Here is a 56135-nt window from a genome sequence, read left to right on the forward strand (position 1 = left end):
GGCCCGATGTCCCGCCGGAAGACCGAGCGGCTGCTGAACCTGGTCATCTGCCTGCTGGCCACGCGCCGCCCGCTCAGCGCGGAGCAGATCCGGCACGCCGTGCCCGGCTACGACGCCGGCAACGACGAGGCCTTCCAGCGCATGTTCGAGCGCGACAAGAACGAGCTGCGCGAGATCGGCATCCCGGTCGAGGTCCATCGCGACCCGTGGGACGACGAGCCGGGCTACCGCATCATGCGCCAGGCCTACGAGCTGCCCGAGATCACGCTGGAGGCCGACGAGGCCGCCGTGCTCGGCCTGGCCGCCCAGGTGTGGCAGCGCGCCAACCTCGCCGAGGCGGCGAGCGGCGCGCTGCTGAAGCTGCGCGCCGCCGGGGTGCAGACCGACGAGGCCGCCGCCGGGCCGCTGGAGCTGCGGGTGGACACCCGCGACCCCGCCTTCCCCGCCCTGTGGGAGGCGGTGCGCGACCGCCGCGTCGTGCGCTTCGACTACCGCGCCGCCGGCAGCGAGGTCCTGATGACCCGCACGGTGGAGCCGTGGGGCGTGGTCAGCCGGCGCGGACGCTGGTACGTCGTCGGCCACGATCGCGAGCGCGACGCGCCCCGGGTCTTCCGCCTCAGCCGCATCAGCGGGCCCGTCGCGCCGGTCGGGCGTCCCGGGGCGGTCGCCGTGCCCGAGGGCGTCGACATCCGCTCGATGGTCGGCTACCGCGACAGCCTCGTCCCTGAGCGGGTCGCGACCGTCCGCGTCCGCCAGGACACCTGCCAGTGGCTGCGGCAGGTGGGCGCCGTGCGGCCCGGTGAGGACGGCTGGGACGTCGTGACCTTGGTGTTCGCCGACCCCGAGTGGCTCGCCGGGTCGATCGTCGCGTTCGCCGCCGACGCCGAGGTGGTCGATCCGCCGGACGTCCGCGACGCGGTGATCCGCCGGCTGAAGGGAGCGCTCGCGTGAGCACGGCCGATCGCCTGCCCAGGCTGCTGGCTCTGGTGCCCTACCTGATGTCCCACCCGGGCGCGGAGGTGCCCGAGGTGGCCAGGTTGTTCGGGCTCACCGAGAAGCAGCTCGTCGACGACCTGCAACTGGTGTGGATGTGCGGGCTCCCCGGCCACACCCCCGGCGACCTCATCGACGTCTCCTGGGACGGCGGCGAGATCCTCATCGACAACGCCGAGACCATCGCCCGGCCGCTGCGGCTCGGGATCGACGAGGCCAGCGCCCTGCTCGTCGCGCTGCGCATGCTCGCCGAGCTGCCCGAGTTCGAGGAGGGCGACGCGCTGGCGCGGGTGATCGCCAAGCTCGAGCGCGCGGCCGGAGAGGGCGCCGCGGCGGTCAGCAACCAGGTCGCCTTCGAGCTCGACGCCGCCCCCGACGCCATGAGCACGGTGCGCGAGGCGCTGCGCCGGGGCCGCCGGCTCTCTCTGCGCTACTACGTCCCAGGACGCGACGAGATCACCCCCCGTGAGGTGGACCCCACGCGGCTGGTGATGGTCGACGGCCGGTCCTACCTGGAGGGCTGGTGCTACCGGGCGGACGGCATGCGGCTGTTCCGGCTCGACCGCATGGTCGGGGTGGAGGCGCTCGACGTGGCGGCCGACCCGCCCGCCGACGCCGAGCCGATCGACGTCACCGACGGGGTGTTCCGGCCCTCGCCCACCGACGAGCTGGTGGAGCTCGAGCTGACCCCCGTCGGCCGCTGGGTCGCCGAGTACTACCCGTGCGAGGAGGTCACCGAGCTGGGGGAGGGGCGCCTGCGCGTCACGCTCCGCGCCCGCGACCAGGGCTTGATCGTCCGGCTCGCGCTGCGCCTGGGCGACAGCGGGCGTGTCCTGTCCCCGGTGTCCCTGGCCGACCGGGTGCGCGAGGAGGCCTCGGCGGCGCTCGCCCGCTACGAGTCGCTCAGCTGAACGCCCCCCGCGGGGCGCCCGGGGGTTCATCGAATCTCTTTAAGCGTGGAGACCCCTGCCTTCAGGACTCTGTCGCCCAATTGATGGATCACGCGGTGAGCTGCAGGTCGAGTTGTGTGAAATGCGAGCTTCGGGTGGTTCCCAGAGGTGTGCCGGTGAGCCAGGCGTCGAGTCGGACGAGGTTGATCGCGGTCGCGGCGAGTGCGTGGTGCAGGTGAGTCTTGTTCAGGCCGGGGTAGCGGGTCCGGCGCATGCCGAGGCGGGCGGCTTGGGAGATGGTTCCTTCCACCCCGGCCCGGGTCTTGTAGCGTTCCTTCCACGCGTCGGTGGCTTGGTCAAGCCGGGCGCGTTCCAACGCCTCGTGCTTGGCCTGGGGGCGAATGGTGAGTTGGCGCAGCCCGATCATGGCTGTGGTGCACTGCGGGCGGAGTGGGCAGGGGCCGCAGTCGCGTTTACGGAAGGCGATGCGGATCAGGGCACCCCGCGGCTGGTCTCCTCGCGCCACCTGCTGCTGGTGTGGCCCGCCGGGCAGATCGCGTGCTGCTGCTCGAAGTCGATGGTGAAGGCGCTCAACTCGAAGCCATCCTCGCAGCGGGCGTGGCGGCTGGTGGAGGACCGCATCGGGCCCAGCAACGCCACCCTGTGTGTGCTCATGGCCTCCACCAGCAGCGCCGCAGAGGTGTAGCCCATGTCGACAGCGTGCTCGGCGGGCAGTAACTCCCGCGCAGCCAAATCCTGGTGGATGGTGGCGGTGAGCTGCGAGTCTTCGACGGTGGCGTCGGTAGTGGCCACGTGCGTGACCAGGTGAGGCGCGTCATCGTCGCAGGTCTCGGTCAGATGAACCTTGTAACCAACCCAGCCGGTCCCGCGCTTGACCCCGTACCGAGCCTCGGGGTCATAGGGCGAGGCCAGCCGGAATCTTCCCGGCGGCAGGTCCTTACCTGCCGCACACGCACCTGCGTCCGGGCGGCCTCTCCCTCGGGAAGCCGGTAGGCATCGACCCGCTGCCCGTAGCGTTCCTGCCCCCCGGTGGGAACCCAGGAAGCCAGCCAGGCCGGCTCGCAGGCCGCCAGCGCGTTCAACGCCGACCGCATCACCTCCCCGACGAACTCTGCCCGGTTCAACGAACGCACCGCGGCCAGCACGTGAGTGGAATCGGTGCGCTGACGCCCACCAGCGCGCAGCAACCCCAGCTCTCCTAGGCGCTCCAGGAGCAGTTCCAGTACATGTTCCTCCTGGCCGTGCGCCACCAGACGCGCGCGAAAGCCGCTGAGCACCGAAAAATCGAACCCCTGATCCTCTAACTCCAGACCCAGCGCGTACTTCCACTCAATGCGGCCACGAACCGCATCAGCGGCCTGCCGATCGGAGAGATTCTCCGCATACTGCAGCACCGACACCAACGCCAGCTGACCAGGAGACAGACCAGGGCGACCCCGAACTGCGAACATGCCCGCGAACTCCGCATCGGCGAACAACGGCCCCAGCGCATCCCGGATCCGAATCGCCAGCGCCCCCTTCGGGAAAGCGGCCCGCGCCACTCGCGCGGTCATCTCGGGGATCTCCGGCCAAGGACGCGACCGCATCGACATCACAGGCTCCCCTCCACCGCCCGGCGAGGGGAAACCGAGCAGAGGCAGGACATCTTGAACCAGAAAACGATCAACACGAAGAAGGCACGCCGAATAAGGCAACAGAGTCCTTCAGGCGGGGGAGGAAACGCGGCACGGTGTGGAACGGTGTCGTCGCACGGTGTGGAACGGTGTCGGATGGTGTGGAGTCGAATCGGTGTTCGCATCCGGGTGATCGTGCCTAAAGTACGAGCCGTGGCGCGAACTGTGAAGCGGGCGTTGAAGTTCCGCTTCTACCCGACCCCTGGGCAGGCCGAGGAGCTTGCCCGGACGTTCGGCTGCGTCCGCCTGGTCTACAACAAGGCTCTGGAGGAACGTACCCGCGCCTACAGGCTGCACGGCAAAGGGCTTTCCTACGAGGAGTCCTCGGCGGCGCTCACCCAGTGGAAGCGCACCGAAGAGCTGGGCTTCCTCAGCAAGGTGTCGTCGGTGCCGTTGCAGCAGGCGCTGCGGCATCTGCAGGCGGGGTTTGCGAACTTCTTCGCCAAACGGGCCCGCTACCCGGTGTTCAAGTCGCGGAAGAGGTCGCGGGCGGCGGCGGAGTACACCCGTTCGGCGTTCCGTTACCGCGACGGTGAGCTGTTCCTGGCGAAGCTGGACGGCCCGCTGGACATCGTGTGGTCGCGTCCGCTGCCCGAGGGCGTGGAGCCGTCGACGGTGACGGTGTCGCGTGATGCGGCGGGACGGTGGTTTGTGTCCATCCTCTGCGAGGAGACGATCCGCCGGTTGGACCCGGTCGGGGAGTCGGTCGGTATCGACGCGGGGATCAGCGCGCTGGTCACGTTGTCGCGTCCGATCGACGTCTGACCGACGGCGACGGGAAGGTCGCCAACCCCCGGCACGAGCGGGCCGAGTGGCGCAGGCTGGCCAAGGCGCAGCGGGCGCTGGCCCGCAAAACCAAAGGCAGCGCCAACCGCGCCAAGGCGAGACTGCGGGTGGCCAAGGTGTACGCGCGGGTCGCCGATCGGCGCCGCGACTTTCTGCACAAGCTCACCACACGGCTGGTTCACGAGAATCAACTGATCGCCGTGGAAGAGCTGAGCGTGCGGAACATGGTGAAGAACCGCTCGCTGGCCCGCGCCATCTCCGACGCGAGCTGGCGGGAACTGCGGAGCATGCTGGAGTACAAAACGGCGTGGTACGGGCGGGAACTGGTCGTGATCGACCGGTGGTTCCCCTCCTCCAAGCTGTGCTCGGCGTGCGGGGCCATCGCCGAGTCCCTGCCGCTTGACGTCCGCAGTTGGCAGTGCGGCTGCGGCGCGCTGCATGATCGGGATGTCAACGCGGCCACCAATATCCTCGCTGCCGGGCTGGCAGAGAGGTGAAACGCCTGTGGAGCTGGTGTAAGACCTCAAAGGAGAGAGTCCTCTCTGGCGGGCGACCGGCGGCGAAGCAGGAAACCCGACCCGCGAGGGTCGGAATCCCCCTCGTTCACGAGGGGGAGGAGGTCAACAGATCTCCGGCACGCCCTCCAGGGCCTTCGGTAGAGTTCCCGGTCATGACGTGGATCTATGTCGCGGTGGGCCTGGCCGTCGCCGGGCTGGTCCCGCTGGCCGTGCTCGCCGCGCGCGTGGTGGTGGCCGTCCGGGGGTTGTCACATGAAATCGAGCGGGCCACCCGCCGTCTGGAGCCTGTCCAAGGACGGCTCAGGGCCGCGGTCGGTGCATCGGGGCGGCAGGAGGGGTGAATCAAGTGGTGAGGGCAGCGTACGATCGAGCTTGAGAATGCACGGCGTTCGGCCTAAGGATGTGTCATGCCAACACTTGGTCCCCTGGAATGGATCCTCATTCTGCTGGTCCTGGTCCTGCTCTTCGGTGCCAAGAAGCTGCCGGACACCGCGAAGGCGCTCGGCCAGTCGCTGCGTCTGTTCAAGAAGGAGACCAGCAAGCTCAGCGAGGAGGACGAGGCCAGGGCCGCCCAGGCCGCGACCGCGACCCCTCAGCCCGCGGCGGCTCCGCAGCAGTCCCTTCCGCCGGTGACGCCCTCGGTCGAGGAGCGGCTGCGTCTCCTTGAGGAGGAGAACGCCCGGCTGCGCACGGCCCAGGCCCGCCCCTCCGACGCGCCGATCAGCGACGCCCCGCTGTCCCAGGCGCGCAAGGACCAGGGTTCCGCCTGACCCGACGCCCCCTACCCTGACCGCCCGCTAGACCAGGACGCCCGATGGCATTGCTCAAACGGTCAAGTCCGGCCGACAAGGGCCAGGACAATTCGGATCCCGACGGCCGCATGTCGCTCATGGACCACCTCCGTGAGCTGCGCAACCGCCTGGTGAAGGCGATCCTCGGCCTCACCCTGGGCACCGTGGTCGGGTTCGTCTTCTTCGACCGCATCTGGGATTTCCTGGTCGGCCCCTACTGCCGGCTGCCCGCCGCCTACAAGCTCAAGGCCGGTGAGTGCACGCTCGTCCAGCAGAGCGTGTTCGAGGGCTTCATGGTCAATCTCCAGGTCGCCCTGATGTTCGGCGCGGTGGTGGCCGCGCCCATCTGGCTGTACCAGGTCTGGGCCTTCGTCACGCCGGGTCTCTACCGCAACGAGCGACGCTACTCGCTGTCGTTCATCGCGCTGGCCGCCCCGCTCTTCGCCGCCGGCGCCGCCCTCGCCTACGTCACCATGGACAAGGGCCTCTCGCTGCTGTTCGGGTTCGCCCCGGACAACGTGATCCAGCTCATCAGCATGGACCAATACGTCGGTTTCATGATGGCGATGCTGGTCATCTTCGGGCTGTCGTTTGAGATCCCCCTGCTGATGGTGTTCCTCAACATGATCGGCGTCCTGCCGTTCCGCCTGGTGAGCAAGCACCAGCGCATGGTCATCTTCCTGATGTTCGTCTTCGCGGCCGTCGCCACGCCGAGCCAGGACCCGATCACCATGCTGGCGCTCGCGCTCCCGATGGTCGGCATGTTCCTGCTCGCCGAGGTCTTCATGTACTTCCACGACCGCAAGAAGGACGCGATCGAGGCCGAGCGCCAGCGTGAGCTCGATGAGGAACTCGACGGCTCCGGAGCCAACACCGCCGAATAAGGTTTAACTCCGCTTGACCCTGGTTTAGCCGGATGTATACGGATATGTTCCGGCTGTGGCTGGTGAGCTGGTACTCCTCGTTAACCCTGCGGCCCGTGGCGGCCGCACCCTCCGCCTGCTCGACCCGGTCGTGCGCCGCCTGAGGGAGGGTGACCGGCCGGTCTCGGTGATCGTCGGCACCTCCGCGCAGGACGCCCTCGAGCGCGCCTGCACGGCCGTCGCCGAGGGCCCCGAGGCCCTGGTCGCGTTCGGCGGCGATGGGCTGGTGCACCTGGCCGTCCAGGCGGTGGCCGGGACCGACGTGCCCCTCGGCATCATCCCGGCCGGGACGGGCAACGACTTCGCCGGCGCCCTCGGCATCCCGAGGAGGGATCCGCTCGCCGCCGCCGACATCGTGGTGACCGGCAAGATCCGCAAGCTGGACGCCGCCACGATCGGCGCGGAGGAGTGGTTCGCGGGCGTGGTGGCCTGCGGCTTCGACTCCAAGGTCAACGAGCGGGCCAACCAGCTGAGCCGCCCGCCCGGGATGTCCAAGTACCTGCTCGCCGTCCTGCGGGAGCTGCGCTCCTTCGTCCCCATCCCGTTCAGGATCACCATCGACGACGAGGTGATCGAGCAGGAGGCCATGATGGTGGCCGTCGGCAACACCCACTCCTACGGGGCCGGCATGCGGGTCCTCCCGGACGCCCTGCCGGACGACGGGCTGCTCGACGTCCTGGTCGTCGGCCCGCTGCCCAAGGCCGAATTCCTGCGCACCTTCCCCCGCGTCTACCGGGGCACCCACCTCGGTCATCCCGCGATCACCGTCCGCCGGGCCCGCAGCGTCACGCTGGAGGCCCCCGGCATCGTCGCCTACGCCGACGGCGAGCGCATCGGACCCCTGCCCCTCACCTGCACCGCCCACCCCGGCTCCCTGCGCGTCCTGGCCCCGTCCACCACCTGATCCAGGTGATCCGTTCACCGCTCTCGTACGTTAGATGGGTATGAAGATCTGGCGAGTCCTACTCCTGCCCGTGCTCCTGCTGCTCGTGGGCACGGCCACGGTACAGCCCGCTCAGGCGGCGGTCGTAGCGAAGAAGGTGTGGGTCGAGCTGCGCGAGCAGGGCGGTTTCGCGGGGCTCGACGATCGCGTGATCGTCTACACCGACGGGTGCGCACGGCTGAGCCACCGGACGGGCCCTGCCGTGCACACGTGCCTGACCAGGACGGAGACCCGTGCGCTGCGGAGCAGCCTGAAACACCTGCGCCTTGGACGCACCGAGACGCAGCCACCGGGAGCCGACTTCATCAAGTACACGATCACCTACCGCGGGCACCGGGTCAGCCGCTACACACTGCCCAGCACCTGGAAGCCGGTGGTACGGCGCCTGGAGAAGATACTCCACAAGTGATCTCCGCGACGGCGCTCTCAGTGCGGTCTTGCCCGCGGGATCGACCCGACGGATGAAGACACCACCACGGCGATCGCCGGGACCCGGGAATCGATGGAACTCGGTGGATCATCGGCGCGTCTCCGAGCGAAGGCCGACGCGGCCGACGGGACCGGAATTCGGTTATCGGTAGGCTGAAGTGCATGACGACGCCTGCGGAGCGCTACGCCGCCTTCCGTGAGAAGCACGCAGAGAGCGGGCCGGCCCTCACCTCCTTCCGCGGCCTGTACGACTTCGAGCTCGACGAGTTCCAGCTCGACGCCTGCCGGGCTCTGGAGGCGGGAGACGGCGTGCTGGTCGCGGCCCCGACCGGTTCCGGCAAGACCGTCGTGGGCGAGTTCGCGGTGCACCTCGCCCTCGAGCAGGGCAGCAAGTGCTTCTACACCACGCCGATCAAGGCGCTGTCCAACCAGAAGTACAACGACCTGGTCCGCCGCTACGGAGCCAAGCAGGTCGGGCTGCTCACCGGCGACAACAGCGTCAACGGCGACGCGCCGATCGTGGTCATGACCACCGAGGTGCTGCGCAACATGCTCTACGCGGGCTCCTCGACGCTGGCGGGCCTGAGCCACGTGGTCATGGACGAGGTCCACTACCTCGCCGACCGCTTCCGCGGGGCCGTGTGGGAGGAGGTCATCATCCACCTCCCCGAGTCGGTGCGCGTCGTCGCCCTGTCGGCGACCGTCAGCAACGCCGAGGAGTTCGGCGAGTGGCTCGGTGAGGTGCGCGGCGACACCACGGTGATCGTCGACGAGGTCCGCCCGGTGCCGCTCTGGCAGCACATGCTGGTCGGCGACAAGCTGTACGACCTGTTCGTCGACGAGGACAACCGTCCCCGCATCAACCCCAGCCTCATGCGCATCTCACGCGACGAGCAGCGCCTGGCCCAGGCGCGCGGCAGGCGCGGCTACTCCCGGCCGCGCCGCTCCGCCAACGCCGTCAGCCGCTCCGACGCGATCGAGAAGCTCGACTCCGAAGGCCTGCTGCCCGCCATCACCTTCATCTTCTCCAGGGCCGGCTGTGACGCGGCCGTGCTGCAGTGCCTGCACGCCGGCATCCGGCTCACCACCGACGGCGAGCGCCACGAGATCCGCCAGATCGTCGACGAGCGCACCTCCCACCTGCCCGACGAGGACCTCTCGGTGCTCGGCTACCTGGAGTGGCGCGACTGCCTGGAGCGGGGCCTCGCCGCCCACCACGCCGGCATGCTCCCGGCCTTCAAGGAGGTCGTCGAAGAGCTGTTCACCCGCGGCCTGGTGAAGGCCGTGTTCGCCACCGAGACGCTCGCCCTGGGCATCAACATGCCCGCGCGGTCGGTGGTCATCGAGAAGCTCGACAAGTGGAACGGCGAGACCCACGCCGACCTGACCCCCGGCGAGTACACCCAGCTCACCGGGCGGGCCGGGCGGCGCGGCATCGACGTCGAGGGGCACGCCGTGGTCGCCTGGCAGCCCGGCATGGACCCGGTCGCGGTCGCCGGGCTGGCCAGCACGCGCACCTACCCGCTGCGCTCCAGCTTCCGCCCGTCGTACAACATGGCCGTGAACCTCGTCGGCCAGGTCGGCAGGGAGCGCGCCCGCACCCTCCTCGAGGCGTCCTTCGCCCAGTTCCAGGCCGACCGGGCGGTCGTCGGCATCGCCAAGCAGGTGCGGCGGGCCGAGGAGGCCCTGGACGGCTACTCCGAGGCGATGACCTGCCACCTCGGCGACTTCCAGGAGTACGCCCGCATGCGCAGGGAGCTGTCGGACCGGGAGGCCGACCTGTCACGCCAGCGCGGCACGGCCCGCCGCGCGCAGGCCCTGCGCTCGCTGGAGGCGCTGAAGCCCGGTGACGTGATCCGCGTCCCCGGGGGCAGGCGCGCGGGCCTGGCCGTGATCCTCGACCCCGGCCTGACCATGCGCACCGAAGGCCCCTCGCCGCTGGTGCTCACGATCGGCAAGCAGGTCAAGCGGCTGTCGGCGGCGGACTTCCCGGTGCCGGTCGAGCCGGTGGAGCACCTGCGCATCCCCAAGGGGTTCAACGCCCGCGCGCCCAAGGACCGCGCCAACCTCGTCGCGACGCTGCACGCCAAGATCGGCGACCGGGACCTCGGGCGGCCGGTCCGGGTCCGCGACCACGAGGCCGAAAGCATGCAGGCCCGGGACGCGAGGCCCGGCACCCCCGAGTGGGAGATCGCCGAGCTGCGCCGCCGGTTGCGCGCCCACCCGTGCCACGGCTGCGACGAGCGCGAGGACCACGCCCGCTGGGCCGAGCGCTACTACAAGCTGCTGCGCGAGACCGAGGGCCTGCGGCGGCGGGTCGAGAGCAGGTCGCACGTGATCGCGCGCACCTTCGACCGGGTCTGCGGCGTGCTCGACCAGCTCGGCTACCTGCAGGAGGAGGCCGTCACGCCCGAGGGCCGCAGGCTCGCCCAGCTCTACACCGAGCTCGACCTGCTGACCGCCGAGTGCCTGCGCGCGGGCATCTGGGAGGAGCTCGACCCGGCAGAGCTGGCGGCGTGCGTGTCCTCGCTGGTGTTCGAGTCCCGGCAGGCCGACGACGCGCGGCAGCCCAAGATCCCCGCCGGGGGCGCCAAGGAGGCGCTGGCCGCGACGGTCCGCATCTTCGCCGAGCTGGAGGACATCGAGCGCGACCACGGGCTGTCGTTCATCAGGGAACCCGACTTCGGGTTCGCCTGGGCGGCGTTCCGCTGGGCCAAGGGCCACAGCCTGGACGCGGTGCTCACCGACGGCGACCTGGCCGCGGGCGACTTCGTGCGCTGGGTCAAGCAGCTGATCGACCTGCTGGACCAGGTCGGCAAGGCGGCGCCGCCGGGCGGCAAGGTCAGGCACAACGCCGGCAAGGCGATCGACGCGATCCGCCGCGGCGTCGTCGCCTACTCCTCGGTCGCCTGACTCCGCCGCGCCCCCGTGCCCGCCGCCCCTGACGAAGGGGTGGGCGGGCCTCGCGGGGGCGTTCAGGCGAGGGTGAAGCGCACCTCGCGGGTGATCAGGTCGGCGCGGGTCAGCCGCACCTGGACCTTCTCGCCGAGCGGGAGGCCGGCGCCGTCGCACCGCGCGACGACGGCGGGCTCGGCGACCTGGACGACCCCACCCGGTTTGCCGTCCTCGACGTCCACCACGACCGCGTCGAAGGTGTGGCCGACGCGGTCGCGCAGGACGAACGCCTCCACCAGGTCGACGCAGGCCCGGTCGACCGCGGACGCCCGGCGGCCACTGCCCGCCATGAGCGCGGGTAGCGCGGCAAGTGCCTCCTGGACCGGTTCAGGGACCGGCACGCCCTCGGCGACGGCCAGGCACACCTCGGTGCCGTAGCGGTCGACCAGGCGGCGCAGCGGAGCGGTCACGTGCGCGTACGGCGCCGCCACGGCGGCATGGGTGGCGTCCTTGGGCGGCTCGCCGTTGAAGGCGGTGTACCCGGCGCCGCGCAGCAGGACCGTCGCCTCCTTCAGGAACGCCGCGTTACCGGGGATCTTGGGGTCAAGGCCCGCCACGACCTCTCCGAAGCCGGCGCCGTCCGGCCAGGGCACCCCGAGGGCCGAGGCGATCCGGCGCACCCGGGCGAGGGTGTCCGCGGGGGCCGGGGGCAGCGTGCGCAGCACGCCCATCTCGGCGTCGAGCATCATCGCGGCGGCGGCCATGCCGGTCATCAGGGAGATCTGCGCGTTCCACGTCTCGGCGGGCAGCGGCGTGCGGAACTCGACGCGGTAGCCGTCCCCGTGGGGGACCACCTCCTGCTCGGGCGTGGGCAGCGACACCCCGCCGCGGTCCCGTTCGAGCGCGAGGCGCAGCTCGCCGACCACGGGCAGCAGCCGCAGCGTCCCGTCGGCGGTGCCGGTGTCGACGGCCGCCTGCACGTAGTCGTAGTCGAGCCGCTCGCGGCTGCGCACCAGCGCCCGCGTGACGTCGGCCCCGACCGTCCGCCCGTCGGAGTCCAGGTCGACGCACCACAGCGCCGCCGGCCGGGTGACGCCGGGCAGCAGGCTGGCCGCCCCCTCCGACAGCACGGGCGGATGCAGCGGGACGCGCGCGTCGGGCATGTACACGGTCTCGCCGCGCTTCCTCGCCTCCTCGTCGATCGGCCCGCCGGGGCGCACGAACGAGGCGACGTCGGCGATGGCGTACCACACCCGGTAGCCGCGGGGGCGCTCCTCGATGCACAGGGCCTGGTCGAGGTCCATCGACCCCCGCGGGTCGACGGTCAGCAGTGGCAGGTCGGTGCGGTCGGGCAGGGAGGGCACCGGAGCCGTGGCCACCCGCTCGGCCTCCTCCAGCGTGGGCCGGGGGAACGTCTCGGGCAGTTCCAGCTCGCCGCGGATGCGCTCGAAGCCCTCGTCGAGCCGCGGCGCGACGGACACATGGATCGTTTTAGGACGCACAATCGAGGATCTTATGGGGCAAGCACGGCGAGCAGCCGGTTCAGCGGGCCGTCGATGCCATAGCGGTCGGCCAGCGCGACCAGCGCCTCGGGGTCGCGCGGGGCGACCGGCACGGCGACGGCGACGCCGGGCAGCGGCGCGTCGTGGGCCACCTTCACCACGGCGGGTGCGACGGCGAGGTAGTCGCGCGCCTTGGTGAGCTTGAGCCTGCTGCCGGCCGGGAACCCGTCGGTGACCCCGTCGTCCAGCGCCTTGAGCATGGCGGCCAGGGAGCCGAACCGGGTGATGAGGGCGGCGGCCGTCTTGTCGCCGACCCCGGGGACGCCCGGCAGCCCGTCGCTGGGGTCGCCGCGCAGGGTGGCGAAGTCGGCGTACGCGCGGCCGGGGATGCCGTACTTGGCGGTGACCTGCGTCTCGTCGATCGCCTGCAGATTACGAATTCCCTTTATCGTGTAAAGGACACGGCACGGTTGATCATCGTTCACGAGCTGGAACAGGTCACGATCACCGGTGACGATCTCGACCTGCCCGCCGGCCCGCGCGGTGTAGGTGCCGATGACGTCGTCGGCCTCGTACCCCGGCACGCCGACGCGGGCGATGCCGAGCGCGTCGAGCACGTGCTCGATCACCGGAACCTGCGGCGCGAGGGTGTCGGGCACCTCCTCCTCGTGGCCGGTCGCCACCCGGTGGGCCTTGTAGGAGGGGATCGCCGCGACCCGGAAGGCCGGCCGCCAGTCGGCGTCCATGCACGCCACCAGCTCGTCGGGGGAGTGGGCGCGGACCAGCGTGGCGATCATGTCGATCAGCCCCCGGACGGCGTTCACAGGCATGCCGTCCGGGGCGGTCATCGACTCGGGAACCCCGTAGTAGGCGCGGAAGTAGAGCGATGGGGTGTCGAGCAGCATCAACCCTGGCATGAGCCCATCCTTCCAGCACTCGCCCCCGCTCGGGTTCACGCCAGGAGTTCGCGGACGCGTGGGGCGACCTTTGTGCCGAAAAGCTCGATGTTCGTCATGAGTGCTCCGTGCGAGAGGCCTCCCATGGCGTACTTCAGCTCGAAGCGGGTCGCGCCGAGAGTGGTGAGGTTCGCCGCGATCTTCTGGGCGACGGTCTCCGGCGATCCGACGTAGAGCGCCCCGTGCGGCCCGATCTCGCGGAGGAAGGACTGCTTGGTCGGGATGGCGAATCCGCGGGTCTTGGCGACGTGGCGGATGACCGCCAGGTAGTGCGGCCAGAACTCCTCGCGGGCCTCCTCGTCGGTGGCGGCGACGTGCCCGGGGGAGTGCACTCCGACGGGGAGGGGGGCGTGCCCGATATTTGACGCGTCAATCATATTCAATAATACTTGACTCGTCAAGGAGATGGAGCGCGGATCATGAGAGAAACCACCAGTGCGGCGGCGCGGCGGCGGCCGTCGACTGGGAGCGCAGCCGGCTGTCCCACCACCTCGGACGGATGGAACGACGCGGCCTGATCCGCCGCGACGACTGTCCCTCCGACGCACCTACGCGACTTCCTGCTGGACGTGCGCAGGCAGCGAGGCTTTCCCAAGATCACTCGCGAGTACTTCGAGCACGAGGTGGAATACGGCTCCCTCTACGTCGGCTCGCCCGAGACGGTCGCCCGCCGCATCGTCAAGACGAGGACCGTCCTCGACGCCACCCGGTTCGATCTCAAGTACGGCATGGGCCCGATGCCGCACGCGACGCTCATGGAGAACATCCGCCTCTTCGGCACCGAGGTCGCGCCACGAGTGCGCGAACGACTCCAGGCGCAGTGGAAGCGGCCGGCACTCGAGCCGGTGGGCTGAGCGCTCGACCTGGACACCGGCATCCTCCCGTAACGACGTGACCCGGCCCGGCCGATCGTCGCGCAGGCGTGACCGGCGCGGGCAACCGGCGGGCGGGACGGGGGGTGCGGACGCGGATGTTACCGGTGGAATACATTGGTCGATGTGACAACGACGTCCTCTGACCTCTACCCGGTGACCCGCGTGGCGGACGCGCGCGAGGCCACCGCCGCCGCCGGCATCGACGCCCTTCTGCTGACCCCGGGCCCCGACCTGCGTTACCTCACCGGCTACGACGCCCTCCCGCTGGAACGGCTCACCTGCCTGGTGGTGCCCGCCGAGGGGGAGGCCTTCATGGTGGTGCCCAGGCTGGAGCTCCCGGCCGCCGAGCACTCCCCGGCGTCCCGGCTCGGCCTGGAGTTCGTGCCCTGGGACGAGACCGACGACCCCTACTCCCTGGTCGCCCGCCGCATCGGCCCGGCCGCCACCGTCGGGCTCGCCGACCGCATGTGGGCCATGCAGTCGCTGCGCTTCCGCGCCGTCATGCCCGGCATCGAGCAGGTGCTCGCCGGGTCGGTGCTCAGGGAGATGCGCATGCGCAAGAGCCCCGCCGAGGTCGCCGCCCTGCGGGAGGCGGGCGCCGCCATCGACGTCGTCCACGCCCTGGTCCCCGGCCTGCTCAAGGCCGGCCGCACCGAGCGCGAGGTCGGCAAGGACATCGCCGAGGCGATCCTCGCCGCCGGGCACGCCACCGTCGACTTCGTCATCGTCGGATCCGGGCCCAACGGCGCCAGCCCCCACCACGAGCTGTCCGACCGCGTCATCCAGGCCGGCGAGCCGGTGGTCGTCGACATCGGCGGCCAGATGCCGAGCGGGTACTGCTCCGACTCCACCCGCACCTACAGCGTGGGCGAGCCGCCCGCCGACTTCGCGGCCTACTACGAGGTCCTGCGCCAGGCCCAGGACGCCGCCTGCGCCGCCGTGCGGCCGGGCGTGTCGTGCGAGTCGGTCGACGCCGCCGCCAGGCAGATCATCGAGGACGCCGGCTACGGCGACCGCTTCATCCACCGCACCGGGCACGGCATCGGGCTGGAGACCCACGAGGAGCCCTACATCGTCTCGGGCAACACCGAGCCGCTGGCCCCCGGGTTCGCGTTCTCCGTCGAACCGGGCATCTACCTCGCCGGACGGCACGGCGCACGCATCGAGGACATCCTGGTGTGCACCGAGACCGGCGGCGAGCGCCTCAACAACCAGCCCCGCGACCTCGTCGTGGTGTGACCCCCGCCCTCGCCATGACCTGCGGCGCCGAAGGGTCCCCACCGGCCACGCCTGTGACCCGTGACGTCACAGGGTCTCAGTCGGCGACCCCCGTGACCCGCGGGAAGGCGTTCCCGCGGGCCATCCCTGTGACCCGCGGCACGAAGGCGTTTCCGCCGGTCGGCGAGGCGTCGCCGCATGACCCACCGAACCCCCCGTGACCAGGAGTGCATCATGGCGGTCGACCGCGCCCTTCCCACGCCCGAGGCTCACGACCTGCTCGACCTGGTCCGCGACCTCATCGCCAAGGAGATCGCGCCTCGCGCGGCCGGTGACGAGGCCGAGGGCCGTTTCCCCCGTGACCTGTTCACCACGCTCGGCACGGCCGGCCTGCTCGGCCTGCCCTACCCCGAGGAGCACGGCGGCGGCGCGCAGCCGTACGAGGTGTACCTCCAGGTCGTCGAGGAGCTGGCGGGGGCGTTCCTCGCCGTCGGGCTCGGCGTGTCGGTGCACACCCTGTCGTGCTTCCCCGTGGCCTCCTACGGCGCGCAGGAGCGGCGCGCGGCCCTGCTTCCGGACATGATCGGCGGCGGGCTGCTCGGCGCGTACTGCTTGTCGGAACCGCAGTCCGGTTCGGACGCCGCGGCCCTCACGACCCGGGCCGAGCCCGTCGACGACGGCTACGTCGTGAACGGCGTCAAGGCGTGGACCACCCACGGAGGGGTGGCCGACTTCTACACCCTGATGGCGCGCACCTCCGGCGACGGCGCCCGCGGCATCTCCTGTTTCCACGTGCCCGCCTCCACGCCGGGGCTGTCGTTCGGCCGGCCCGAACGCAAGATGGGCATGCGCTCCTCTCCGACCGCCCAGGTGCGCCTGGACTCGGTACGGCTCGCGCCGGACGCGCTGATCGGCAGCGAGGGCGAAGGGTTCCGCATCGCGATGGCCGCCCTCGACGGGGGTCGGCTCGGCATCGCCGCCTGCGCCGTCGGGGTCGCCCAGGCCGCCCTCGACACGGCCACGGCCTACGCCCGCGAGCGCCGCCAGTTCGGCACGCGCATCGCCGACTTCCAGGGCCTCGGCTTCATGCTCGCCGACATGGCCACCCAGATCGCCGCCGCCCGCGCGCTGTACCTCGACGCCGCCCGCCTGCGTGACGCCGGCCGGCCGTACGGGACGAAAGCGGCGATGGCCAAGCTGTTCGCCACCGACACCGCCATGAAGGTCACCACCGACGCGGTGCAGGTGCTCGGCGGCTACGGCTACGTCGAGGACTTCCCCGCCGAACGCCTGATGCGCGAGGCCAAGGTCCTGCAGATCGTCGAGGGCACCAACCAGATCCAGCGCCTGGTCATCTCCCGCGCCCTCACCAAGGACGGCTCATCCTGACATTTCCGCACGTCAGCGTCCTGCTTTGTGGCCGGCTCGCCGCGCATCCGTTTGATCGTTGCCAAGACGGTCGCGTTCATCGCCCTGGGCTTCATCGGCTGGTTGCACCGCCGTCATGCGCTGGCGAGGCTGGACGAGGGGCGGCCGCATGTCTTCTTGCGGCTTGCCCTGGTCGAGATGCTCATCATGGCGGCCACCATCGGGCTGGCCGTGGCACTGTCCAGGACATCGCCGCCATCTGTCCTGCTGTCCGCCGACGCAGCTCGGGATCTGCTCGGATACGACTTACCACCCGAACTCACCGTCGCACGGCTGGCATCGCTGTGGCGGCTGGACCTGTTCTTCGCGCTGGCCGCCGCGGCCGCCGCCGGGCTGTATCTCGCCGGTGTTGTCCGGCTGCGCAAGCGGGGTGATGACTGGCCGAAGGGACGACTGGTCGCTTGGCTGAGCGGCGTCGCGCTGGTCGTGATTTTCACGCAGAACGGCATCGGCACTTACGCTCCTGTGCTGTTCAGCATGCACATGGTGCAGCACTTGGGGCTCGCCATGTTCGCCTCGATCTTCCTGGTGCTCGGCGCGCCAGGCACCCTCGCGTCCCGGGTGATGAAGCCGGCCGCGTGGCACGGCGACCTGGAGCAACTCCCTCGTGGACGACCAACGGGTGGCAGGCAGCATGGTATGGGTGCTCGGCGAGATCCCGACCCTGGTCGTCGTACTTGCCGTCACCGTGCAATGGAGGCTCGGCCACCAGGGCAGACAGGATGCGGCATCTCGCTCGCCGAGGCGAGGCGGAGTTGGACGCCCACAACAGTGACCTGGCGGAGTCGGACGCACGCTCCCGAGTTCACCAGGCCTGACTCCAGGACCCGTGCTGTACATCGGCGATTGCCTCTGCGGTGGTCATGCGCTCCACCGGAAACGCATGACCACCGGGGCTGGGAATTACCGGGTGAGCCGCCCCCCTTGCTCGGTGTCGGAAGACGTCAGCGTTGCGTTGCGTTGCGTGCTGCGGTGGTGGCTCGCGTGTCCGGCCCGGGCAGGTCACGGCTGAACGCGTAGACCACGGCCGCCGTGGCGATGGCCCCGGTGTTCAGGGCGAGCGCCTTGTCGTTGATGTTGGCGATGGTGTCACATGCCTGGTGGTAGCAGGCGTCGTACGCCTGTCCGGCGGTGCCACCGAACATGGCCTGCTCCTCCGGGGTCTTGACGCCTTCGGCACCGGTGAACAGGCCGCCGGAAGCAATGCCTGTGTCCATGAAGGGGCCATAGTCGGATCGGCCGTCGAAGTCGGTGCCCACGTGGCCTTGGCGCAGGGCGTCGAAGTACTTCTCGAAGAGCTTCTCGATCTCATCTGATCCGGCCGGGCCTGCGGGTGCACCCGTCGCGTCGGAGTCGTCACCGTCGTAGATCTTCAGCGCGTAGTTCGGCGAGGCCACCATGTCGAAGTTGAGGTACAACTTGATCTTCGCCCGCTCCTCGGGAGACAGGCTGGCCACGTAGTGCTCCGAACCGAGAAGGCCGAGCTCCTCAGCGCTCCAGAAGGAAAAACGCAGCTTGTTGCGCGTCGGGATCTTGCCGAGCTTCGACGCGACCTCAAGGATCGCGGCGCTGCCCGAGCCGTTGTCGTTGATACCCGGGCCGGCCAGGACACTGTCCAGGTGCGCGCCGAGCTGGACGACCTTGTTGGCGTCACCCCACTTGGAGTCCGCGATGACGTTGTGCGTCGTACGGAGTTCGCTGGTGGTATCGGTCTTCAGCCGGACGACGGTCCCGGCCGGGCTGGCCAGCTCCTCACCCACAGCGAAGCTCACGCCGACGACAGGGATCGTGACGGTCGGACCCCCCAACGTGCCCTGCAGGGTCTCGGTCCGGCCTTCCTGTCCTTCGTTGAGGATTATCGCCCCGGCCGCGCCGGCGGCCTGGGCGTTCTCCGCCTTCGCCTGGAAGGCGCAGGTGCCTCGCTGCAGTAGGGCGATGTTGCCGGGCGTGAACCCGGCGAAGTCGCTCGCCTCACAGCCGGACGTCGAGCTGCTCGGGGTCGGCCCGGGCGGGATCATCAGGTCGACGTTCTGCAGGGGCGCGGTGACGTCGCCCGAACCTGAGTAGGTCATCGTGGCGAACTCGCCGACCGAACTCCCGTCGATCGGGGTCGGGGTGTAGACCTTGGGCTCCGGCGAGATCTGCTGCAGCAGAGCGTTGGTGTTCTCCGTGAAGAAGGGGAACTCGAACGGCTGGATCGTGACCTTGTAGCCGGCCTTCTTCAGCTCGCCGGCCACGTAGTCGCGAGAAGCATCGTGCCCGGACGTGCCCGCGGCGCGGGTGCCGCCGTTGGCGTCGGCGATCTGCTGCAGCTTCTGCAAACGCTGCTTGAGCGCTGGTGCGGAGATGGTCTTGGTCAGCTGCGTGGGGTCAGGGTCGGCACTGGCAGGTCCTGCCAGCGCCAGGGGAAGGACGAGGGCGACGGCCGCGGTGGCGATGCCTGCCCCTCTGTGGAGGGTGATGCGCATTCAGCTTCTCCCTTGGAACCAATGACAGAAATCCCCCGAAAGTGTTGCTTGTGGCAAACTAGCCGGACTTGACCGTTACGTGAAGGGCTGGTCACCTCTGTGACCCCGCGCGGGCAAGTTCCCGGCTGCAGCCGCCACATTGCGGCCGAATGCGCGCATGACGAATACTGATGCACGCTGGCGCCAACCGTTTGCAGCCTTTGTGCCGTGCCAGGCGGTTGTGCGCGGCATGCCCTTGCGGGCAGCATCCCGGCGCCGGTCTGGCGCCATTGTTTAAAGTGTCCGGACGCGAATCTGATGCTCGCACATCAGGGCAATCCTGCTAAAGCGCGACAAAATGATTCGACGGCGATGGCTTCCTGCGGGTTGTGGCAGTGGAAACAGTGCCGGTATGCCAGCCCCGCCCAGCGGATCGAACCGGAATCACGGATTCGCCGGTGCACACACAGCGATGAGGCCAAAGACACGACGCCACTGCCCACATAGTCCAGATGCAGCTTCGCTCGAGGATCGCGATGCCAACCACCTGCGCGAACACGAAGTTCGGCTTGTTGGCGACCTTGCAGTTCCGGTCCCAGCCGGTGCCGCGATGGCACCCGGGACAAAACGGCACGAACCACGGACAGGGTGAGGTGACGCACGCCACACATATCACGAAGCCGACCCCCGAGCTCGTGCCCGATGGCCACCACGCACCCCCAGCGGCTGATCTCCACCACAAGCAGATAATGCCACCGGGAATTCACAATAAATAGTCCCAATTCGGATCGAAAGGGAAGGCAAAATCCGTATCCCCGGAGAATTAACAAGTGACTACGCTGGTGGCAAGGAAATATATTGCTTACGCTTTGACATATGAGCAGAGCTTCAGGCGTTGCCTCACGGCTCGATGCCTGTGGGCTGCGCATGGTGGACCCGGATCGGGTCGCTGTGGTGGCCGCGGCCATCGTAGCTCGCGGCCCTCCGGCCGCGCGCACCCGTCAACGGGCCGCCCCAGGTTGGCGCTGGGTTTGTCCGTTGATCCTGGATTCTTCGCAGTCCGCCCTGACGACGTTGCCGCGCTCAGCACCACACCGCACTTCCGCTCACTACGCTCCACCAGTCAGCTGGCCCGTGACCAGGCGTTCGCCTACGGGCAGCTCGCCGTGGACATCGCGGCCAGCTTGGAACGGCACGTCGAGTTCCCCGAGACCGACGTGCCGAGCTACCCAGTGTCCGTGGACGACCGAGATGGCGATGGCCCTGAGCGGGCCGCACAGCTCGTGCGATAGCAGTGGGGAGTCGAGGCTGGACCTGCCGGCCACGTGGTCCGCTTGCTGGAGAACCGTGGAATCCTGGTGGTGTTCAGCCCTCCGCAGACCGCCTCGGTCGACGCCTACTCCTTCGACAGCCGCCTACGACCAGTCGTGATCCTTAACCCGATCAAACGCGACTACTACCGCCAGCGCTTTGACGTCGCGCATGAACTCGGCCACTTGGTTATGCACAGCGACGCTGAGCCGGGCGGCCGGATCGTGGCCGAGCGCATGTCGCTGGCCCAGTCGGCCACCTCGACCCACCTTGCCACGCTTCGCGACGGTGGCCTGCTGACCTCGCGCCGGGAGTGGAAGACCGTCTACTACCGCGCCGATCCGGGCCGCATCGGCCGGGCGCTAGCCGACCTGCAGGTCAGCCTGCGGGCATGCTGCCCGCCGGGTGATGGCTCGCCGACCGGCTGCGGCTGACCCCCGGCCGGTTCGCGACGCCGTGGTCGGTGGCTTTCATGTTCTGGTGCTTCGCCGTTCCAGAAACAGCACGTCGCGCCAGGTGCCGTGATGTCGTCCGATGCGCTCTCGCGTACCGACCATCCGGAATCCGCAGGCCTGGTGGAGCATCAGGCTCGGCCCGTTCTCGGGGAAGACGCCGGTCTGGATGGTCCAGATCCCGGCCGCTTCGCTGGCGCTCACGAAGGCGTTCAGAAGGTCGCGGCCGATGCCACGCCCCTGGCAGGCAGGGTCGACGTAGACGCTGTGCTCCACGACTCCGGCGTAGACGCACCTGCTGGACACAGGCGAGGCCGCGATCCAGCCCACGACGCGGTCGGTGTCGGTGTCGGTGTCCACGGCGACGTAGCGAAGCCGGTAAAGCTTCCCCTGGTCGAAGTCCTCCCAGGCCGGGGTGGTGGTCTCGAAGCTGGCGTTCCCGGTGTCCAAGCCGGCCTGGTAGATGGCCAGGACCTGGAGGGCGTCCGCGTCGCGCATCGGGCGGATGGTGATTCCCGGCGAGGAGGCGGGTTTGCCCGCCCGGATGATGGCCGAATGCACCCCGCCTCCGTGATCGGAGGTCGGGGTGATGTTCCCGGCGACGAAGCCGAAGTCCAGCAGCAGATCGCGGTACTCCTCCACGGTGAGGACGCCGGCCGTACAGCCCACACGCCCCTCGGTGGCGGCGCGCTCACCAGGGTCGGCGTCGTCGTGTGCGACGACGTCACTAATCCCCAGACGCCCGCCCGGCTTGAGGACGCGGAACGCCTCGGCGAACACGGCGGGTTTGTCGCTGGACAGGTTGATCACGCAGTTGGAGATGATCACATCGACGGAGGAGTCCGGCAGCGGGATGTCCTCGATGGTGCCGTGCAGGAAATCGACGTTGGCCGCGCCGGCCTCGACCGTGTTGCGCCGGGCGAGTTCCAGCATGTCCACGCTGGCGTCCAGGCCGTAGACCTTGCCATACGGGCCGACCTTGCGTGCGGACAGCAGTACATCGATCCCTCCACCTGAGCCGAGGTCGAGGACGGTCTCGCCCGCGGACAGCTCGGCTACCGCGACGGGATTGCCGCACCCTAAGCTCGCCCGAACGGCCCCTTCGGGCAACTCTTTCGTCTTTCCGTAGCCCGCGCTGCCGAAGCATCCCTCGCTGAAGGCATCCGCCGCACAGTCGGCGATCGGCTGACCGGACAGTGCGGCCCTCGCCAGACTCGAACGCCGCTCCACGACCTCTTCGTAGGCCATCGCGCACTCCTCACTCGCAGATCGGGGTCGCCGGAACAGGGCGGCCCATCACCACGTCGGCGGCAGTGGGGAAGCAGTCGACGCAGGTTTCGTTGATCCGGTACAGGCTCGCGGTGCCGCGACGCTGCACCAGCACGAACCGGACCTCAGACAGGATCTTCAAGTGGTGGGACACGGTCGACTGGCCGATCTGTACGGCCGTGACGATCTCTCCCACCGTCATTGGCTCCCGGTGTCTGGCCAGTAGCGACACGATCTGGATGCGGGTCGCGTCGGCCAGGGCCCTGAACCAGCTCGCGTACTCCTCGGCCGAGTCCCGGTCGAGCGGGGTGATATCTTCCATCGACAATCGACGATACTCGATAAAGTGCAGGCTGTGAAGCCTGTATGCAGGGCCGAAGAGGTCACCCGCGACTACGAGCGGGTCCTCCAGCAGCTCGAGCTTCGTGTCGAGCCTATGGCCAACGCCGAAGAGCAGGTCGCCAAGCCGCACGTCCTTGCTGGTACGCCATCGTGTGCTCCGAGGGTGGCCGAGGAACGGCTGAGGGAAGAGCTCGGTGACCACGGCCTCGACCTGAACCGCACCGGGCCAGCGGAACTCGGCATGTATGTCATCGACAGAGGAGCCACCGGTCGCAGTAGGTGACCGTGTCTCGCAGGCGGGGTTGGCGCACCGGCCGTGCGGGGCGTCGCCCGCGCCGGGTCCTGGGTGGCCCCCATCATCGCTCAGCCGACCACCCGGCGGCTGATCAGCCATTTCGTCCCGCGGGTGCCCGAGTCCGGTCAGTGGCTGGACCGGCGCGCCTCGCTGCTAGCCATACGGCACTCCCCGCACCAGGGTGGAACGGCACAGGGAGCGGTGTACCACGGGGATGCGATGAAGAGCTTCATGAACGGGCTCAGCCCTTGCCGGCAAGGCGGGCCACCGGCGCCTCGGCGCGGGCGTCGCCCTGGGAGGCGTAGGGGCGGGCTTCGCGCCTGCCCCACGTGCTCCGAGTCCTGACCGCTCCGATGCAGCGGCACACCAAGTAGATCGCGAACGAGATGGTCGTGACGTACGGGCTGATGGGGATGCTGCTGCCCAGGGCCAGCAGGGTGCCGCCGACGATAGAGACGGTGGCGAAGAGCGTGCTTAGCAGCGGTGCTTTCACCGGCGAGGCGGTGACCCTCATCGCGGCGGCTGCGGGCGTGCACAGCAGGGTGAGCACGAGCAGGGCGCCGACGATCTGGATCGAGATCGCCACCGCCAGGCCGAGCACGATGGTGAAGAGCGGTGCCAGCGCACGGACGGGGACGCCGCGCGCGGAGGCGACCTCGGGGTCGAGGCTGGCGAAGGTGAGCGGCCGCCACAGGATGACGAGCGCGATCAGGATGACCGCCGCCGTTCCGGTGAGCCAGGACAGCTGGACGGTGTCCACCGCCACGATCTGGCCGGTGAGCAGTCCGAATTTGTTGGCGGCCCGGCCCTTGTAAAGGGCCAGGAACAGCACGCCCAAGCCGAGACCGAACGGCATGAGCACGCCGATGATGGAGTTGCGGTCCCGTGCTCTGATGCCCAGCGCGCCGATGGCGCAGGCGGCCAGCACCGAGCCCACGAGGGAGCCCGCCATCACGTTCGTCCCGAGCAGGAGGGCGCCCGAGGCGCCGGCGAAGGACAGTTCGCTGATGCCGTGCACGGCGAAGGGCAGGTCGCGCATGATCACGAAGGTGCCGACGAGGCCACCGATGAGCCCTAGTATCGCCCCGGCGATGAGAGAGTTCTTCACCAGGCCGAGCAGGGCACCGTAGTCGGAGAAGTTGAAGATCTGGTGCCACAGATCGTTCACGTGGCGGCCTCCTTGACGGCGCCGTTGTGGTGAGGCGTGCCGGAGCCGTCCACGGCTCCTGCGACCACGATGCGACCTCCGGTTCTGATGACATCGACGGTGGTGCCGTACAGCTCCGACAAGGTCTGCGAGGTCATGACCTCCGAAACCGTGCCGACGCTGAACCGGCCGCCGGCCAGATAGAGCACCCGGTCCACCATCGCGAGGATGGGGTTGATCTCGTGCGTGACGAAGACCACCGTCGTGTCGCGGGTGCGACGGCGCCGGTCGAGCAGCTCGGTGATCGCTCGCTGATGGTTCAGGTCGAGCGACAGCAGCGGCTCGTCGCACAGCAGGATGCGTGGGTCGGTGGCGAGGGCCTGGGCGACCCGGACGCGTTGCTGTTCACCTCCGGACAGCAGCCCGACCGGAACGTCGGCGTAGTGCGCCGCGCCTACGTCGGCCAGCAGTTCCTCCACTCGCCTGCGGACCGCCGGCCCACCCCATCCGATCCCCCAACGGTGGCCGTCGATGCCGAGTCGCACCAGGTCACGGGAGCGCAGCGGGGTGTTCGGCGCGAGAGTCTTCTGCTGGGGGATGTAACCGACCAGCGCGCTTCCTCGTCGCGGTGGCCGTCCGTCGATCGTGAGCGTCCCGGCCGAGAGGGGGGTCTGGCCGAGCAGGGCACGCAGCAGGCTCGTCTTGCCCGAGCCGTTCGGGCCGAGCACGGCCAGGAACTCTCCGGGTGCGACGTCGAGGGTGAGGTCGCGCCACAGGATGCGTTCGCCGTAGGAGAGTGCCGCGTCGCGCAGGCTGATCATCGTGACACGGTGGTGCGAAGCGCGGCGAGGTTGCCGTTCATCCATCCGATGTAGTCCTTGCCCTGGGGCATGGTCTCGGTGACCGGCACGACCGCGACGCCATTGTCCTGAGCGGCCTGCTTGAGCTTCTCGGTCTCCGGGCCGGAGGTCTGCTCGTTGTAGGCCAAGGCCACGACCTTCTTGCCGGTCAGCAGAGCCAGCGTCTCCTGCAGCAGGCGTGGCGAGACGTCGCCGCCCTCTTCGATGGCCTCGCTGAACTTCTCGGGAGTCCGGTTGACCAGCCCGCATGCCTCGAGCATGTACAGCGGAACCGGTTCGGTGATCAGTACGCCTTGGCCCTTGGCGGTGGTGGCGATCTCGGACTCCTGCTTCTGCAGGGTCTGCAGCTTGTCCTTGAACGCCGCGGCGTTGGCGGTGTACAGCGAGGCGCCGGTGGGGTCGGCCTTGCTCAGCGCGCCCGCGATCTCGTCGGTGAGCTTGCCGACGCTCGGGAAGTCGTACCAGATGTGCTCGTTGAGCACGCCGCCCACCGGGGTCTTGCCGGAGACCGTGACGGCGTTGAGCACCTGGGCGCTCGAACCGGCGGCCTTGAGCATGGTGTCGACGAAGTCGTCGTAGCCGCCACCGTTCTCGATGATGACCTTCGCCTTGGTCAGCTGCAGTTGCGTCTGCGTGTTGGCCTCGAAGGAGTGGGGGTCTTGAGAGGGGTCGCTGATGATCGAGACGACCTCGACCTTGTCGCCGCCGATCTGCTTGGCGATGTCGCCGTAGACGTTGGTGGATGCCACCACCGTGACCCGTTGGGAGGCCGTGGCTGTCGGTGAGGCGCTCGAGACGTTCGACGCGGGGGATCCGCAGGCGGTCAGGAGAACGGTGGCCACGCCGGCCACGATGCTTATGAGCGGCACGCGCGGGAGAGTACGCACACCAGGCCTTTCAGATAACGATAATGATATTCAGTTACAACATAGCATTGTGTGAATGTTCTGGTCGAGTCGGGTCAACGGCGACCGGGGGGCGCGCGCCGAGCGGTCACGGCGCCGAACGAGAGCGCGAAGGCGGCTCCCGTCGCGAGGGTGATGGCGCCCCCTGCCGCGACGTCGAAGCGCACCGAGGCGAGGACGCCCGCGACACCGCTGGCCGCGCCCACCACCACGGCGATCGCGGTCATCACCGGGAGCCGGCGGGTCCAAAACAGTGCGGTGGTGGCGGGGGCGACCAGGATGGCCACGGCCAGGATGGTGCCCACGGCGGGCACGGAGACCACGATCATCGCCTCCACGGCGAGAAGCAACACGATGTCGAGGACGGCGGCGCGGTACCCCGCGGCGGCGAAGCCGCCCGGATCGAAGGCGCGGAAGGTGAGTTCCTTCCCCGCGACGGCCAGCAGGAGGACCACGGTGACGCCCGCGACGGCGACGGCGACCAGGTCGCCGGCGCCCACGGTGAGGATCTGGCCGACGGTGTAGGCGGCCAGATCCTTGGAGAAGCCGTCACTGGCCGACATCAGCACAACACCGAGGGCGAACCCGGCCGAAAGCATGATGCCGATGGCCGAGCCGGTCTCCTGTCCCGGGCGGCGGGACAGCATGACGACGCCGAGCACCACCAAGACGCCGAACAGGCCGCCACCGAGATAGAGAATCGCGCCGGTGAGCGCCGCGAGCACCACTCCCGGAAAGGTGGCATGTGCCATCGCTCGGTGCCCACGGCCCGGACCGACGCCACGACGACCAGCGCCACGCGGTCCCGCGCACGCTCGGCGAGACCGACCTGTTCCAGTGCCCGCGAGGCGACCGCGCGGTCGGCCGTCTTGGGTCGCCGGAGCCAGCCCATCCGCCGGTAGCGGCCCATGAGCACGACCTGGCCGACCGAGATCGGGAAGTCCGGGTCCAGGGTGTCCGCCTGTGGGACGTAGGCCATGTGGCGGCGGGCCTGGTCCGGCGAGCCACCGAGGACGGTGATCCGTCCGCTCGACACGGGCACCAGGCCGAGGATCGCCTTGATCAAGGTGGACTTGCCCGCGCCGTTCGGGCCGATCAGGGCGACCGCCTCACCGGCTTGGACGGTGCCGTCGATGCTGTCCAGAGCACGGGCGGAGCCATAGGTGACGCCGACCTGGTCCAGCGTGAGCACCGTCATTTCGAACCCCGCAGCGCGGTGACAATCGTGGTGGTGTTGTGCTTCTCCATGTCCACGTACGTGGCGCCCACGGAACCCGCCGGGCCGAGGGTGTCACCGTAGAGGGAATCCTCCCCGCTTCGACCTTCACCCCGGCCTAGGCGCCGATGGCCTCCGCGGTCTTGGGGGGCAGTGACGACTTTCAGTAGTGGCATGGGGTATCGTGCCCTTATGGGAAATGGTTGTCAATGTCGTACGCATCTCGTAGCGTCGGCTCATGACCTCCGCCCTCGACGAGACCACCGCACAACTGCGGGCGGCGGGCCTCTCACCGACCCGGCGCCGCCGGCTGGTACTGGAGGCCCTCGACCGGCGGCCTCGCCCCGTCGGAGCCCACGAGCTGTACGTGGAGCTCACCCAGCAGGGCACCCCCGTCGGGATGTCGACCGTGTACCGCACGCTGACCGCGCTGGCGGCCAAGGGGCTGCTGCATGTTTTCGTCCGTGATGGGGAGACGCACTACCGCCTCTGCGCCGCCGGACGGCATTACCACCTGGTCTGCCGGCGATGTGGTCTGGTCGTGGAACACGTCGACGAGGACGAGGGCTGGCTGAAACGCATAGCCAGGGAGGCCGACTTCGAGGCGGATTCTCCCGAAACCGAGATCCACGGCGTTTGCGGTCCGTGCCACCGCGCCCTGAAGTCATGAGGGAATCGCACATCGGTTAGTAGTATTCGTAACGACCGCAAAGGTCGGACTCGACGGCAGATGGGAGCGCTCAGCATGATGTCGCAGACGACCCCATCGTCCCGACGGCTCGATCGACCCGCCACCCGGGGCACCCGGGTCCGGGGCACCCGGCAGGCTGAGGCGCTGGTGGCGGTGCTCGGCACGCTGTCGGGGTTCCACAGCGCGCAGGAGATCCACGCCGAGCTGCGCCGCCGGGGCGAGCGCGTCGGCCTGACCACCGTCTACCGCCACCTGCAGGTGCTCAGCGAGGACGAGGCGGTCGACGCCATCCGCGACGAGAACGGCGAGACGCTCTACCGCCGCTGCGTGACCGGCTCCCATCACCACCACGTGACCTGCCGCTCGTGCGGGCGCAGCGTCGAGGTCGAGGGCAAGGACGTCGAGCGGTGGGCCGAGCGGGTCGCGGCGGAGGCCGGGTTCGTCGATCTCGACCACACCGTGGAGATATTCGGCGTGTGCCCCGGCTGTGCCTCCAGCAGAACCTGACCGCGGCTCACGGCCACTCCCCTGGATACACCTCCAGCAGGACCTCAGGCGGTCTCGTGGGCGAAAAGGTCAGCCCCTGCCTCCGTACGATTTAGAGCGGCGGCCCGATCGACGCCGTCGTGATGCCAGCCCCGATCTCGTCGGCAACGAGCAGGCTGCGCGCCCGGGGGAACGGGGCCCGGGCGGCGGCCGGCATCCGTTCCAGGTCGGGTTCTTCAGGATGCTCGAGCGCGTGGGCACTCGCCGCGGCGAGTCGAACCGGTGGGGCGACGAGTTCAACGAGTGATGCGTATGGCAGCGCCGGGGCCTCCCGGTCGAGCAGGTGCTCCAGGAGTGGCGGGAAAGACGGGGAGACGCGTAGGCGGATGCGCGAGCTCGGCCGCGATGCGCTGATCGAGACCTCCGTCGGGCCTTATCCGGCAGGTGCCGAATGACGCCGTGCGCCTCTTGCGAAGCGTCGTGAGGACGACCGGAGGCCTCATTGATCAGCCGACCGTCAAGACGACCTTGCCGACGTTCGTCGACTGCTCGAGGAGCCGGTGGGCTTCGGCGGCCTTCTCGAGAGGCAGGATGCGATCGACAACGGGATGTACCGCACCGGAGGCGATCAGGGGCCACACCCGTGCCTGAACCTCGGCCACGATGCGGGCCTTGTCTTCCGGTGCTCGGCTGCGCAACGTCGTCCCCGTGACGATCGCACGCTTCCTGAGGAGCATGCCGAGGTCCAGCCGCGCGTCCGTCCCGCTCTGGAGGCCGATCACGTGCAGCCGCCCGTGCTCGGCCAGGACTTCGAGGTTCCGGTGGAGGTAGGCGGCGCCGACGATGTCCAGGACGACGTCCACACCGCGCTCATCAGTGGCTTGGCGAATGGCGGCGACGAAGTCCTCCTCTCGGTGGTTGATGAGAATCTGCGCGCCGAGCTCGCGGCATCGTTCGAGTTTGTCGGTCGTCGAGGCGGTGCACGCGACGCGGGCCCCCCAAGCCCTGGCCATCTGGATCGCCATGGTGCCGATCCCGGAGCCGCCGCCATGGATGAGGACGGATTCACCTGGACGAAGCCCATAGGGTCCGAACAGGTTGCTCCATACGGTGCACGCGACCTCGGGAAGGGCCGCGGCTTCGACGAGATCCACGTTGTCGGGAATCGTCAGGAGCTGGCCGGCCGGGACGGCCACCTTCTCGGCGTATCCGCCGCCGCCGAGAAGGGCGCACACCTGGTCGCCGACGGACCAGCCGCTGACCTTGTCGCCGATCGCGGCTATGGTGCCCGAGCACTCCAGGCCGAGGTAGGGCGAAGCTCCTGGTGGAGGATCGTAGAGGCCTTTACGCTGACTGGTGTCGGCCCGGTTGACGGCTGTGGCCTTCACTTCGATCAGCACCTCGTCGGACCCGATCATTGGGTCTGGCACCTCATGGAGCGACAGGACCTCGGGTCCTCCGTTTCCATCTGCGACGATGGCCTTCATCAGGGCTCCAGCCTTCCCCGCTGGGGGTCGCCCGCCGGCACCGGGCGAAGAACCTGGATCCGCGAGGGACCTGCCATCAGACCTGCGACGGCGGTGCGGAAGGCCCGCATGTGCGGTTGCGTCCGGTGGGCTGCGAGGGCCTGCTCATCCGCCCAGTGCTCGATGACGACGATCTGATCCTCGCCGCTGGTGTGCGGCGCGTACAGGTGACAGCCCTGCTCGGTGTGCACTTTCGAGACCAACTCGGTGACGAGCCCGAGGAGTTCGTCGCGGTGGCCGGGGACGGCTTCCAGGGTGGCGACGACGACTATGGACATGTGGCGGCTCCATGGATGGTAAAGATAGCCATTCTTAACATCTTTACGGTATATGTTTCTCTGACCGGGCGCGAGCCGGGGGACTGAGGTGGTGTGGTGGGCGAGCGTTTCGTCCCGATTCTCTGGACACCGGGGGCAAGCCGGCAGGACCACCCGGCCGGGTCGCGTCTGGCCGACCGCTCGTTACCGGCCCGCCCGAGCGACCACAACGCAAGGAGAGGAAAGCATGGACCTGCGGCTGAACCCGACCCAGCAGGCGTTCCGTGACCAGGTGCGCGGCTGGCTCGAGGAGAACGTGCCGAGGGAACCGCTGCCGTCATTGGACACTCGCGAGGGTGTCGAGGCACATCGGGCATGGGAAAGACGGTTGTACGACGCCGGGTTCGCGGCAGTGCACTGGCCGGCCGCTCATGGCGGCCGGGGGATGGATCCGTTGGCAACGGCCATCTTCTACGAGGAGTATCTGCGAGCCGATGGCCCGGCGCGGCTCAACCGCCTCGGCCTCGGTCTGGCGGGACCGACGCTCATCGACCTGGGCACGCCGGACCAGCAGGACCGTTGGCTGTCGAAGATCCTGACGTCCGAGGAGATCTGGTGCCAGGGCTTCAGCGAGCCCGGCGCCGGCAGTGACCTGGCCGGTATCCGGACCCGCGGTGAGGTCCGCGACGACGGCATCCTCGTCAACGGCCAGAAGATCTGGACTTCGCACTCCCGCTGGGCGGACTGGATGTTCGCGCTGGTGCGCACGGACCCGCAGTCGAGCCGGCACGCCGGGCTGACCTTCCTGATGATCGAGATGGCCGATCCGGGGGTCGACGTCCGGCCGATCCGGCAGCTGAACGACGCCCGCGACTTCGCCGAGGTCTTCCTCACGGACGTGTTGGTGCCGAAGAACAATGTCATCGGCGAGATCGGCGGTGGATGGTCGGTGGCCATGGCGACGCTCGTGCACGAGCGTGGCAGTGGCCTCAATACGGCCGCCCACTTCCACAAGATGCTCGCCGAGCTGGTCTCGATGATCCCCGAAGAGAGCCGGGGCGACACGCGGGTGCAGGAGGAGATCGGCTGGCTCTACGAGCACATCGAAGCCTACCGGTACATGACACTGCGGACCTTGTCGGAACTGGCGCAGAAGAAGCCGCCGGGGCCGCAGGGAAGTATGGGCAAGCTGTGGTGGTCGGAGCTACAGGTTCGGCTTTACGAGCTGGGGCTGCAGGTGCTCGGGTCACGGGCGGAGCTACTGGACGGTCACGACGACGGCGCCGGCCCGCCGGCGTGGCGGCAACGCTACTGGCTGGCTCGCGCCGCACTGATCTACGCCGGTAGCAACGAGATCCAGCGCAACATCATCGCCGAGCGGGTGCTCGGCCTGCCCAAGGGGAGCCGTCGTGCTGTTTGACCTGTCCGACGACCAAGCCGAATTCCGTGAAAGCGTGCGCGGTATGCTGGGCCGTCAGATGACGCCCGCGACGTTGCGTGCCGTGTGGGACGCCGATGGTGCCGGTAGTGGAGACCTATGGCGCCGGCTCGCCGGGATCGGCGTGCAGGGCATGGTGGTACCGGAGGAGTACGGCGGCGTCGGCGGCTCGCATGTCGAGCTGGCGCTGGCCCTGGAGGAGATCGGCTACCACGGCGTCCCTGACCCGGTGCTGGAGACGGCGTTCGTCGCCGCCTCGACTCTCGCGCAGTGTGGTGACCAGACCGTACGTGACCGCTGGCTACCCGCGATCAACGCCGGAGAGGCCGTCGTCAGCCTCAGCCTCGACAAGCCCGCGCTCGTGGTGCACGGCGCCCAGGCCGACGCCGTGCTGGTGAGGCGTGGAACGCAGACGCACCTGCTACCCGCGGATCGTGCGGTGTGGCGGCCGGTCGCCACACAGGACCCGACCCGCCGCCTCGCGCTTGGGGAGTTCCAGCTCGACGACTCGACGCTGCTCGCGGACGACGCAGCCGTCGCCGACCGCCTCACGACGGCGGCGCGGACGGCGTCGGCGGCGGTCCTGGTCGGTGTCGCACGCCGGCTCGTCGACATGACCATCGGGTACGTGCTGTCGCGTGAGCAGTTCGGCCAGGTCATCGGCTCATTCCAGGCGCTCAAGCACCGGCTGGCCGACGCGGCCGTCCTCGTCGAGGCCGCACGGTCACTGACCTGGTATGCGGCCTACGCCTTCGGCCATGAACCGGCGGCGGCGAGGTGGGCGGCGCGGGTGGCGAAAAGCGCCGCGAGCGATGCCGGTGCGACGGCGAGCGCCGCCGCGCTCCAACTGCACGGCGGGATCGGCTTCACCTGGGAGCACGACCTGCATCTGTGGCTGAAACGAGGCCAGGCGCTGCAACACGCCTACGGGTCGGCCACCGATCACCGTGTGGCCGTGGGAGCCCGGATCCTTGACCGAGACGCGCCGGCTCTCGCCGGTTGATCAGAACAACAGGAGTGATGAACTTGATGGCGGCAGACACGGCGGCGGGCACGGATCCGGCCGGAGCCGGTGGCAAGACCGTTTTGCCGGGTGCGGAGGACACCTTCGATGCCACCTCGATTGCCGCGTTCGCGAACAGGAACCCCTCCCGGGAACTGGACGGGCAGGTCGCCCTGGTCACCGGTGCGGCGCGGGGCATCGGCCTGGCGACCGTGGCCGTCCTGGCGTCGCGGGGCGCCCGGGTGGTGTTGACCGACCTGGACGCCGACGAGGCCGAGGCGGTCGCCGGGCGACTACGGGCCGATGGTGGTGATGTGACGGCTCGCCGGCTGGACGTACAGGACGAGGATGAGGTGCAGCAGGTGATCTCGTCGGTGCTCGAAGAGCTCGGCGGCATCCACGTGCTGGTCAACAACGCCGGCACGACGGGCCCGGCGCGCCCGGTCTGGGAAACGCCGACCCGATACTTCGAGACGATGCTCCGGGTGCACCTGCTGGGCACCTTCTTTTGCGTCCGGGCGGTCGTGCCCCCCATGAAGGACGCGGGTTACGGCCGGATCGTCAACGTCGCCAGCGTGGCGGGGAAGGAAGGTAACCCAGGCTCGGGCGCGTACTCGGCGGCCAAGGCCGGGGTCATCGGCTTGACCAAATCGCTCGGCAAGGAACTGGCGACAACGGGGGTCACCGTCAACGCCGTGACCCCCGGGGTCATCGACACCACGATGATCCGGCAGACGAGCCCGGACCACATCGAGCGGCTGATCTCGAAGATCCCGATGGGCCGCCGGGGACAGGCCTCCGAGGTGGCAGAGATGATCGCGTGGGCGGCGTCGCCTCGGTGCTCTTTCACCACGGGTGCGATCTTCGATGTCAGCGGCGGAAGGACCACCTACTGATGCGTCCGCTCACCGTCTTGACTCCGGCAGAGGTGGTATCCCGTCTCCTGCACGCCCGCAGCGTCGCGGTGGTGGGGGCGTCCGACGACGGCAACAAAGCCTCCGGAAGGACCCTGCGCTATCTGCTGCGCTACGGCTACCGTGGTGCCATCTACCCCGTCAACCCGCGGCGCGAACGGGTCCAGGGCGTCCAGGCGTACGCGAGCCTCGCTGATCTGCCCGAGGCGCCCGAGCTCGCGGTGATCGTCCTCCCGGCGAGCGGAGTGCCCGAGGTGTTGCGCCAGTGCGGTGAGATCGGCACCCGTGTGGCGATCGTTTTCGCTTCCGGTTTCGCCGAAGTCGGCCCAGCCGGAGCACGGGCACAAGAAGAGCTCCTCGCCGTGGCGCGCGAGGCCGGCGTCCGGGTGCTCGGGCCGAACTGCGTGGGTGCCGTCGGCGCGTCCGCGGCTCTGACCGCGGCTTTCATGACCGGGCTGGACCAGGACCGCTTCGAGTTGAAGGACGACGGGGTCGCCTTCGTGACGCAGAGCGGAGCCATGGGGGCCTTCATCCTGAACATGGCGCAGTCCACCGGGCTCGGGCTCGGGCGGTTCTTCAGCACGGGCAATGAGGCGGACATCTCCCTGCCGGAGGTGATAGAAGGCCTGGTGGAGGACGACAGCACCCGGGTGATCCTCGGTTACGTGGAGGGCATCAGGCAGGCGTCCAGTTTCCGTGCCGCGCTGAAGCGCGCTCGTGACCGTCAGGTCCCCATCTGCCTCATGAAGGTCGGGCGGTCAGCGCGTGGAGCGACCGCAGCCCAGTCCCATACGGGTTCACTCGCCGGCCAGGATGTCGTGTACGACGGGTTGTTCGAGCAGTACGGGGTCTTCCGTGCCACCGACGTCGACCACCTGCTCGACCTTGGACGCATCCTCGCGTCCGGCCAACGGGCCTGCGGGCCCCGGGTCAGCATCGTCACGCTGTCTGGTGGCGCGGGGGTGCTCATGACCGACGCCGCGGATGACTTCGGCCTGGAGGTCCCACGCTGGGACGACGAGTGGGCCGGTCGCATGGCCGCGGTGCTGCCCGCCTTCGCCTCTGTCCGCAACCCGATCGATACGACCGGCGTCATCGCCTCCGATCAGCAGGTGCTGCGCGACGCCATCGACGTCTGCGTGCAGCACCCGGGCACCGATGTGGTGATGGTGATGCTCGGCAATATGGAGCGGGAGGAGGACGCGCTCTGCAGGATCCTGGTGGAGGCGGCGGCCACCAGCACAAAACCGATCGTCGTGGTCTGGGTCGGTGGCTCCGGGCGGCCGGTGGAGTCGCTGGCCGCGCATGGGATCGCCACCTTCCCTGAGCCGGTCCGCGCCGTACGGGCGGTGGCCGCACTCGTGCGGTGGAGCGCCCGGTCCGGTGGCGCTGCGCCGCAGTCCAGCAGTCTGGAGGGGACGGCAGAGATCTCGGCACATGGTGGCGCGGACGCCGGCGGAGTATCGGACCTCAGGATCCTCGACGAGGTGGCCGCCAAGAAGCTGCTGCACGATCACGGGATCGCGACCGTGCCCGAGCAGGAGGCCCAGGATCCGGCCGAGGCGGTCGCCGCAGCGGGCCGCATCGGCTACCCGGTGGTCCTCAAGCTGTTGTCGGAGGAGGTCGCGCACAAATCCGATCACGGTCTGGTCAGGGTGGGCCTGCCCGACCAGGAGTCCGTGCGCAGAGCAGCCGAGCAGATCCTCGGCATCGCCGACAGGATGGGGGTGGGGGACCGCCGGCTGGTCGTCCAGGCGCTTGTGCCGTCCAATACCGAGCTGATCCTAGGAATGCGGCGCGACCCGGTCTTCGGTCCGGTGGTGGCGCTGGGTATCGGGGGAGTCCTGACCGAGTTGGCCTCCGACGTCCAGGTGCGCGTCCCGCCGCTGACCGCCGCCGACGTGGAGTCCATGGTGGACGGGCTTCGATACCGGGCTGTGCTGGAGGGCGCCCGCGGCCGCACCCCGGTCGACCGGAAGGCGTTGACCGAGACCGTACTGCGGTTCGCCCAGCTGGTGACCGAGCAGGGGGCCCGCCTGGACTCACTGGAGATCAATCCCCTGCTGGTGGACGGTGACGGGCGACCGGTCGCGGTGGACGCTTTGGCAGTGTGCGGCGTCGAGGGGCGAGACTATGCTGAAGTATGATCTGGATCACCGATGCTTGAGCGGGCTTCGGAACGATCTGATGAGCCGCATCGTGCCGGTGCGTGGCGTGCGGGAGCTCGGAGCACTCTCACCGGCGAACTGCTCGGGCGGCACACCTGGTCGTCGACGTCGGAGCGGTGGCGCACCCTGGAGCCGGCGTGCCCGGTGCATATCCCGCGCGTGCGTACCGCCGCGAACTCCTCGGACGGCGCCCCGCCGGGGTGAGCCCCCGGCTACCGGTCGGGGGGCTCGGTGACTCGCAGATCTCACGGCACCGTGTTCGTCGCCGCTGGAAGCCCAAGGGCCTCGCATGCGAGACCGTCGATGCCAACGAAGGTAGGTTTGTGGGCCGAGTTGCCGAAGGGCTTCTACCCCTCACAGCACGTGCGAAAGATGCGGCACCTTGTGCGCCGATCCCGACAGGTGGAGTAGTTGTGGCAGTGAGCAGGCGCCTCCCGAAGGCTTCTGACCTAGTGGTAAGCGCTGTGAGCCAACGCATTCTGACCGAGCGGTTGCCCGTGGGCCACCGGCTTCCCTCAGAAACGGAACTCATGGAGGAGTACGGTCTGGGCCGCGTTACGGTGCGGGAAGCCCTGCGTCTGCTGGAGCGTGATGGGCTGATCGAGATCAAGCGGGGGCCCGGCGGTGGCATCTACGTCCGGCACCCGGACATCACCCAGGTCAGCGAGGCGATCTCCTTGCTGTTCAGCGTGCAGCAGGTGACGCTGCGGGAGTTCCTGGCGTTTCGGCAGATGGTGGAGCCTGGTGCGGCGGCGCTGGCTGCGGTGCATGCCACCGATGAGCAGCGAGAGGCGATTTTGCAGGCCGCGGAGGCGGACCAGCCCGAGTTCGGTCCGGTGGTCGACCTGCACGTCCTGATCGGAGAATCCACCGGAAACGGTGTGCTGAGGCTGGTTCTGCAGGCTCTGCACAGTCCCATGGCGGCGCATTTCCGCAGCGACAAGATTCATGAGCATCATCGGACGGAGACGATGAAGGCGCACCGGAAGATCGCCGAGGTCATCGCTTCTCGGGACGCCGCGGGTGCTGAGCGTGCGATGAAGCGGCACCTGGATGCCTACGCCCGATACTTGGAGGAGGTGGGCCTGATCGACGAGCCGATCGTGCCGCAGCCGAGGTGGCAGATGGTGCGATGACGGCTCCGGCCGAGGGAGCCACCACGCATTGACACCGAGGTCCGGGCGAACCAGGCCCGACCTCGGCACCCAGGCAGGTTGGCACGCGCCCGGCGCCGGCTCCTCAGCACACGCCTCGTCGGTCCCCTTCGCGGTGCCGTGCCCCTGATACGTCCACCCGGTGCACCGGGCATGGCGATTTCTTTCCGCGCATCTGATCCTCTGTGAGACCTCTGCGGGATCCGGCGTCCCGCGCCTGCGCCGCCGGTTCGCATTGATCACGACATGTCCCTCATCGTCTGTCGAATGCGGCCTCGTCCTGCGCCCGGCCGGTGGCGTCATCGGCGTGCGCGGCGCGACCCGAGAGGCCCAGTGGATGCCTCGACGCGTCGCCCACGTCGGCCGGCCGATCTCGAAAGCCTGATCGGGCCGTCTGGCACCGCTGGTGGCATGGCCGGTTCAGCTCACGTGACCCCACTTCCAGGGACGAGCTCACAGTCAATTAAATGGCAAGGATAGTAATCCTTGACAAGAAACCGTGCATGCGTCACAGTCGCAGGAGCTTGGAGAACGGGCCGCGTATCCGTTACCCCGCTACACAGCAACGGCTCGACCGGAGCCCCCTGTTCTGCGCCTCTGAAACCGCTACGAGCTCATCGGTCGCGCGGACCCAAGGCACCTCCTAGGAGCGCGCGTCGGCACACAAGTCGTTCGCCCCCGACGGACATCGGAACAAAGAGAAAGTCGGACCCCCATGACGAGGAACTCAGGTTTTCGCGCCCTGCTCGGGATCGCAGTGATGGCCCTGATCGGCGCTACAACCGGATGCGGTGGCGACACCGGCGGCGCGACGACCACTGGGCCGATCAAGGTGGGTGTGCCGCTGGCGCTGACCGGACCCGCCGCGACCGTAGCCTCCTGGGCGCGCATGGGCGTGGAGATGTCGGCTGCTGAGATCAACGACGCCGGAGGCATCAACGGCCGCAAGGTCGAACTGATCTTTGAAGACACCGCGCTCGACCCCACCAAAGCGGTGACCGCCATCAACCGCCTGATCAACCAGGAGAAGGTCGAACTGATCGTCGGGCCCATGACGAGCGATGAATCGCTGGCCACGCTTCCCACGACGACCAAGGCCAAGATCCCTTCCATCAACGGTTCCGGCAGCGCGATCACGCCCCAAGTGGCGCCCTACAGCTTCGCGATGCTCATGAACGCAGAGCACCAGGCGCAGAAGATGGTCGAGGTGGCGCTCGACAAGTACGGCGCCACGTCGGTCGCCACGCTGAACTACAGCGGCACGCAGGGCAAGATCGGCGGCGCTGCGTTCATCAAGACGCTGCAGTCCCACAGCATGAAGCCGACGGCGACCCAGGAATTCAAGTTCCCGGTGACGGACCTGACCCCGCAGCTGCTCACCCTGAAGAAGAGCAACCCCCAGGTTCTGCTCAGCTTCAACAACACCGGAGACGACACCGGCCGGCTGGTTCTCGGTCTGCGCCAGCTCAATTGGAACGTGCCCGTGATCGGCAGCTACGCCACCACGTTCGCGACGCAGACCAAGGGAGTCGCCGGTCCCGACGCCTTCGCCAACCTGAAGTCCGTGACGTGGTCGGCGTTCAGTGCCTGCGACAAGGCGCAGATCCGCCCGCAGGCGACAGATTTCATCAAGCGTGCGCAGGCGCGCTTCGACGCCACCCGCCTGAAGGACGCCTCCTACGACTACATGGCGGTGTACCGCGACGCCCTGTTCATCCTGAAGGCGGGCGTTGAGGCGACCAAGAGCACCGACGGGCCGAAGGTCGCCGACTGGATTGAGACCAAGGGCGCAGAGGCCCTGAAGTCGCTTCCCGTCGTGCACCAGGGCTACGCCATGAGCAAGACGAACCACTTCCTCATGGACACCAGCTCGCTCGCCCTGGTGGACGCGGGGGAGGAGATCGCGCCGGGCATCTTCCGCCGGCTGGACTGCGACAAATGATCGGCCGGTCGCTGAGTCGGAAGGTTCGTCATGGATGAAGCTGTGATCATCCTCATCCGGGGTATCGGATCCGGTGCCGTTTACACGCTCGTCGCCATGAGCCTGAACGTCATCTACAACGCGACCGGTGTCCTGAACTTCGCCCAGGGGCAGCTCCTGGTGGTGGCCGGGGTGTTCACCTATCTCTGGTACCCCGACTCCAGCGGCACCGGGAGCCTGCCGTGGATCGCCGTACTGCTGGCCGTCACCCTGGTCGTGACGCTGGTGGCGGCGCTGCAGGGGTGGCTGACCCTGCTACCGATGCGGTCCGGCTCGGACCAGCACTCCTGGATCGTCACCACGATCGCCGCGTCGATCGTGATCGGGGCAGTGATGATCTTCGTGATCGGGCCCCGTACCCTGGCGCTGAAGAACCCGTTCGGATTCTTCCCGCTCGCCGGCACCCAGGTGCCGTACGTGTACCTCGCCATCAGCGTGCTGGCAGTGGTGGTACACCTCGCCCTCCGCTGGTTCCAGCGTCGTTATCTGGTCGGGCTGGCGTTGAACGCCCTGTCCCAGGACCTGGACGCCGCCAGGACCGCCGGAATCTCCACGCTGCCCCTGCAGGTTCTCAGTTTCGCGATCGCCGGCGCCATCCTGGGCCTGACCGGCTATCTCGGCGGTCACGTGATCGGGGTCGCGGAGAGCAACGCCCTGCATTACGTCATCTTCGGCTTCATCGTCGCGGTCGTGGGCGGCCTCGGCAACAATACCGGCGCCCTGGTCGCCGGCCCGGTGTTCGGCGTACTGCTGATGTTGGTCTCCTTCCAGCTCGGCGGCAGTGCCGAGATCCCCTTGGCGCTCGCTGTGATCGTCATCGTCCTGATGCTCCGGCCTGAGGGCATCTTCGGCCGGCTCCACGCAAGGCGGGTCTGAGATGGCCAGTAGAGCAAGCACGGAAAGGGCGCCGGCGCGCGTCACACCGACGCGCCATCTTGTGCGGCCGGAACTCAAGCGCGAGTTGTGGCTCAGCATCGCGATCGTGACCCTGGCGGTCGCCGTTCCGCTCGTCGCCGGCAGCACCTACTGGCTGCAGGCCATGCTGCTCGCCAACGTCTATCTGGTCGCCGCCTCCGGACTCAACATCCTTCGTTCGCAGGCCGAGCAGATGTCCTTCGGCCAGGGCGCCGTCCTCGGTGTCTCGGCCTACACGATGGCGCTGGCCGTCGGTGTCTGGGGCCTGTCGCCCCTCAACGGCGTGCTGCTCGGGTTCACGGCGGGCATGATGGCGGGGCTGCTCATGTCCCTGCCCTCTCTCAGGGTTCAGGGATACTACCTCGGGCTCGTCACCATGGCCGGAGCGCTGGCCCTGCCCGAGGTGTTCTTCCTGTTCGAGGACCAGACCCGGGCGACGACGGGGGTGAACGTACTCCCTTCGGCGATCAACGACATCGCGTTCTGGCAGGTCGACTGGCTGACCATCGTGATCCTCGCCTGTTCGATCGGCTCGCTCGTGCTGACCGGTGTCGTGCGGTCCTCGAGATTCGGCAGGCAGTTGCGGGTCGCGGGCGCGAGCCCGGAGGCGGCGGCCACGCTGGGCCTGAGGTCGGGGCGACTGCGACTGCTGGCCTTCGGGCTGGCCTCCGTCTGCGCCTCACTGGCCGGGGTTCTCTACGTCCTGCTCATCCAGTACGTGGCTCCCGGCTCCTTCACCCTGTCCCTGTCGATCCTGCTCTATTTCGTGGTCGTCATCGGCGGGGCCGGAACGATCGCGGGGCCGATCGCTGGCGTCGTGGTGCTCTACGTCGTTCCGGAGGTGGGGCTGGTGAGTCTGCTCGACTACCGGCTCCTGATCTACGGCGCGATCGCGTACACCGTGATCTTCCTGATGCCCGACGGCGTCGTCGGCGGGCTGCGGCGCATCGCCTCGTCGCTGCGGAAGAAGGCCGAGCCCGGTGGGGGCATCGCCCTGGCGGCGCTGCTGGCGAACGCCCCCCCGGCCGGGGCCCCGGCTCGGGCCGGAACCGGCGAGACCGGTGCGCCCCTGCTGAAGGCCGAGAACCTCAGCGCTCGCTTCGGGCGGGTGCAGGCGCTCGACGGCATCTCGATCGAGATCGGGCGCGGCGAGGTCCACGCCATCGTCGGGCCCAACGGCTCCGGTAAGACGACATTGCTCAACGCGCTGTCGGGCCTGGTCACCGTCGATCAGGGCACGGTCTGGTTCAACGGCGAGGACATCACCCCGGTGAACGCCGGCGGCCGGGCCGCCCGCGGCCTGGGGAGGACCTTCCAGACCCCTCGGGTCTTCAGCGACATGACGGTCTGGGAGAACGTGGATTGCGGCCCCTCGCGGAAAGGGGCGTCGACGGACTGGATCGAGAAAGCCCTGGAGGGCGTGCGCGCGCAGTGGGACGGCATCGCGGCTCACACCTTGCCGCACGGCCAGCGCCGCTCCCTGGAGATCGCGCGGGCCCTGCATCGCGCCCCCACGCTGCTGGCGCTTGACGAGCCGGCCGCAGGCCTGTCACCCGCCGAACGGCAGGAGCTCAGTTCGCTGCTTCGAGCCGTCGTGGCGGCGACCGGAGCCTCCGTGGTGATGGTCGAGCATGACCTGGAACTGGTGTGGAACGCGGCCGACTTCATCTCCGTCGTCGACGCCGGCAAGGTCCTCGTCACTGGCCGACCCGCCGATATCCGGCACATGCCGGAGATCAGGCGACTGTTCGCGGGAGTCACCGATGTTCCTGGCTAAGAACCTCCACGCCGGCTATGGGCGGATGACGGTGCTGCGTGACGTCAGCCTCACCGTGGCCCCAGGAGAGATCGTTCTCGTACTGGGTCCGAACGGGGCGGGCAAGAGCACGCTGATGAGAGCCCTGTCCGGGCTGATCCCGCTGCAGCAGGGGCAGCTCGAGCTCCAGGGGACCGTCGTCACCGGGCGGAGCGTGGAGCAGCTGGCCCAGCGTGGCCTGCGGCATGTGCTGGAAGGGCATCGCGTCTTTCCGGAACTGTCGGTGCAGGACAACGTGAGGCTCGGGCAGATCGCCCGCCGGCGCGCCGATCGGCTGCCCGACGCCGACATCCTGAAGCGGGCCTTCGAGATGTTCCCGATCCTGGGCGAGAAGCGGCACCTGCTCGCGCGCAGCCTCTCCGGCGGCCAGCAGCAGATGCTGGCCCTGGTCCAGGCATGGGCGGCCCAGCCGAGCTTCCTGCTCTGCGACGAGCCGTCGCTCGGGCTGGCGCAGTCCTTGATCCCGGAGATCCTGCGCTTCTTCCAGGAGCGCGCGAGCGAGGGCATGGGGATCGTTCTCGTGGAACAGCTCGTCGAGCAGCCGCTGAGAGTGGCCGACACGGTCGTCGTGCTGCGTCAGGGGCAGGTCGTGGCGCAGGGCAAGGCCGACGGCTTCACCGACGCCGCCGCGGTCGCGGAACTCATGCTCGGAGACCGCCCTTAAGTCCTTGACCGTCTCAACCGGTCAGAAGATCGAGGAGGAAATCATGGTCGGGACGAACACGGCGCCGCGCTGTGCGGTGGTGACGGGTGGTGCCCGGGGCATCGGAGCGGCGATCGTGCGTGAGCTCGGCGCCCGTGGCGTGCACGTCGTCGTGGTGGACGTCGACGATCAGGCGCTGAAGGCGTGCGAAGCAGAGGAACGGCCGGCCGGGAGCAGCGTCCGATGCGTCAAGGCGGATGTGTCCCAGGAGGCCGACTGGAGGCGGGTGCTGGAGCTGGCCCGGTCGGCTTTCGGGCCGGTCGGCGTCCTCGTCAACAACGCGGGAATCTCCCCCAAACGGGACGGAAAGAAGATCCCTGCGAGCGAGATGCCGCTGGAGGAGTGGCACCAGGTCCTGGCGGTCAACCTCACCGGTGCCTTCATCGGGTCGAAGCTGGTGTTCCCGGACATGCGTGATATGGGATGGGGCCGGATCGTCAACATCGCATCCCAGGCGGCCAGGACGGGTGCGAGGGTCGCGGGTGTCCACTACGGCGCCTCCAAGGCCGGGCTTCTCGGCCTGACCCGCACGCTGGCCTACGAATACGGCCCGTACGGCGTCACCGTGAACGCCGTGACGCCGGGGCGGATTCTGACCCCGATGGCCTTGGGCGTCGATGACCATGTCAACCAGACGTTCCTCGCGGACATCCCGATCGGACGGCTCGGGACCCCGGAGGACATGGCGAGCGTCGTGGGCTTCCTGGCGTCGGACGAAGCAGGCTTCGTGACCGGCGCGACGATCGATGCCAATGGCGGCAGCTACATGGGTTGACCGCTCTCCCCGCGGTCGTGACACGCCGCCGCGATTCGTGACGTCCACGTCCAACAGCCCCAAACCCTGACAAATCATCCGAGACGGGTCGACAGCGACCATATAGCCACGTAATCATTGCCATGATTCACAGGATAGTCGCCGCCGTCGTGCGTCTCGATGGGGTGACGGCGCGGATCGCGGAGCCTGGGAGGCGGATGTGCCGCTCGGGAACCGGCCGCGCTCGCCCCATGACTGCTCGATACGGATTTACGGAGGAACAGGTGCAATCGACCGACAGGCTGGACGAGGCGACTATCCGCGCATCCCTTGACCGCGCCAATCTGAACGTCCTTCGGATGGCTCTGCTGCAGGCCACCGGCGATCCCGCTTTGGCGAAGATGAAGGTCGACCAGGTCCCGATGCGAGGGGGTGCCTTCGTCGGATACCTCCTGGCCGAAGAGCACCATCAGGAGGTGCGGGACAAGGCGCTGAGCTTTCTTCTCAACCGTCCGGCCGTGGCGCCGGCGCCACGGCCGGACGACGACGAGCTGCGCACGATGATGGGCCTGCTCACCGGTGATGAGCTCACCGAGCGGGCCTACCGCTTCGGCCGGGAGGAACTGGCGCTCGATGACTTCCCGCGCGAGGCGCGATGGACGGGCGAGAGGCCGGACGCGGCATCGGACTGCACGGTCCTGATCATCGGAGCCGGAGCGAGCGGCATCTGCGCGGGCATCCAGTTCGAGCGCCTCGGCATCCCCTACACGATCGTCGAGCGACAGGGCGACCTGGGCGGCACCTGGAACCTCAACCGGTACCCGGACGCTCGCGTCGACACCAGCAGCTACCTCTACCAGTTCAAGTTCGAGAAGAACTATCCGTGGCCGGAGTACTTCGCCTCCCAGGTGGAGGTGAAGCGCTACCTGGAGTACATCGCCAAGAAGTACGGCGTCTACGACAAGATCCAGTTCAACGTCGAGGTCACCAAGGCGCTGTTCGACGAGGACGATCGCACGTGGAAGGTGGAGGCCACCGGCGCGGACGGCGGATCGCGAGCGCTCGAGGCGAACGTCGTGATCAGCGCGGCGGGCATGTTCAGCACGCCCAAGTTCCCCGACATCACCGGAATCGGCGACCTCGAAGGGCGCCTGTTCCATACGACGGCGTGGGACGACTCCTACGACGCCACCGGCCAGCGGATCGCGGTGATCGGGAACGGCTCGACGGGCGTGCAACTCGTGCCCAAGCTGGCGGAGACCGCCGAACTCGTCGTCGCCTTCCAGCGGACTCCTCAGTGGATCTCTCCGATGGAGGGATACCGCGAGCTCATCACGCCCGAGGTGCGATGGCTGTTCGAGAACGTGCCCTTCTACTGGAACTGGTTCTGCTACTCCGCGCAGGTCACGAGCTCAGGACTGCAGGGCGCGCAGGTGTACGACCGGGAGTGGCAGAAGACCCACGGCGGGATCAGCGAGCGCAACGACGGCCTGCGACGCAGCCTCACCGAATACATCCGCGGCAAGGTGGGACACGACCCCGAGCTGTTCGCCAGGTGCGTGCCCGACTACGCGCCGCTGGCCCGCCGGCTCGTCGTCGACAACGGGTGGTACGACGCGCTGCTCCGCGACAACGTGGAACTGGTGACCGAGGGCATCGACAGGATCACCGCCCAGGGCATCCAGACGGTCGACGGGTACGAGCACAAGGTCGACGCCATCGTGTTCGCCTCCGGATTCGAGGTCACCAAGTACCTGTGGCCTACCGACTATGTGGGGCGCGGCGGCGTGCACATGGAAGACCTCTGGGAGAAGGACGGACCTCGCGCCTACCTGGGCCTGACGGTGCCGGGCTTCCCGAACCTGTTCATCTTCTACGGGCCGAACTCCCAGCCGCGAGCGGGCGCGTTCCTGTCCTGGGTCGAGATCTGGGCCCGCTACTCGGCGCAGGCGGTCGTCGCGATGATCGAGGGGGGCAAGCGGACGATCGAGGTGAAGCAGGAGGTCTTCGCGGACTACAACGCCCGCCTGGACGAGGTCACCAAGGACCGCATCTGGGAGAAGGAGGGGCCGGCCGGCAAGAACTACTACGTCAACAAGTTCGGCCGCCAGAACGTGAACCTGCCGTGGGACAACGACGAGTACTTCCTGATGGTCGAGTCTCCCGACCTCGGTGACTTCATCCTGCGATAGCCGCGCGACGCGGGCCGGCCGGTCACGGCGGGCACCGCGTCGCGGTCACGGGGCGGGTGCCGCGAACCAGCCCACAGATCCGTTCCGGCCCCGGAAGGAGCCGCTTGATGAAAGGGCGACCGCCTGAGATGAAGACGTTGATCATTGATCGTGCCGACGGGATCGCGACGGTGAGCCTCAACCGGCCGCCGGTCAACGCGGTGAACCGTCAGATGCAGCTGGAACTCCGCGAGGTTTTCGAGTCCTTGTCGGAGGACAGGCAGGTCGGCGCCGTGGTGCTCGCGGCGGAGGGCGATCGCGCGTTCTGTGGTGGCATCGACCTCAAGGAGACCGCGTCCGGCACCGCGGCGGCCGAGGACAGCTCCCTTCGGACCACCCTGAACCCCGGCTGGGAGTGGCGTGCCGCGCAACGCGCCATCCGGCACTGCGCCGTGCCGGTGATCGCCGCCGTCGAAAAGCCGGCCATCGGGGCCGGGTTCGGCCTCGTAGGCGTCTGCGACCTCATCATCGCCTCCGTCACGGCGACGTTCGGGCTGACGGAGATCAATGTCGGTCTCCTGGGCGGCGCGAGCAAGGCACTGCGGATGCTCGGTCCGTACAAGACCCGGATGATGATGTTCACGGGACGGCTGCAACCGGCGCAGGAACTGTATCGGCTCGGCGCGGTGGAGGAACTGGTCGAGCCGGGCGAGGCGTTTCCCCGGGCCAAGGCCATCGCCGCCGAGATCGCAGGTAAGAGCCCGCTCGCCATACGACTGGCCAAGGAATCGATCCTGCGCATCGAGACCGACGAGGTCGAGACGCAGTACAGAACCGAGTGGGACTACACGAACCGGTTGCGGGGCTTCCAGGACTCCCAGGAGGCCATGAACTCCTACCTGGAAAAACGCGAGCCAACCTGGACCTGGAGCTGACCGGCCGGATCGGCCGCCGCCGTAGGCATTTCCATTCGCCCCTCACGTGATGACAAGGTGCACAGAAACATGGTGAAGATACAGGACCGCAGTCCGGTGCCCGACTACGCCCAGCTCGGCTCCCTCGCGGGGCGCGGGTTCATCGTGGCCGGCGCGGGACAGGGGATCGGGCGCCAGACGTCGCACGCGCTGGCCGCGCTGGGAGCGAAGGTGCTCTGCGTGGACGTGGTGCCCGAGTTGGCCGAGGCGGTCGCGAAGGAGGTGGGAGGAGTCCCCCTCGTCGCCGACATGTGCGAGCGGCAGGGAGTGCGGCAGGCGCTCGACACCGCGCAGCAGTCGTTCGGCGGGCTCTCGGGCATCGTCGACATCATCGGGCTCGCCCGCTTCGCCTACCTCGCGGACATGAACGATGACGACTGGGACTGGGCCCAGCACGTCAACCTCAAGCATGCTTTTCTGCTCGCGCAGATGGGCGGTGCGGCGCTCGCCGACGCTGGCGGTGGCAGCATCGTCTACATCGCCTCCGTGAGCGGCCTCGGCGCAGCGCAGCGGCATGCGGCCTACGGGGCGGCGAAGGCGGGACTGATCTCTCTGGTCAAGTCCGCCGCCGTCGAGTTCGGCGGGCGACAGGTGCGCTTCAACGCCGTCGCCCCCGGCGTCGTGTGGACTCCGCGCATCGGCGGCGCCATCGGCGAGGAGCGAAGGGCGCAGTGGTCGGCGCCCACTCCGCTCGGGCGGCTCGCGGAGCCGCGCGACATCGCGGCGGCGGCGTTGTTCCTGTCGTCGGACCTGGCGGGCTTCATCACCGGGCAGACCCTGGTCGTGGACGGCGGCCTACGCGAGAGATTCCCCTACCCGGTGGAGGAACTGTAGTCCCGGTGTGGATCGCCGACCCGCGTCGGCGGTGCCGGGCCACCCGTTACATCAGATCGAGAGGCACTCCAGGATGACCAACTCACGATTCAGGCCGGGACGAGTGGCGATCGTCACCGGCGCGGCGCAGGGCCTGGGAAGGGCCATCGCGGAACGTCTGCTGAAAGAGGGGGTGGGCGTTCTTCTGGTCGACAGGAACGGCGAGCAGTTGGACCGGACGGCGGCCGAGCTGGCAGGGCTGGGCAAGTGCGGCACGCTCGCGCTGGACGTGACCGAAGAGTCCGCGCCCGAGGCGATGCGCGAGCGGGCGATGGGAACGTTCGGGTCGATCGACATCCTGGTCAACAACGCCGGTGTCGCCGGTTCCCGTCCGGTGCACGAGATGGACGAACCGCGCTGGCGGCAGGTGCTCGAGGTCAACCTCAACGCGGTGTTCCGGGTGACCAAGGCGGTTCTACCGGCGATGATGGCGGCCGGCTACGGCCGGATCGTCAACATGGCGTCGATGACCGGCCTCACCGGCTTTCGTGGCAGCTCGGACTACGCGGTGAGCAAGGCCGGGCTCATGGCCCTGACCAGGTCCTTGGCCGCGGACTATGGTTCTTACGGGATCACGGCCAACGCCGTGGCCCCCGGCGCGATCCGTACCCCGCTGGCCGAGAAACTGCTGGCGACCCGTCCGAAGTGGTACGTACGCGGCAACCTCGAAATCAAGCCCGTCGAGCGGATCGGTGAGCCCGAGGACGTCGCCGCCGCCGTGGCGTACCTCACCTCGGACGAGGCCGGCTACGTGAGCGGGCACGTTCTCGTCGTCGACGGCGGACTCACGGCGACCCATTTCCTGCCCGACCACTTCAGCGACGAGGTCTAGGTCTCTGTCGCCTGGCCGTGCGACAGACGCCGGCTCGCGTCAGGACGATGAGCGGAGGTTCCCATGATGAAATACACCGACCTGCCCGGCGGTGATGCGAAGGGCGTGTTCGGACAGGAGGACGTGCTCGGCACCCTGAACCTGCAGACCGCGGACGCCATCCGGCATGCGGCGGGTCTCGTCAGGACCGGCGAGGTCTTCAGCCTCAACGCACCACTCGATTGGCCCGACCCGCCGCTGTTCAACCGGCAGGCCGTCCGGCACACCGTCTACCGCACCGATATGGGCAACCGCGACGATTTCCTGGACGGGTTCTATCCCCAGGCGTCGTCACAGTGGGACGGGTTCCTGCACATCACCGATCCGGAGACCGGCTCCTACAACCATCTGCCGCCGGGCAGGCTGGGGATCGAGTCGTGGGCCGCGCGTGGCATCGCGGGCCGGGGCGTCCTGCTCGACGTCGACCGTCACCTACGCGACCAGGGGCGGCCGCTACATTGGCGGAGGAGAACCGAGATCACCGTTGAGGATCTGGAGGCCACGCGGGCGAGCGCGGGCGTCGAGAAGCGCCGGGGCGACATCGTGCTGATCCGCACAGGCTGGGTCACCGGCTACAACGCCGCCACCGAGGCGGAGCGGCAAGCCGTCCGCACGGATCCGGACTCGCCGGGGCTCTCGGGCGGGGACGCGATGGCGGAGTACCTGTGGGACTGGGGCGTCAGCGCGATCGCCGCGGACAACATCGGGCTGGAGCCTCTGCCACTGGAGGCTGATCTCCTCCACTACAAGCTGCTGTGCCGCCTCGGAATGCCGATCGGAGAACTCTGGTGGCTCGATGAGCTCGCCGAGCACTCGCTGGGAGACCGACGGTATGAGCACCTGCTGGTGTCGGCTCCGCTCAACCTCACAGGAGGCGTCGGCTCGCCGGCCAACGCTCTCGCGCTGAAGTGAAGCGGTTGCGGCCATGACAGGTGTTCGCGCCCGGGGCGACGCCAGAGGAGGCCTATAACGCGGAGGCCGTCGTTGCCTCCAGCAGTGCCCTCGGTGCTGGGTGTGGCCGACGCAGTTTTGCCGAGATCGCTGACCGTGCAGGACTGACCAAGAGCACGTTCTTCCGTCACTTCGCCGACAAGCGTGAGGTGCTGTCCGGCGGACGGGACGTGATGGCGGATCGCTTCGCCGATGCGATCCGGACCGCTCCGCCCGGGGCGACGACCGCCGGCTGCCTCGCCGCGGCACTGGAGTCCGTCGCCGCCGCGTTCACTGCGGACCGCCACGATCTCGCCCGGCAGCGGCAAGCGGTGATCGCGGCCCAAAGCGAGCTGCAGGAACGCGAGCTGCTCAAGCAGGCCCGCCCTCGGTTCCGCCATGGCCGACGCCCTGCGCGCACGCGGAGCCGACGACACAACCGCGCGCCTGGCCGCCGAGATGGGCGTCCTCGCGCTCACCACCGCCTTCGCGCGCTGGGCAGAGCCCGACAACCGGCAGCCGTACACCGAGATCGCGCACGCGGTGCTGCGTGATCTGCAGGCCTGCGCAACACCCCTCGGCACAGACGCCGACGGCCGCGCCTGGCCCCGTTCCCCGGCCACGGCTGGCGCGCGGCCCCTGGGACAAACCCGCCCGCATCCCCTCCGAGGACGGTCATGACCTGGTTGTAGCCCGCCTCAGTGATGTGATTGCTCTCCTTGTACTCGCCGGTCCACGTCGCGGAGGTCAGCCGTGCCCGCCCCCGAACTGGACGCGCTGCGGCTGCCGGCCGACGTACCCGGCGCTGTCGACATCACTGGCCGGCGTACGTGCGCCAGCCCGCGGAACCCGTCGGCATGGAAGATGAGAAATCGCTCGGCGACCTGCTCGCGCGCGGCGCGCCATCCGTGGCAATGGTCCTATCCGGGCCTCTCGACCTCCCCTGTTGCCTCTCCTGTGCAGATCCTGTGCGGGCTTACCACGATGATGTGTTCACACCGATCGTCCCCGAATCGGGCGACGGGAAGAACGCGCGCATCGCACGGGCACTTCTCGCGATCGGAGCGGCGGCCGTTGCCAACCGGCCCGGACGGCCAGGCGGCCGGCCTCGGAGCGGGCGGTGACCTTCGGCCGAAGATATGACCGTCTCCTTACGGCTGCCTGCCACCTGGTGACCTTGGTCGGGCGGCGCTGTGTACTTGCCTTCGCGGGTTCCCCCTCGACCCGCGAACGGAGGCACACCCCCATGCACCAGACGAAACACCGCGCAACGCCGCCCGATCGACAGGGCGCGACACGGCAGCGCCGGCTCGCGGTCGTGCTGGCCCTCGTGACCGGAGTGGTCCTCGCGCCCGCGGCGTCCATCGCGGACGCCACTCGGACGAGCACGCCGATCACCTCGCACGGGCTCATCGACGTGCGGCAGCCGTCCACGACCCTTCTCAACCCGGCGAATCAGTCGTCGACCAGGGTGACCAAGCACCCGTCCCGCAAGCCGACGCCGACACCGACACCGTCCACGACAGCGACCCCGACCCCGACAGCGACTCCGACAGCGACCCCGACCGTGTCGGCGCCGCACGCGCCGTTCGGCCTGTATGTGGCCTCCTCCCCTGAACTGCCCCCGCAGTTCTGCCAGAGCACGACCCCGCCACTGGCGCGGAGCACTCACCCTGTCTTCGGCGTGAGCAGCGGCGCCCCGGCCTACAACAGCGACCGGCCGAACCTGCGGGCTGCCTTCGAGTTGTCGCGCTCGAGCGGCGAACCCCTGCTGACCCAGACCGTGGCATTCGTCGGTTCGTCGGCGCGCTTCCAGGTGCCCGACGGCGTGTTGGTCGACGGCGCCTACAGCGTGCGGGCGCGGGCCGAGGACGGGGCGGCGGTGTCGGAGTGGCTGCCCTGGTGCGCGTTCACCATCGACACCTCCGACGCGGTGCCCACCCCGGGCGTCCCCGACGCGCTGCGCATCTCATCCGGCCCCTACTCCGGAACCCAGCAGTGCGGAGCCGAGAGCGGCGCTCCTGTCGTGGGAACCGGTGACAGTCCGGGCTTCGCCGCCTCCCCGACCCCCCACATCGTCGGCGTCACCTACCCGGACCTGAGCGCGACCTTCGAGATCGGCCACCCAGGGCAGGAACCGCTGATCCGGAAAACCGAACCGATCTGGCCCAGCGGCCTGGTGTTCGGCACCGGCGTCGCACCAGGGACGCTGACTCCTGGCTCCTACCAGTTCCGCGTGCGTGCCGAGGACGGGAACGTGGTCTCGGCCTGGTCTCCCTGGTGCGCCTTCACGGTCACCGAGTAGCGGGCGGAGCACAGGGGCGGCAACCGGACGCTTCTCGCCCGCAGGATCATGAGCGCTCCGATGAGCGAGAGGAAGCCACCGGCGACGAACAGTCTCAACGCCGACCTGTAGTGCCGCCCGCCCGCCGTCCGGGCGTGCGGCGTGGCGGACACGTCATGTGCCCCCGGCGGCCGGTGAGCGGCCGCCGGGGGCACATCGTGGTGGATCGGGGTACCGGCCTGGCTTAGATCCAGAGAATGCCGGTCCGGGGGCCCGGGTCGATCGCATCGCAGCCGCCGCCTCGGCGAACAAGCAGGCGATCTACGCCATGAGAGTGAATCCTTGCTAGTCGCACGCAACCTCGTGGCGAGGGTCATGATCCGAGTAGATCGAGGTCACGAACGCAGAAGCCGTGGTGCGCCCACTCCTCGTCCAGTACCACCTGAATGCACTCCAGCACCGACTTTCCCCTGGCATACGGCGGCCAACCCGGGCCCGCCGGCACTGGCGCGGGCGCCGAGAGCTGATCGGCCGTCACCGTCGACAGCCAACGCTCTAGCTCAGCGCCTTGCACGTCTCGCGCGGCCAGCACCTCGTCCAGACTGGGGGCCGCCGCTCGGTCCAGGCCCTGCTCCTCCTGGTCAGGGACGAACTCGGACGCCAGCCCGATCGCGGTGAACGGCTCGGTCGATCCCAGACAGCAGCGGCGGAACCACGAGTCGTGCACGAACACCAGATGGCGCTGGGTCTCTACCGCCGACCATTCGCCGCCGACGCGCTGCTGCTCCGAACCCCTGGGCATCGCTCGCAGCCGCTCGATCGTCTCCGCCCAGCCGGCCCGCAGCTGCCGGACAGCCTGCAGCAGGTCCGCCGGATCGGCTGAGCGGAGCAGCAGCCGCACCGGATACCGGCGGTCAAGCTCGGCTTCGACGTACGACGTCACCTCGACTCCGTTGACCACCAGATTGGTGACCAGCCCGTCGATCACAGCGTCCTGCATTACCACCCCGATCAGACGAGCGCGGGTCAAGTCACACTCGCGGAACTCGGCATCAGTCAGGTCCTGGTCCTTGAAGCTCGCCATGCCGGGCAGTATCCACCGGCGTACCGACAACCGCGCAGTTACCGCCATACGAGACGAGGTCAACGTTCGGCTAGGTACACGCGAGCGATCGTCGATGTCCGGATGCGCACGCGGGCGTGCCATAAGCAGGCACTCGCTCTTCACGCTGTCACGCGTTCGAGCAATGCGAGATCCTCGCCGGAGAACCGGGCTCGCCGCCGGGCGTGGTGGATCATCATCAGCGCGAGCAGCCCGTGCGCCTCCGGCTCGTCCGGCATCAGTGCGGCGAGCACTCGCCCCAGACGGATGGCTTCGGCGGCGAGGTCGACCCGGCCGCTGTAGCCCTCGTTGTAGATCAGGTAGATGACGGCCAGCACCGCATCGAGGCGGTCTGGAATCAGGTGCGCGTCGGGAACCGCGAACGGGATCCCAGTCGCCTTGATCTTGGCCTTGGCGCGGGACAGGCGGCGCTTCATGGTCTCCTCGGAGACCACGAACGCCCGTGCGATATCGGCGGTCTCGAGGCCGCCCGGGGCCCGCAGCGTGAGCGCCACCTGCCCTTCCAGTGGCAGCGCCGGGTGGCAGCAGGTGAAGATCAGCTCGAGCACAACTCCAGGACAGCCCAGACGCCAGCCGCCGACCCGGCACCGGTACACCGCGTCCAGATCCGGGGTTGAGGAGCAACGGTACAGCCGTTGGCCCCTTCGACCCGCTGCGCCGCGAGCGCGAGGACGGCCTCGACACCTTGAACCCGGTGATCAAGCAGCCCTGGTTCGGCGCGTCGATGATCCTTTACGGCGCCGGCTACCCCGGCTTCGTCCAGTGAGGGGTCGAGTGCATCGGCGAGCACGGCAGCCTGCGTGGGGCCGCGAAGATGATGCGCGATCTGGATGTCGGCGCGCTCTCCTTCGCGGCCTCACGGCTCATAGTGCTGACGATCTTGGGACCGCGGGCGGCCAGATCGTCGTGCAACTCGGTGACCTTGGCGGTGGTGGTGTCGGCGTATTCGCGGGCTTGCTCCGGCAGGCTCTTGACAACGGTTTCGCGCGCCTTGCCCGGCAGCTCCTTGGCAGTCTCGCGGACCTCACCCTGGTGGGCCCGTAGCTGCTTCTGCAGCCGCTTACGCAGCTCGCGCAGGTTCTCAACGGCGTAGTCGCCTGCGCCCGCGGTGGCGTAGAACGGCTTGGGCTTGGTGATCTTCTTGACCCGATCGGCGAGCGTCATAGGCACTTGCTCCCTCCCGGAAGTCTGGTACGGCATCGCCGTTGCGGGCGAGCCGCGTCTGTGATCGCGACTCATCGGATGTGTCGACTCGGTCTCCGGAATCTCGGTCCGGTTTCTCCCTTCGGAACGATTCGTAGATGTCGATCAGCACTTGGCGTTGCCGCCAGGTCATATTGGTGTCCGCCCTGATCGCGGCCAGCGCGTCACTGTGGGGACTGCGATCCTCCAACAGCCCCGCCTGCACAGACAGCGCCTGGGCCGAGATGTGCATCCCTCTGGCGATCTGGTGCAGAATCACGGCGCTCGGTTTACGAAGGCCACGCTCGACCTGGCTCAGGTAGGAGTTGTAGACGCCCGCCTGGGCGGCGAGCTGGCGCAGCGACATCTTCGCCTGCTGCCGCTGCCGGCGAATGTATTCGCCGATCAGGCTCCTCCTGCTCAGTGCCATACCCCATCCTCAGCGGCGGTGCTTGCAATTGCGAAATCTGACACACAACAGCCAGCAAAGATGTGTCAGGCTGGTAGCGCCGATAGGACGACCGAGGCGGCCGCGATCGTGAACCGGCGAGGGAATGCCGGTACAAACCCTGACACCAGCCTCGATCAGCAACGTCTTCACGCGTCAGGCGACCAGCACCATTGCTGCGATCGAGGCGTCAACGCTCTTCCCAGACGTAGTCCTCGTCCTCGTCCTCGTTCCAGACGACCGAGGTGTCGTCAGGGTCAGGTAGCAGGTCCTCGTCGTCGACGTCGTCGAGGTGCTCAGGCGTCATGATGTCTCCCCGTCAATGCCGAGGTCGAGGCGGGCCGGCCATCTCTCAGCGCTCTGGTGCAGGTTGCCATGCCTGTCATCCCCGCACCGCTGACCACAACTCCCCTAGATGAGGCAAAAGAACCGATCGAGGAGTCCGGTTTGGCTTTGTCAACCTCATTCGGGGCCACATGACGGCTCGACTCGGACCCACCCGACCCGTCGGCGGGTTCCAGGAGCATGGCGGGCGCTGCGGATGCGCCCGCCGTGCGAGAGCGGTAAGGGGATGCGGTCAGGCGGCGGAGCGTTCATTGACGGGTCGGCGGCGGAGGTTCGAGCGCTGGAGGGCCGGGGGAAGGTAGGCCATGTCGAGCGTGCCGACATCGGTGCCGGGCGGAACGATCTCGTCGATCCGGTCGAGGATCTCGTCGGTGAGCGTGACGTCGACGCCGGCGAGCAGGTCGTCGAGCTGCTCCATTGTGCGCGGCCCGATGATGGCGCTGGTCACGCCAGGATGAGTGATCGCGAACGCCATCGCGAGGTGCGTCATCGGCAGGCCCGCCTCTTCGGCGAGCGGAATGATCTGTTCGACGGCGTCGAGCCGACGCTCGTCACTGAGGTGCTTGAAATAGGCGGCGCGGCGGAGGTCGGTCTGCTGACCCTTGCGGATGCGCCCGGTGAGCATTCCCTGCGCGAGCGGGCTCCACACCATCGTGCCCATCCCGTAGCGTTGGGCGACGGGCAGCACCTCGGTTTCGATGCCGCGGTTGAGGATCGAGTAGGTCGGTTGTTCGGTGCGGAACCTTTCCAGGCCGCGCCGCTCGGCCACCCACTGGGCTTCGATGATGTCGGAGGCGGGCATCGTGGACGACCCGATCGCACGGACTTTACCGCTGTGGATCAGGTCCGAGAGCGCGGAAAGCGTCTCCTCGATGTCGGTGTCGGGATCCGGTCGGTGGATTTGGTAGAGGTCGATGTGGTCGGTCTGCAAGCGACGCAGCGAGTTCTCGACCTCGGTCATGATCCAGCGCCTCGAGTTGCCTCGCTGATTGGGATCATCCCCCATCGGGAGATGCAGCTTGGTCGCAAGGACGACGTCGCCGCGACGCCCCTTGAGCGCCTTCCCCACGATCTCTTCCGACTCGCCGTGGGCGTACGCGTCGGCGGTGTCAACGAAGTTGATCCCTGCATCCAGCGCTCTATGGATGATGCGGATCGAGTCGTCGTGGTCGGGGTTGCCGATGGCCCCGAACATCATTGCGCCGAGCGCGTAGGGACTGACCTTGATGCCGGTCCGGCCGAGGGTGCGGTACTGCATACGGTTTCTCCCGAGGTTGTGGTCGCGGTGTGGTGGGCGTTCTTTCGATGCCGTACCCTGGACCGAAACGGAACGTCTTTCCGGAACTATACGGAAAGGCTTTCCGGAAAAGCAAGCGAGGGAGTGTCGTGACGGAGAACACGGCGCCGACCGGAGTCGACTCGACCGGCTCCGCGGGTCCGGGCGCACTCGAACGCGCGCCGCGTCGGCTGCGCGCCGACGCGCAACGCAACATCGACTCCTTGCTTGAAGCAGCGAAGGCCGTCTTCGGCACGTCAGGCGTGGACGCGCCCGCGAAGGAGATCGCTGATCTGGCCGGCGTCGGAGTGGGAACGCTGTACCGGCACTTCCCGCAGCGCTCGGACCTGGTCAAGGCCGTGTTTCAGCGCGAGGTGGATGCCTGCGCCGACGCGGCCCCGGCGCTGACCGCAGCGCACGAGCCGGGAGTAGCACTCGCGAAGTGGCTCCACCGGTACACCGAGTTCATCGCGACCAAACGAGGACTCGCTACAGCCCTTCACTCGGGCGATCCGGCGTTCGACGCCCTGCCGGGCTACTTCATGCAGCGACTCGGACCCACCCTCGGGTCACTACTCGAAGCCGCGACAGCGAGTGGCGAGATTCGTGCCGACATCAGCCCCAAGGACCTCCTGTACGCCGTCGCCAATCTGTGCCTGCCCGTGGCGGACGAGGGAGTCGCGTACAGCCAACGCATGGTCGCGCTCCTCATCGACGGACTACGCTACGGCGCCGATACGAGCCGGTCTCGCTCCTGAAGTCGTGCC

General features: G+C 68.6%; 55 protein-coding genes and 3 pseudogenes. 37 read left to right on the forward strand and 21 right to left on the reverse strand.

Going from position 1 to position 56135, the window contains the following annotated elements; all coding sequences use genetic code 11:
• Positions 1-6: 6 nt before the first annotated feature.
• Together MYF83_RS24985 and MYF83_RS24990 are read left to right on the forward strand one after the other, a co-directional pair.
• Positions 7-951 carry a helix-turn-helix transcriptional regulator gene (locus MYF83_RS24985; protein WP_248963132.1) on the forward strand — a complete coding sequence of 315 codons (945 nt, stop codon included), beginning with the start codon at positions 7-9 and terminating at the stop codon, positions 949-951.
• Positions 948-1904 (forward strand): helix-turn-helix transcriptional regulator, encoded by a 957-nt coding sequence (locus tag MYF83_RS24990; protein WP_248963133.1) that lies wholly within the window; start codon positions 948-950, stop codon positions 1902-1904. Before MYF83_RS24985 ends, MYF83_RS24990 begins: the two co-directional genes overlap by 4 nt.
• A gap of 88 nt (positions 1905-1992) precedes the next feature.
• Here the strand turns inward: MYF83_RS24990 and MYF83_RS44425 are convergent, their stop codons facing one another.
• Genes MYF83_RS44425 through MYF83_RS44435 form a run of 3 tightly spaced genes read right to left on the reverse strand, consistent with a single transcriptional unit; the run spans position 1993 to position 3496 of the window.
• On the reverse strand, positions 1993-2409 hold the full coding sequence (locus tag MYF83_RS44425) for a transposase (protein ID WP_372500230.1): 417 nt from the start codon (positions 2407-2409) through the stop codon (positions 1993-1995).
• Positions 2376-2696, reverse strand: coding sequence for a hypothetical protein (locus tag MYF83_RS44430; protein WP_372500231.1), 321 nt, complete (start codon positions 2694-2696; stop codon positions 2376-2378). Before MYF83_RS44430 ends, MYF83_RS44425 begins: the two co-directional genes overlap by 34 nt.
• A gap of 41 nt (positions 2697-2737) precedes the next feature.
• Positions 2738-3496 (reverse strand): transposase, encoded by a 759-nt coding sequence (locus MYF83_RS44435; protein ID WP_372500232.1) that lies wholly within the window; start codon positions 3494-3496, stop codon positions 2738-2740.
• A 234-nt stretch (positions 3497-3730) separates the two neighbouring features.
• On the opposite strand from MYF83_RS44435, the pseudogene MYF83_RS25000 reads away from it, so the two are divergent.
• The 7 genes and pseudogenes from MYF83_RS25000 to MYF83_RS25030 all read left to right on the forward strand — a co-directional run.
• Positions 3731-4934: pseudogene (locus MYF83_RS25000) on the forward strand (RNA-guided endonuclease InsQ/TnpB family protein); the annotation flags it as partial.
• A 99-nt stretch (positions 4935-5033) separates the two neighbouring features.
• On the forward strand, positions 5034-5222 hold the full coding sequence (locus MYF83_RS25005; protein ID WP_248963134.1) for a hypothetical protein: 189 nt from the start codon (positions 5034-5036) through the stop codon (positions 5220-5222).
• A 66-nt stretch (positions 5223-5288) separates the two neighbouring features.
• Positions 5289-5651 carry a Sec-independent protein translocase subunit TatA gene (gene tatA / locus MYF83_RS25010; protein WP_248963135.1) on the forward strand — a complete coding sequence of 121 codons (363 nt, stop codon included), beginning with the start codon at positions 5289-5291 and terminating at the stop codon, positions 5649-5651.
• A gap of 44 nt (positions 5652-5695) precedes the next feature.
• Positions 5696-6556, forward strand: coding sequence for a twin-arginine translocase subunit TatC (gene tatC / locus MYF83_RS25015; RefSeq protein ID WP_248963136.1), 861 nt, complete (start codon positions 5696-5698; stop codon positions 6554-6556).
• A gap of 55 nt (positions 6557-6611) precedes the next feature.
• Positions 6612-7499, forward strand: a complete 888-nt coding sequence (locus MYF83_RS25020) for a diacylglycerol/lipid kinase family protein (protein ID WP_248963137.1) — start codon at positions 6612-6614, stop codon at positions 7497-7499.
• Between the two features lie 40 nt (positions 7500-7539).
• Positions 7540-7947 (forward strand): hypothetical protein, encoded by a 408-nt coding sequence (locus tag MYF83_RS25025; RefSeq protein ID WP_248963138.1) that lies wholly within the window; start codon positions 7540-7542, stop codon positions 7945-7947.
• Between the two features lie 182 nt (positions 7948-8129).
• The gene (locus tag MYF83_RS25030) at positions 8130-10880 is read left to right on the forward strand and encodes a DEAD/DEAH box helicase (RefSeq protein WP_248963139.1); all 2751 of its coding nucleotides are present in this window, start codon (positions 8130-8132) and stop codon (positions 10878-10880) included.
• 62 nt (positions 10881-10942) lie between these two features.
• On the opposite strand, the gene MYF83_RS25035 is transcribed toward MYF83_RS25030, so the two are convergent.
• The 3 genes from MYF83_RS25035 to MYF83_RS25045 are packed head-to-tail and all read right to left on the reverse strand — an operon-like array spanning position 10943 to position 13697.
• On the reverse strand, positions 10943-12343 hold the full coding sequence (locus MYF83_RS25035) for an RNB domain-containing ribonuclease (protein ID WP_248963140.1): 1401 nt from the start codon (positions 12341-12343) through the stop codon (positions 10943-10945).
• Between the two features lie 32 nt (positions 12344-12375).
• Positions 12376-13281 carry a 5'-3' exonuclease gene (locus tag MYF83_RS25040; RefSeq protein ID WP_248963141.1) on the reverse strand — a complete coding sequence of 302 codons (906 nt, stop codon included), beginning with the start codon at positions 13279-13281 and terminating at the stop codon, positions 12376-12378.
• A gap of 35 nt (positions 13282-13316) precedes the next feature.
• Positions 13317-13697 carry a hypothetical protein gene (locus MYF83_RS25045; RefSeq protein WP_248963142.1) on the reverse strand — a complete coding sequence of 127 codons (381 nt, stop codon included), beginning with the start codon at positions 13695-13697 and terminating at the stop codon, positions 13317-13319.
• A gap of 192 nt (positions 13698-13889) precedes the next feature.
• Between MYF83_RS25045 and MYF83_RS25050 the strand changes: the two genes are divergently transcribed.
• From MYF83_RS25050 to MYF83_RS44795, 4 genes are all read left to right on the forward strand, one after another.
• Positions 13890-14174 carry a hypothetical protein gene (locus tag MYF83_RS25050; RefSeq protein WP_248963143.1) on the forward strand — a complete coding sequence of 95 codons (285 nt, stop codon included), beginning with the start codon at positions 13890-13892 and terminating at the stop codon, positions 14172-14174.
• 135 nt (positions 14175-14309) lie between these two features.
• Positions 14310-15434 (forward strand): M24 family metallopeptidase, encoded by a 1125-nt coding sequence (locus tag MYF83_RS25055; RefSeq protein WP_248963144.1) that lies wholly within the window; start codon positions 14310-14312, stop codon positions 15432-15434.
• Between the two features lie 213 nt (positions 15435-15647).
• Positions 15648-16802: an acyl-CoA dehydrogenase family protein gene (locus MYF83_RS25060; protein WP_248963217.1), complete on the forward strand. Its 1155-nt coding sequence runs from the start codon at positions 15648-15650 to the stop codon at positions 16800-16802.
• Positions 16803-16853: 51 nt separating this feature from the next.
• A complete protein-coding gene (locus MYF83_RS44795) occupies positions 16854-17861 on the forward strand; it encodes a cytochrome c oxidase assembly protein (protein ID WP_248963145.1) in 1008 nt (335 codons plus the stop codon).
• Here MYF83_RS44795 and MYF83_RS25070 read toward each other — a convergent pair.
• A complete protein-coding gene (locus tag MYF83_RS25070; RefSeq protein ID WP_248963146.1) occupies positions 17786-19309 on the reverse strand; it encodes a M28 family metallopeptidase in 1524 nt (507 codons plus the stop codon). The two genes, MYF83_RS44795 and MYF83_RS25070, sit on opposite strands and share 76 nt — an antisense overlap.
• A gap of 1010 nt (positions 19310-20319) precedes the next feature.
• Between MYF83_RS25070 and MYF83_RS25075 the strand changes: the two genes are divergently transcribed.
• Positions 20320-20580 carry a hypothetical protein gene (locus MYF83_RS25075; RefSeq protein WP_248963147.1) on the forward strand — a complete coding sequence of 87 codons (261 nt, stop codon included), beginning with the start codon at positions 20320-20322 and terminating at the stop codon, positions 20578-20580.
• 42 nt (positions 20581-20622) lie between these two features.
• Positions 20623-21033, forward strand: coding sequence for an ImmA/IrrE family metallo-endopeptidase (locus MYF83_RS25080; RefSeq protein WP_248963148.1), 411 nt, complete (start codon positions 20623-20625; stop codon positions 21031-21033).
• A 36-nt stretch (positions 21034-21069) separates the two neighbouring features.
• Here the strand turns inward: MYF83_RS25080 and MYF83_RS25085 are convergent, their stop codons facing one another.
• The 7 genes and pseudogenes from MYF83_RS25085 to MYF83_RS25115 form a co-directional block, all read right to left on the reverse strand.
• On the reverse strand, positions 21070-22299 hold the full coding sequence (locus MYF83_RS25085) for a GNAT family N-acetyltransferase (RefSeq protein WP_248963149.1): 1230 nt from the start codon (positions 22297-22299) through the stop codon (positions 21070-21072).
• 10 nt (positions 22300-22309) lie between these two features.
• Positions 22310-22864 carry an ArsR/SmtB family transcription factor gene (locus MYF83_RS43890; RefSeq protein ID WP_248963150.1) on the reverse strand — a complete coding sequence of 185 codons (555 nt, stop codon included), beginning with the start codon at positions 22862-22864 and terminating at the stop codon, positions 22310-22312.
• A gap of 334 nt (positions 22865-23198) precedes the next feature.
• Entirely contained in the window at positions 23199-24125 is a 927-nt protein-coding gene (locus tag MYF83_RS25095) for a metal ABC transporter permease (RefSeq protein WP_248963151.1), read from the reverse strand.
• A complete protein-coding gene (locus tag MYF83_RS25100; protein WP_248963152.1) occupies positions 24122-24925 on the reverse strand; it encodes a metal ABC transporter ATP-binding protein in 804 nt (267 codons plus the stop codon). The genes MYF83_RS25095 and MYF83_RS25100 overlap by 4 nt, the downstream gene beginning before the upstream one ends.
• Complete coding sequence (locus MYF83_RS25105) at positions 24922-25806, reverse strand: metal ABC transporter solute-binding protein, Zn/Mn family (RefSeq protein ID WP_248963153.1); 885 nt, start codon at positions 25804-25806, stop codon at positions 24922-24924. The genes MYF83_RS25100 and MYF83_RS25105 overlap by 4 nt, the downstream gene beginning before the upstream one ends.
• Positions 25807-25925: 119 nt before the next feature.
• Positions 25926-26621, reverse strand: a complete 696-nt coding sequence (locus tag MYF83_RS25110) for a metal ABC transporter permease (RefSeq protein ID WP_248963154.1) — start codon at positions 26619-26621, stop codon at positions 25926-25928.
• A 56-nt stretch (positions 26622-26677) separates the two neighbouring features.
• Positions 26678-27067 (reverse strand): annotated as a pseudogene (locus MYF83_RS25115) (metal ABC transporter ATP-binding protein); the annotation flags it as partial.
• A 256-nt stretch (positions 27068-27323) separates the two neighbouring features.
• Here MYF83_RS25115 and MYF83_RS25120 point away from each other — a divergent pair.
• Positions 27324-27755 (forward strand): Fur family transcriptional regulator, encoded by a 432-nt coding sequence (locus MYF83_RS25120; RefSeq protein ID WP_248963155.1) that lies wholly within the window; start codon positions 27324-27326, stop codon positions 27753-27755.
• A 75-nt stretch (positions 27756-27830) separates the two neighbouring features.
• Positions 27831-28283 (forward strand): Fur family transcriptional regulator, encoded by a 453-nt coding sequence (locus MYF83_RS25125; RefSeq protein WP_308201500.1) that lies wholly within the window; start codon positions 27831-27833, stop codon positions 28281-28283.
• 485 nt (positions 28284-28768) lie between these two features.
• On the opposite strand, the gene MYF83_RS25130 is transcribed toward MYF83_RS25125, so the two are convergent.
• Together MYF83_RS25130 and MYF83_RS25135 are read right to left on the reverse strand one after the other, a co-directional pair.
• Positions 28769-29749 (reverse strand): NAD(P)H-quinone oxidoreductase, encoded by a 981-nt coding sequence (locus MYF83_RS25130; RefSeq protein ID WP_248963156.1) that lies wholly within the window; start codon positions 29747-29749, stop codon positions 28769-28771.
• Positions 29749-30066 (reverse strand): putative quinol monooxygenase, encoded by a 318-nt coding sequence (locus tag MYF83_RS25135; protein ID WP_248963157.1) that lies wholly within the window; start codon positions 30064-30066, stop codon positions 29749-29751. The genes MYF83_RS25130 and MYF83_RS25135 overlap by 1 nt, the downstream gene beginning before the upstream one ends.
• 226 nt (positions 30067-30292) lie before the next feature.
• Here MYF83_RS25135 and MYF83_RS25140 point away from each other — a divergent pair, with 226 nt between their 5' ends.
• The 18 genes and pseudogenes from MYF83_RS25140 (at position 30293) to MYF83_RS25220 (ending at position 51015) form a co-directional block, all read left to right on the forward strand.
• Positions 30293-31465, forward strand: a complete 1173-nt coding sequence (locus MYF83_RS25140; protein ID WP_248963158.1) for an acyl-CoA dehydrogenase family protein — start codon at positions 30293-30295, stop codon at positions 31463-31465.
• On the forward strand, positions 31455-32486 hold the full coding sequence (locus MYF83_RS25145; protein WP_248963159.1) for an acyl-CoA dehydrogenase family protein: 1032 nt from the start codon (positions 31455-31457) through the stop codon (positions 32484-32486). The genes MYF83_RS25140 and MYF83_RS25145 overlap by 11 nt, the downstream gene beginning before the upstream one ends.
• A 26-nt stretch (positions 32487-32512) precedes the next feature.
• Positions 32513-33382 carry an SDR family NAD(P)-dependent oxidoreductase gene (locus tag MYF83_RS25150; RefSeq protein ID WP_248963160.1) on the forward strand — a complete coding sequence of 290 codons (870 nt, stop codon included), beginning with the start codon at positions 32513-32515 and terminating at the stop codon, positions 33380-33382.
• Positions 33382-35547: an acetate--CoA ligase family protein gene (locus tag MYF83_RS25155; protein WP_248963161.1), complete on the forward strand. Its 2166-nt coding sequence runs from the start codon at positions 33382-33384 to the stop codon at positions 35545-35547. The genes MYF83_RS25150 and MYF83_RS25155 overlap by 1 nt, the downstream gene beginning before the upstream one ends.
• Positions 35548-36032: 485 nt before the next feature.
• A complete protein-coding gene (locus MYF83_RS43895; RefSeq protein ID WP_248963162.1) occupies positions 36033-36704 on the forward strand; it encodes a FadR/GntR family transcriptional regulator in 672 nt (223 codons plus the stop codon).
• Between the two features lie 778 nt (positions 36705-37482).
• Entirely contained in the window at positions 37483-38664 is a 1182-nt protein-coding gene (locus MYF83_RS25165) for an ABC transporter substrate-binding protein (RefSeq protein WP_248963163.1), read from the forward strand.
• A gap of 30 nt (positions 38665-38694) precedes the next feature.
• Positions 38695-39579, forward strand: coding sequence for a branched-chain amino acid ABC transporter permease (locus tag MYF83_RS25170; protein ID WP_248963164.1), 885 nt, complete (start codon positions 38695-38697; stop codon positions 39577-39579).
• Positions 39580-39640: 61 nt separating this feature from the next.
• Positions 39641-41395: a branched-chain amino acid ABC transporter ATP-binding protein/permease gene (locus MYF83_RS25175; protein ID WP_248963165.1), complete on the forward strand. Its 1755-nt coding sequence runs from the start codon at positions 39641-39643 to the stop codon at positions 41393-41395.
• Positions 41382-42098: an ABC transporter ATP-binding protein gene (locus MYF83_RS25180; RefSeq protein ID WP_248963166.1), complete on the forward strand. Its 717-nt coding sequence runs from the start codon at positions 41382-41384 to the stop codon at positions 42096-42098. The genes MYF83_RS25175 and MYF83_RS25180 overlap by 14 nt, the downstream gene beginning before the upstream one ends.
• Positions 42099-42141: 43 nt before the next feature.
• Positions 42142-42912 carry an SDR family oxidoreductase gene (locus tag MYF83_RS25185; protein WP_248963167.1) on the forward strand — a complete coding sequence of 257 codons (771 nt, stop codon included), beginning with the start codon at positions 42142-42144 and terminating at the stop codon, positions 42910-42912.
• A gap of 338 nt (positions 42913-43250) precedes the next feature.
• On the forward strand, positions 43251-45083 hold the full coding sequence (locus MYF83_RS25190) for a flavin-containing monooxygenase (RefSeq protein ID WP_248963168.1): 1833 nt from the start codon (positions 43251-43253) through the stop codon (positions 45081-45083).
• A gap of 107 nt (positions 45084-45190) precedes the next feature.
• On the forward strand, positions 45191-45997 hold the full coding sequence (locus MYF83_RS25195; protein WP_248963169.1) for an enoyl-CoA hydratase-related protein: 807 nt from the start codon (positions 45191-45193) through the stop codon (positions 45995-45997).
• Positions 45998-46066: 69 nt separating this feature from the next.
• On the forward strand, positions 46067-46870 hold the full coding sequence (locus tag MYF83_RS25200; RefSeq protein WP_248963170.1) for an SDR family NAD(P)-dependent oxidoreductase: 804 nt from the start codon (positions 46067-46069) through the stop codon (positions 46868-46870).
• Between the two features lie 73 nt (positions 46871-46943).
• Entirely contained in the window at positions 46944-47741 is a 798-nt protein-coding gene (locus tag MYF83_RS25205) for an SDR family NAD(P)-dependent oxidoreductase (protein ID WP_248963171.1), read from the forward strand.
• Positions 47742-47804: 63 nt separating this feature from the next.
• Positions 47805-48692, forward strand: a complete 888-nt coding sequence (locus tag MYF83_RS25210) for a cyclase family protein (protein ID WP_248963172.1) — start codon at positions 47805-47807, stop codon at positions 48690-48692.
• Between the two features lie 20 nt (positions 48693-48712).
• Positions 48713-48874 (forward strand): annotated as a pseudogene (locus MYF83_RS44450) (TetR family transcriptional regulator); the annotation flags it as partial.
• A 235-nt stretch (positions 48875-49109) separates the two neighbouring features.
• Entirely contained in the window at positions 49110-49391 is a 282-nt protein-coding gene (locus MYF83_RS25215; RefSeq protein ID WP_248963173.1) for a hypothetical protein, read from the forward strand.
• Between the two features lie 565 nt (positions 49392-49956).
• A complete protein-coding gene (locus MYF83_RS25220; protein ID WP_248963174.1) occupies positions 49957-51015 on the forward strand; it encodes a hypothetical protein in 1059 nt (352 codons plus the stop codon).
• A gap of 352 nt (positions 51016-51367) precedes the next feature.
• Here the strand turns inward: MYF83_RS25220 and MYF83_RS25225 are convergent, their stop codons facing one another.
• Both MYF83_RS25225 and MYF83_RS25230 read right to left on the reverse strand, forming a co-directional pair.
• Positions 51368-52078 carry a DinB family protein gene (locus tag MYF83_RS25225; protein ID WP_248963175.1) on the reverse strand — a complete coding sequence of 237 codons (711 nt, stop codon included), beginning with the start codon at positions 52076-52078 and terminating at the stop codon, positions 51368-51370.
• A 140-nt stretch (positions 52079-52218) separates the two neighbouring features.
• Positions 52219-52665: a DUF6596 domain-containing protein gene (locus MYF83_RS25230; protein ID WP_248963176.1), complete on the reverse strand. Its 447-nt coding sequence runs from the start codon at positions 52663-52665 to the stop codon at positions 52219-52221.
• Between the two features lie 65 nt (positions 52666-52730).
• Between MYF83_RS25230 and MYF83_RS25235 the strand changes: the two genes are divergently transcribed.
• Positions 52731-52883, forward strand: coding sequence for a hypothetical protein (locus MYF83_RS25235; RefSeq protein ID WP_248963177.1), 153 nt, complete (start codon positions 52731-52733; stop codon positions 52881-52883).
• Here MYF83_RS25235 and MYF83_RS25240 read toward each other — a convergent pair.
• The 3 genes from MYF83_RS25240 to MYF83_RS25250 all read right to left on the reverse strand — a co-directional run bounded on the left by MYF83_RS25240 (position 52862) and on the right by MYF83_RS25250 (position 55350).
• A complete protein-coding gene (locus MYF83_RS25240; RefSeq protein WP_248963178.1) occupies positions 52862-53281 on the reverse strand; it encodes a hypothetical protein in 420 nt (139 codons plus the stop codon). The genes MYF83_RS25235 and MYF83_RS25240 overlap by 22 nt on opposite strands.
• The gene (locus tag MYF83_RS25245; protein WP_248963179.1) at positions 53199-53729 is read right to left on the reverse strand and encodes a helix-turn-helix domain-containing protein; all 531 of its coding nucleotides are present in this window, start codon (positions 53727-53729) and stop codon (positions 53199-53201) included. Before MYF83_RS25245 ends, MYF83_RS25240 begins: the two co-directional genes overlap by 83 nt.
• Before the next feature lie 595 nt (positions 53730-54324).
• Positions 54325-55350, reverse strand: coding sequence for an aldo/keto reductase (locus tag MYF83_RS25250; protein ID WP_248963180.1), 1026 nt, complete (start codon positions 55348-55350; stop codon positions 54325-54327).
• Between the two features lie 128 nt (positions 55351-55478).
• Between MYF83_RS25250 and MYF83_RS25255 the strand changes: the two genes are divergently transcribed.
• A complete protein-coding gene (locus MYF83_RS25255; RefSeq protein ID WP_248963181.1) occupies positions 55479-56126 on the forward strand; it encodes a TetR/AcrR family transcriptional regulator in 648 nt (215 codons plus the stop codon).
• Positions 56127-56135 lie beyond the last annotated feature (9 nt).

Source organism: Sphaerisporangium perillae (assembly GCF_023276435.1).
Taxonomy (GTDB): Bacteria; Actinomycetota; Actinomycetes; order Streptosporangiales; family Streptosporangiaceae; genus Sphaerisporangium; species Sphaerisporangium perillae.

What these genes read in the sequence shown, in the direction of transcription:
- MYF83_RS25060 (WP_248963217.1), top strand. Translation starts at nt 15,648, where the DNA reads ATGGCGGTCGACCGCGCCCTTCCCACGCCCGAGGCTCACGACCTGCTC.
- MYF83_RS25240 (WP_248963178.1), bottom strand. Translation starts at nt 53,281, where the DNA reads ATGACGCTCGCCGATCGGGTCAAGAAGATCACCAAGCCCAAGCCGTTC.
- MYF83_RS25210 (WP_248963172.1), top strand. Translation starts at nt 47,805, where the DNA reads ATGATGAAATACACCGACCTGCCCGGCGGTGATGCGAAGGGCGTGTTC.
- MYF83_RS25040 (WP_248963141.1), bottom strand. Translation starts at nt 13,281, where the DNA reads ATGCCAGGGTTGATGCTGCTCGACACCCCATCGCTCTACTTCCGCGCC.
- MYF83_RS25100 (WP_248963152.1), bottom strand. Translation starts at nt 24,925, where the DNA reads ATGATCAGCCTGCGCGACGCGGCACTCTCCTACGGCGAACGCATCCTG.
- MYF83_RS25085 (WP_248963149.1), bottom strand. Translation starts at nt 22,299, where the DNA reads ATGGCCTACGAAGAGGTCGTGGAGCGGCGTTCGAGTCTGGCGAGGGCC.
- MYF83_RS25190 (WP_248963168.1), top strand. Translation starts at nt 43,251, where the DNA reads ATGGCTCTGCTGCAGGCCACCGGCGATCCCGCTTTGGCGAAGATGAAG.
- MYF83_RS25150 (WP_248963160.1), top strand. Translation starts at nt 32,513, where the DNA reads ATGGCGGCAGACACGGCGGCGGGCACGGATCCGGCCGGAGCCGGTGGC.
- MYF83_RS25195 (WP_248963169.1), top strand. Translation starts at nt 45,191, where the DNA reads ATGAAAGGGCGACCGCCTGAGATGAAGACGTTGATCATTGATCGTGCC.
- MYF83_RS25165 (WP_248963163.1), top strand. Translation starts at nt 37,483, where the DNA reads ATGGCCCTGATCGGCGCTACAACCGGATGCGGTGGCGACACCGGCGGC.
- MYF83_RS25125 (WP_308201500.1), top strand. Translation starts at nt 27,831, where the DNA reads ATGATGTCGCAGACGACCCCATCGTCCCGACGGCTCGATCGACCCGCC.
- MYF83_RS25135 (WP_248963157.1), bottom strand. Translation starts at nt 30,066, where the DNA reads ATGTCCATAGTCGTCGTCGCCACCCTGGAAGCCGTCCCCGGCCACCGC.
- MYF83_RS25250 (WP_248963180.1), bottom strand. Translation starts at nt 55,350, where the DNA reads ATGCAGTACCGCACCCTCGGCCGGACCGGCATCAAGGTCAGTCCCTAC.
- MYF83_RS25200 (WP_248963170.1), top strand. Translation starts at nt 46,067, where the DNA reads ATGGTGAAGATACAGGACCGCAGTCCGGTGCCCGACTACGCCCAGCTC.
- MYF83_RS25245 (WP_248963179.1), bottom strand. Translation starts at nt 53,729, where the DNA reads ATGGCACTGAGCAGGAGGAGCCTGATCGGCGAATACATTCGCCGGCAG.
- MYF83_RS25180 (WP_248963166.1), top strand. Translation starts at nt 41,382, where the DNA reads ATGTTCCTGGCTAAGAACCTCCACGCCGGCTATGGGCGGATGACGGTG.
- MYF83_RS25140 (WP_248963158.1), top strand. Translation starts at nt 30,293, where the DNA reads ATGGACCTGCGGCTGAACCCGACCCAGCAGGCGTTCCGTGACCAGGTG.
- MYF83_RS25110 (WP_248963154.1), bottom strand. Translation starts at nt 26,621, where the DNA reads ATGGCACATGCCACCTTTCCGGGAGTGGTGCTCGCGGCGCTCACCGGC.
- MYF83_RS25205 (WP_248963171.1), top strand. Translation starts at nt 46,944, where the DNA reads ATGACCAACTCACGATTCAGGCCGGGACGAGTGGCGATCGTCACCGGC.
- MYF83_RS25070 (WP_248963146.1), bottom strand. Translation starts at nt 19,309, where the DNA reads ATGCGCATCACCCTCCACAGAGGGGCAGGCATCGCCACCGCGGCCGTC.
- MYF83_RS25130 (WP_248963156.1), bottom strand. Translation starts at nt 29,749, where the DNA reads ATGAAGGCCATCGTCGCAGATGGAAACGGAGGACCCGAGGTCCTGTCG.
- MYF83_RS25170 (WP_248963164.1), top strand. Translation starts at nt 38,695, where the DNA reads ATGGATGAAGCTGTGATCATCCTCATCCGGGGTATCGGATCCGGTGCC.
- MYF83_RS25005 (WP_248963134.1), top strand. Translation starts at nt 5,034, where the DNA reads ATGACGTGGATCTATGTCGCGGTGGGCCTGGCCGTCGCCGGGCTGGTC.
- MYF83_RS44435 (WP_372500232.1), bottom strand. Translation starts at nt 3,496, where the DNA reads ATGTCGATGCGGTCGCGTCCTTGGCCGGAGATCCCCGAGATGACCGCG.
- MYF83_RS25220 (WP_248963174.1), top strand. Translation starts at nt 49,957, where the DNA reads ATGCACCAGACGAAACACCGCGCAACGCCGCCCGATCGACAGGGCGCG.
- MYF83_RS25185 (WP_248963167.1), top strand. Translation starts at nt 42,142, where the DNA reads ATGGTCGGGACGAACACGGCGCCGCGCTGTGCGGTGGTGACGGGTGGT.
- MYF83_RS25030 (WP_248963139.1), top strand. Translation starts at nt 8,130, where the DNA reads ATGACGACGCCTGCGGAGCGCTACGCCGCCTTCCGTGAGAAGCACGCA.
- MYF83_RS25045 (WP_248963142.1), bottom strand. Translation starts at nt 13,697, where the DNA reads ATGATTGACGCGTCAAATATCGGGCACGCCCCCCTCCCCGTCGGAGTG.
- MYF83_RS25225 (WP_248963175.1), bottom strand. Translation starts at nt 52,078, where the DNA reads ATGGCGAGCTTCAAGGACCAGGACCTGACTGATGCCGAGTTCCGCGAG.
- MYF83_RS25025 (WP_248963138.1), top strand. Translation starts at nt 7,540, where the DNA reads ATGAAGATCTGGCGAGTCCTACTCCTGCCCGTGCTCCTGCTGCTCGTG.
- MYF83_RS25155 (WP_248963161.1), top strand. Translation starts at nt 33,382, where the DNA reads ATGCGTCCGCTCACCGTCTTGACTCCGGCAGAGGTGGTATCCCGTCTC.
- tatA (WP_248963135.1), top strand. Translation starts at nt 5,289, where the DNA reads ATGCCAACACTTGGTCCCCTGGAATGGATCCTCATTCTGCTGGTCCTG.
- MYF83_RS25215 (WP_248963173.1), top strand. Translation starts at nt 49,110, where the DNA reads ATGGCCGACGCCCTGCGCGCACGCGGAGCCGACGACACAACCGCGCGC.
- tatC (WP_248963136.1), top strand. Translation starts at nt 5,696, where the DNA reads ATGGCATTGCTCAAACGGTCAAGTCCGGCCGACAAGGGCCAGGACAAT.
- MYF83_RS25120 (WP_248963155.1), top strand. Translation starts at nt 27,324, where the DNA reads ATGACCTCCGCCCTCGACGAGACCACCGCACAACTGCGGGCGGCGGGC.
- MYF83_RS24985 (WP_248963132.1), top strand. Translation starts at nt 7, where the DNA reads ATGTCCCGCCGGAAGACCGAGCGGCTGCTGAACCTGGTCATCTGCCTG.